Source organism: Paenibacillus sp. p3-SID867 (assembly GCF_025142895.1).
Classification (GTDB): domain Bacteria; phylum Bacillota; class Bacilli; order Paenibacillales; family Paenibacillaceae; genus Paenibacillus_AQ.
This window is the reverse complement of sequence record NZ_JAMBDM010000013.1, coordinates 115344-173014: the sequence shown is the minus strand read 5'-3', so window position 1 is coordinate 173014 and position 57671 is coordinate 115344. Positions and strand designations below refer to the sequence as shown.

The 57671-nt window shown below is 47.6% G+C and carries 60 protein-coding genes, 1 pseudogene and 1 riboswitch (2 of these 62 cut by a window edge); of the genes and pseudogenes, 7 read left to right on the top strand and 54 right to left on the bottom strand.

Annotation, left to right across the window (positions count from 1 at the left end; genetic code table 11):
* The 7 genes from M4D81_RS24665 to M4D81_RS24635 form a co-directional block, all read right to left on the bottom strand.
* Positions 1-1206, bottom strand: partial view of a right-handed parallel beta-helix repeat-containing protein gene (locus M4D81_RS24665; RefSeq protein WP_260068375.1) — the 5' portion only. The gene continues 339 nt to the left of window position 1, outside the view; the window shows 1206 of its 1545 coding nt (coding positions 1-1206); the start codon lies at positions 1204-1206; its stop codon lies off the left edge, out of view.
* A 175-nt stretch (positions 1207-1381) separates the two neighbouring features.
* Positions 1382-1696 carry a thioredoxin gene (trxA, locus tag M4D81_RS24660; protein WP_071220834.1) on the bottom strand — a complete coding sequence of 105 codons (315 nt, stop codon included), beginning with the start codon at positions 1694-1696 and terminating at the stop codon, positions 1382-1384.
* 13 nt (positions 1697-1709) lie between these two features.
* On the bottom strand, positions 1710-2600 hold the full coding sequence (locus tag M4D81_RS24655; protein WP_071220806.1) for a class I SAM-dependent methyltransferase: 891 nt from the start codon (positions 2598-2600) through the stop codon (positions 1710-1712).
* 436 nt (positions 2601-3036) lie between these two features.
* Complete coding sequence (locus M4D81_RS24650) at positions 3037-3762, bottom strand: hypothetical protein (protein ID WP_260068374.1); 726 nt, start codon at positions 3760-3762, stop codon at positions 3037-3039.
* Positions 3749-4471, bottom strand: coding sequence for a fluoroquinolone export ABC transporter permease subunit (locus M4D81_RS24645; protein ID WP_260068373.1), 723 nt, complete (start codon positions 4469-4471; stop codon positions 3749-3751). The genes M4D81_RS24650 and M4D81_RS24645 overlap by 14 nt, the downstream gene beginning before the upstream one ends.
* Positions 4468-5322: an ABC transporter ATP-binding protein gene (locus M4D81_RS24640; protein ID WP_260068372.1), complete on the bottom strand. Its 855-nt coding sequence runs from the start codon at positions 5320-5322 to the stop codon at positions 4468-4470. The genes M4D81_RS24645 and M4D81_RS24640 overlap by 4 nt, the downstream gene beginning before the upstream one ends.
* Positions 5319-5951 (bottom strand): TetR/AcrR family transcriptional regulator, encoded by a 633-nt coding sequence (locus M4D81_RS24635; protein ID WP_071220802.1) that lies wholly within the window; start codon positions 5949-5951, stop codon positions 5319-5321. Before M4D81_RS24635 ends, M4D81_RS24640 begins: the two co-directional genes overlap by 4 nt.
* Positions 5952-6129: 178 nt before the next feature.
* A riboswitch (cyclic di-AMP (ydaO/yuaA leader) is annotated at positions 6130-6278 on the top strand.
* Positions 6279-6387: 109 nt separating this feature from the next.
* Here M4D81_RS24635 and M4D81_RS24630 point away from each other — a divergent pair.
* Together M4D81_RS24630 and M4D81_RS24625 are read left to right on the top strand one after the other, a co-directional pair.
* The gene (locus tag M4D81_RS24630) at positions 6388-7053 is read left to right on the top strand and encodes a universal stress protein (protein WP_260068371.1); all 666 of its coding nucleotides are present in this window, start codon (positions 6388-6390) and stop codon (positions 7051-7053) included.
* Between the two features lie 51 nt (positions 7054-7104).
* Positions 7105-8499 (top strand): TrkH family potassium uptake protein, encoded by a 1395-nt coding sequence (locus M4D81_RS24625; RefSeq protein ID WP_311200701.1) that lies wholly within the window; start codon positions 7105-7107, stop codon positions 8497-8499.
* A gap of 81 nt (positions 8500-8580) precedes the next feature.
* Here M4D81_RS24625 and M4D81_RS24620 read toward each other — a convergent pair whose 3' ends face one another.
* The 7 genes from M4D81_RS24620 to M4D81_RS34870 form a co-directional block, all read right to left on the bottom strand.
* The gene (locus M4D81_RS24620; protein WP_260068370.1) at positions 8581-9840 is read right to left on the bottom strand and encodes a glycosyltransferase; all 1260 of its coding nucleotides are present in this window, start codon (positions 9838-9840) and stop codon (positions 8581-8583) included.
* On the bottom strand, positions 9837-10454 hold the full coding sequence (locus M4D81_RS24615; RefSeq protein ID WP_260068369.1) for a TetR/AcrR family transcriptional regulator: 618 nt from the start codon (positions 10452-10454) through the stop codon (positions 9837-9839). Before M4D81_RS24615 ends, M4D81_RS24620 begins: the two co-directional genes overlap by 4 nt.
* Before the next feature lie 206 nt (positions 10455-10660).
* The gene (locus tag M4D81_RS24610; RefSeq protein ID WP_260068368.1) at positions 10661-11503 is read right to left on the bottom strand and encodes a formylglycine-generating enzyme family protein; all 843 of its coding nucleotides are present in this window, start codon (positions 11501-11503) and stop codon (positions 10661-10663) included.
* Positions 11504-11730: 227 nt separating this feature from the next.
* Positions 11731-12372 (bottom strand): glycoside hydrolase family 11 protein, encoded by a 642-nt coding sequence (locus tag M4D81_RS24605; protein WP_260068367.1) that lies wholly within the window; start codon positions 12370-12372, stop codon positions 11731-11733.
* 309 nt (positions 12373-12681) lie between these two features.
* The gene (locus tag M4D81_RS24600; protein WP_260068366.1) at positions 12682-13119 is read right to left on the bottom strand and encodes a hypothetical protein; all 438 of its coding nucleotides are present in this window, start codon (positions 13117-13119) and stop codon (positions 12682-12684) included.
* Positions 13103-13576: a MerR family transcriptional regulator gene (locus tag M4D81_RS24595; protein WP_260068365.1), complete on the bottom strand. Its 474-nt coding sequence runs from the start codon at positions 13574-13576 to the stop codon at positions 13103-13105. The genes M4D81_RS24600 and M4D81_RS24595 overlap by 17 nt, the downstream gene beginning before the upstream one ends.
* Positions 13577-13763: 187 nt before the next feature.
* Entirely contained in the window at positions 13764-14063 is a 300-nt protein-coding gene (locus M4D81_RS34870; RefSeq protein ID WP_397376775.1) for a winged helix-turn-helix transcriptional regulator, read from the bottom strand.
* A gap of 175 nt (positions 14064-14238) precedes the next feature.
* Here M4D81_RS34870 and M4D81_RS24590 point away from each other — a divergent pair, with 175 nt between their 5' ends.
* A complete protein-coding gene (locus M4D81_RS24590) occupies positions 14239-14667 on the top strand; it encodes an NADPH-dependent F420 reductase (RefSeq protein ID WP_260068364.1) in 429 nt (142 codons plus the stop codon).
* 255 nt (positions 14668-14922) lie between these two features.
* On the opposite strand, the gene M4D81_RS24585 is transcribed toward M4D81_RS24590, so the two are convergent.
* Complete coding sequence (locus M4D81_RS24585) at positions 14923-15330, bottom strand: helix-turn-helix domain-containing protein (protein WP_260068363.1); 408 nt, start codon at positions 15328-15330, stop codon at positions 14923-14925.
* 152 nt (positions 15331-15482) lie between these two features.
* Positions 15483-15587, bottom strand: coding sequence for a DUF6254 family protein (locus M4D81_RS24580; RefSeq protein ID WP_015735743.1), 105 nt, complete (start codon positions 15585-15587; stop codon positions 15483-15485).
* 160 nt (positions 15588-15747) lie between these two features.
* On the opposite strand from M4D81_RS24580, the gene M4D81_RS24575 reads away from it, so the two are divergent.
* A complete protein-coding gene (locus M4D81_RS24575; protein ID WP_260068362.1) occupies positions 15748-15921 on the top strand; it encodes a hypothetical protein in 174 nt (57 codons plus the stop codon).
* Here the strand turns inward: M4D81_RS24575 and map are convergent.
* From map to M4D81_RS24540, 7 genes are all read right to left on the bottom strand, one after another.
* Positions 15907-16653: a type I methionyl aminopeptidase gene (gene map, locus M4D81_RS24570; protein ID WP_071220792.1), complete on the bottom strand. Its 747-nt coding sequence runs from the start codon at positions 16651-16653 to the stop codon at positions 15907-15909. The two genes, M4D81_RS24575 and map, sit on opposite strands and share 15 nt — an antisense overlap.
* A 26-nt stretch (positions 16654-16679) precedes the next feature.
* Entirely contained in the window at positions 16680-17450 is a 771-nt protein-coding gene (locus M4D81_RS24565) for a TetR/AcrR family transcriptional regulator (protein ID WP_260068361.1), read from the bottom strand.
* A gap of 305 nt (positions 17451-17755) precedes the next feature.
* Positions 17756-18316, bottom strand: a complete 561-nt coding sequence (locus M4D81_RS24560) for a hypothetical protein (protein WP_071220790.1) — start codon at positions 18314-18316, stop codon at positions 17756-17758.
* 26 nt (positions 18317-18342) lie between these two features.
* Positions 18343-18975, bottom strand: a complete 633-nt coding sequence (locus M4D81_RS24555; protein WP_260068360.1) for a hypothetical protein — start codon at positions 18973-18975, stop codon at positions 18343-18345.
* Between the two features lie 189 nt (positions 18976-19164).
* Positions 19165-19389: a helix-turn-helix domain-containing protein gene (locus tag M4D81_RS24550; protein ID WP_071220789.1), complete on the bottom strand. Its 225-nt coding sequence runs from the start codon at positions 19387-19389 to the stop codon at positions 19165-19167.
* Between the two features lie 10 nt (positions 19390-19399).
* Positions 19400-19882: a DUF2975 domain-containing protein gene (locus M4D81_RS24545; RefSeq protein WP_260068359.1), complete on the bottom strand. Its 483-nt coding sequence runs from the start codon at positions 19880-19882 to the stop codon at positions 19400-19402.
* A gap of 257 nt (positions 19883-20139) precedes the next feature.
* The gene (locus M4D81_RS24540; RefSeq protein ID WP_260068358.1) at positions 20140-21054 is read right to left on the bottom strand and encodes an arginase family protein; all 915 of its coding nucleotides are present in this window, start codon (positions 21052-21054) and stop codon (positions 20140-20142) included.
* A 106-nt stretch (positions 21055-21160) separates the two neighbouring features.
* On the opposite strand from M4D81_RS24540, the gene M4D81_RS24535 reads away from it, so the two are divergent.
* Entirely contained in the window at positions 21161-21502 is a 342-nt protein-coding gene (locus tag M4D81_RS24535; protein ID WP_071220787.1) for a winged helix-turn-helix transcriptional regulator, read from the top strand.
* Between the two features lie 71 nt (positions 21503-21573).
* On the opposite strand, the gene M4D81_RS24530 is transcribed toward M4D81_RS24535, so the two are convergent.
* From M4D81_RS24530 to M4D81_RS24505, 6 genes and pseudogenes are all read right to left on the bottom strand, one after another.
* Positions 21574-22050: a GNAT family N-acetyltransferase gene (locus M4D81_RS24530; RefSeq protein ID WP_071220786.1), complete on the bottom strand. Its 477-nt coding sequence runs from the start codon at positions 22048-22050 to the stop codon at positions 21574-21576.
* A 929-nt stretch (positions 22051-22979) separates the two neighbouring features.
* A complete protein-coding gene (locus M4D81_RS24525; protein WP_260068357.1) occupies positions 22980-24437 on the bottom strand; it encodes a S8 family serine peptidase in 1458 nt (485 codons plus the stop codon).
* Between the two features lie 387 nt (positions 24438-24824).
* Positions 24825-25301 carry a YqeG family HAD IIIA-type phosphatase gene (locus M4D81_RS24520; RefSeq protein WP_260068356.1) on the bottom strand — a complete coding sequence of 159 codons (477 nt, stop codon included), beginning with the start codon at positions 25299-25301 and terminating at the stop codon, positions 24825-24827.
* Between the two features lie 306 nt (positions 25302-25607).
* Positions 25608-25868: pseudogene (locus M4D81_RS24515) on the bottom strand (hypothetical protein); the annotation flags it as partial.
* Positions 25869-26213: 345 nt separating this feature from the next.
* Positions 26214-27575 carry a HAMP domain-containing sensor histidine kinase gene (locus M4D81_RS24510; protein ID WP_260068355.1) on the bottom strand — a complete coding sequence of 454 codons (1362 nt, stop codon included), beginning with the start codon at positions 27573-27575 and terminating at the stop codon, positions 26214-26216.
* Complete coding sequence (locus M4D81_RS24505; protein WP_216532379.1) at positions 27572-28249, bottom strand: response regulator transcription factor; 678 nt, start codon at positions 28247-28249, stop codon at positions 27572-27574. Before M4D81_RS24505 ends, M4D81_RS24510 begins: the two co-directional genes overlap by 4 nt.
* A 266-nt stretch (positions 28250-28515) precedes the next feature.
* On the opposite strand from M4D81_RS24505, the gene M4D81_RS24500 reads away from it, so the two are divergent.
* Complete coding sequence (locus M4D81_RS24500) at positions 28516-28908, top strand: hypothetical protein (RefSeq protein WP_260068354.1); 393 nt, start codon at positions 28516-28518, stop codon at positions 28906-28908.
* 166 nt (positions 28909-29074) lie between these two features.
* Here the strand turns inward: M4D81_RS24500 and ptsP are convergent, their stop codons facing one another.
* From ptsP to M4D81_RS24400, 20 genes are all read right to left on the bottom strand, one after another.
* Positions 29075-30838, bottom strand: coding sequence for a phosphoenolpyruvate--protein phosphotransferase (gene ptsP, locus M4D81_RS24495; RefSeq protein ID WP_260068353.1), 1764 nt, complete (start codon positions 30836-30838; stop codon positions 29075-29077).
* Positions 30838-31107 (bottom strand): HPr family phosphocarrier protein, encoded by a 270-nt coding sequence (locus tag M4D81_RS24490; RefSeq protein ID WP_260068352.1) that lies wholly within the window; start codon positions 31105-31107, stop codon positions 30838-30840. The genes ptsP and M4D81_RS24490 overlap by 1 nt, the downstream gene beginning before the upstream one ends.
* 262 nt (positions 31108-31369) lie before the next feature.
* On the bottom strand, positions 31370-32104 hold the full coding sequence (locus M4D81_RS24485; protein WP_071220777.1) for an SIS domain-containing protein: 735 nt from the start codon (positions 32102-32104) through the stop codon (positions 31370-31372).
* A 36-nt stretch (positions 32105-32140) separates the two neighbouring features.
* The gene (locus tag M4D81_RS24480; RefSeq protein ID WP_260068351.1) at positions 32141-32899 is read right to left on the bottom strand and encodes a creatininase family protein; all 759 of its coding nucleotides are present in this window, start codon (positions 32897-32899) and stop codon (positions 32141-32143) included.
* A gap of 14 nt (positions 32900-32913) precedes the next feature.
* Entirely contained in the window at positions 32914-33906 is a 993-nt protein-coding gene (locus M4D81_RS24475) for a phosphotriesterase family protein (protein WP_260068350.1), read from the bottom strand.
* Positions 33907-34003: 97 nt separating this feature from the next.
* Positions 34004-35299 carry a PTS ascorbate transporter subunit IIC gene (locus M4D81_RS24470; protein WP_071220774.1) on the bottom strand — a complete coding sequence of 432 codons (1296 nt, stop codon included), beginning with the start codon at positions 35297-35299 and terminating at the stop codon, positions 34004-34006.
* A 23-nt stretch (positions 35300-35322) separates the two neighbouring features.
* Complete coding sequence (locus M4D81_RS24465) at positions 35323-35586, bottom strand: PTS sugar transporter subunit IIB (RefSeq protein ID WP_260068349.1); 264 nt, start codon at positions 35584-35586, stop codon at positions 35323-35325.
* Positions 35583-36026 carry a PTS sugar transporter subunit IIA gene (locus M4D81_RS24460; protein WP_260068348.1) on the bottom strand — a complete coding sequence of 148 codons (444 nt, stop codon included), beginning with the start codon at positions 36024-36026 and terminating at the stop codon, positions 35583-35585. Before M4D81_RS24460 ends, M4D81_RS24465 begins: the two co-directional genes overlap by 4 nt.
* A 35-nt stretch (positions 36027-36061) precedes the next feature.
* The gene (locus M4D81_RS24455; protein WP_260068389.1) at positions 36062-38173 is read right to left on the bottom strand and encodes a BglG family transcription antiterminator; all 2112 of its coding nucleotides are present in this window, start codon (positions 38171-38173) and stop codon (positions 36062-36064) included.
* 253 nt (positions 38174-38426) lie between these two features.
* Positions 38427-42368 (bottom strand): polysaccharide lyase family 8 super-sandwich domain-containing protein, encoded by a 3942-nt coding sequence (locus M4D81_RS24450; protein ID WP_260068347.1) that lies wholly within the window; start codon positions 42366-42368, stop codon positions 38427-38429.
* 359 nt (positions 42369-42727) lie between these two features.
* Positions 42728-43690 carry a metallophosphoesterase family protein gene (locus M4D81_RS24445; protein WP_260068346.1) on the bottom strand — a complete coding sequence of 321 codons (963 nt, stop codon included), beginning with the start codon at positions 43688-43690 and terminating at the stop codon, positions 42728-42730.
* Positions 43665-44912, bottom strand: coding sequence for an MFS transporter (locus M4D81_RS24440; RefSeq protein WP_260068345.1), 1248 nt, complete (start codon positions 44910-44912; stop codon positions 43665-43667). Before M4D81_RS24440 ends, M4D81_RS24445 begins: the two co-directional genes overlap by 26 nt.
* Entirely contained in the window at positions 44909-45727 is an 819-nt protein-coding gene (locus M4D81_RS24435) for an MBL fold metallo-hydrolase (protein ID WP_260068344.1), read from the bottom strand. The genes M4D81_RS24440 and M4D81_RS24435 overlap by 4 nt, the downstream gene beginning before the upstream one ends.
* A gap of 319 nt (positions 45728-46046) precedes the next feature.
* Complete coding sequence (locus M4D81_RS24430; protein WP_311200699.1) at positions 46047-46823, bottom strand: DeoR/GlpR family DNA-binding transcription regulator; 777 nt, start codon at positions 46821-46823, stop codon at positions 46047-46049.
* Positions 46824-46925: 102 nt separating this feature from the next.
* Positions 46926-47786: an aldo/keto reductase gene (locus M4D81_RS24425; RefSeq protein ID WP_260068342.1), complete on the bottom strand. Its 861-nt coding sequence runs from the start codon at positions 47784-47786 to the stop codon at positions 46926-46928.
* 28 nt (positions 47787-47814) lie between these two features.
* Entirely contained in the window at positions 47815-48147 is a 333-nt protein-coding gene (locus M4D81_RS24420; RefSeq protein WP_260068341.1) for an ArsR/SmtB family transcription factor, read from the bottom strand.
* A gap of 228 nt (positions 48148-48375) precedes the next feature.
* Entirely contained in the window at positions 48376-49590 is a 1215-nt protein-coding gene (locus tag M4D81_RS24415) for an MFS transporter (protein WP_260068340.1), read from the bottom strand.
* A gap of 139 nt (positions 49591-49729) precedes the next feature.
* Complete coding sequence (locus M4D81_RS24410; RefSeq protein ID WP_260068339.1) at positions 49730-50314, bottom strand: TetR/AcrR family transcriptional regulator; 585 nt, start codon at positions 50312-50314, stop codon at positions 49730-49732.
* Between the two features lie 178 nt (positions 50315-50492).
* A complete protein-coding gene (locus M4D81_RS24405) occupies positions 50493-50828 on the bottom strand; it encodes a hypothetical protein (protein WP_260068338.1) in 336 nt (111 codons plus the stop codon).
* A gap of 250 nt (positions 50829-51078) precedes the next feature.
* Positions 51079-52077: a phosphotransferase enzyme family protein gene (locus M4D81_RS24400; RefSeq protein WP_260068337.1), complete on the bottom strand. Its 999-nt coding sequence runs from the start codon at positions 52075-52077 to the stop codon at positions 51079-51081.
* Between the two features lie 349 nt (positions 52078-52426).
* On the opposite strand from M4D81_RS24400, the gene M4D81_RS24395 reads away from it, so the two are divergent.
* Positions 52427-53041, top strand: a complete 615-nt coding sequence (locus M4D81_RS24395) for a TetR/AcrR family transcriptional regulator (protein WP_260068336.1) — start codon at positions 52427-52429, stop codon at positions 53039-53041.
* Between the two features lie 147 nt (positions 53042-53188).
* On the opposite strand, the gene M4D81_RS24390 is transcribed toward M4D81_RS24395, so the two are convergent.
* From M4D81_RS24390 to M4D81_RS24370, 5 genes are all read right to left on the bottom strand, one after another.
* Positions 53189-54232, bottom strand: coding sequence for a hypothetical protein (locus tag M4D81_RS24390; RefSeq protein ID WP_260068335.1), 1044 nt, complete (start codon positions 54230-54232; stop codon positions 53189-53191).
* A 135-nt stretch (positions 54233-54367) separates the two neighbouring features.
* Positions 54368-55147 carry an ABC transporter permease gene (locus M4D81_RS24385; protein WP_260068334.1) on the bottom strand — a complete coding sequence of 260 codons (780 nt, stop codon included), beginning with the start codon at positions 55145-55147 and terminating at the stop codon, positions 54368-54370.
* Positions 55148-55183: 36 nt separating this feature from the next.
* A complete protein-coding gene (locus M4D81_RS24380; protein WP_260068333.1) occupies positions 55184-55993 on the bottom strand; it encodes an ABC transporter permease in 810 nt (269 codons plus the stop codon).
* The gene (locus M4D81_RS24375) at positions 55990-56973 is read right to left on the bottom strand and encodes an ABC transporter ATP-binding protein (RefSeq protein WP_260068332.1); all 984 of its coding nucleotides are present in this window, start codon (positions 56971-56973) and stop codon (positions 55990-55992) included. Before M4D81_RS24375 ends, M4D81_RS24380 begins: the two co-directional genes overlap by 4 nt.
* A gap of 60 nt (positions 56974-57033) precedes the next feature.
* A protein-coding gene (locus M4D81_RS24370) for a radical SAM protein (protein ID WP_260068331.1) crosses the window boundary here: on the bottom strand, positions 57034-57671 show its 3' portion. Its footprint extends 538 nt past the window's final position; only the last 638 of its 1176 coding nucleotides appear in the window; its start codon lies beyond the right edge, outside the window — the gene reads right to left on this strand; the stop codon is at positions 57034-57036.

Sequence of the window (57671 nt, the reverse complement as noted above, 5' to 3'; positions counted from 1 at the left end):
TGAACTGGCCACAAAGATATTGTTCTTAATCACGTTATTTTTCGTATCATACTGCACATAGAGCTGACCGCTGCCCTCACCTAAAAGATCGTTATTGTATACAGTGTTGTTCACGATCTTGCAATTCACCGTTGACCCCCGTTCGTCGTCGTATCCACCCATGGCGATGCCCGTCAACCGGTTATTGTGCACCACGTTGCTTCGGATCGTAATATCACTGGTGGATTTGCCCGCATGCTCCGAGGCAATTTCAATGCCGATGTCATTGTTGTAGCTGTAGTTTTGCTCAATGATGCTGTCTTTACCGCCATCAACATAAATACCACCGGCTGCATTACTGTTATTCGGGAGTTTTTCCCCATAAGAAGGATTGTTGTTGGAGGAAATATTATATACCCGATTCCCTTTCACCAAACCATTTCGGGCCTGGTCGTATGCTTCTTCCGGCGCAGTTCCCTCGAAACCGATAATATCGATCCCGATGTTGTCGTTATCGTGAATGAGATTGTCCGTTACTTTAAACGTATCTACATTACCATTCAGCACCAGTGTTTCACTGGAACCCAAGATTAGATTGTACAGCTCATTCCCGTGAATCGTAATGTCATGAAGCGATTCCGGAGCTTTGGTGCCGTATACGGCGATACCATGAGCATCTCTGCCAAGCAAATCGCTGCCGGTAGGTGTAACTGTGCTCTTGATATCATGGATGTTGTTATTCGTCAGATTTATAAAGCCGCCAGAACCTTGAACATAAATTCCAACAGGAACCGCGTTTCTGGAAGTCGTTGTATAGTTGCGAATCTCCAAGCCTTGAATCGTAATGTAATTCACATTGGTTAGCTCGACAAGCCCTTCGATCCCGTTGACTGAAAGTCCAGTACCATCGATGATAGCTTTCTCTGATCCATAGTTCTTGAAAGTTATGGGACCCTGCGAGGCTGTACCGGAGCGTGTTATCTTGAGTTTTTGATTATATACGCCGCCCCGAACGTAAATCAAGCTGCCCGGATCAGCCTCCTCAGCCGCATGCTGCAGCGTCTTCCAAGGCGCACTCATCGTCCCTGGATTGGAGTCACTCCCGTCGGTAGCTACATAGTACTCAGTACCGGCTGCCGACGCGGGGGAAGATTGTACATTTCCAGAATCCAAACCAAATACAGTTATGCTCAATCCCGCCAGCAACGCCTTTACTAATTTCAACATCGTTCCTCATCTCCCATCTGTTCCTATTTATATTACATGGAGATCAATATTCGAGTCACTACGAATATGAAATAAGCCAAACAAGGCGTTTACAAAGCATGATTTTTTGGCATGCAAACTGAGATCCTTTTGAGATCTCCGTTCTATTCATTAAGACTTTCTTCATCTTGATTCTTTAATTGGAGGCAGTGCGTTGTTTCAAGACATGTTTCGGCAATATGCCTGCTTCTTTATATAGAAGCTTCCCATCTTTGAAAACAAGGGTGGTCGGTATGCTCATAATCTGAAATTGGGAAGACGTCGCCGGGTTTTCGTCTACATTTACTTTAACTACTTTAATGGAATCTTTTGCTTCCCTTTCAAATTCCTCAAGAACAGGTGCAAACATTCTGCACGGACCACACCAGGAAGCCCAAAAATTCACTACGGTTACTCCGTCGGTTTGGATCATCCCTTTAAAAGTAGAATCTGTTGCGTGTTGAATCGCCATCATCATCATCCCTTCAAATTTTTCTTGTGTACATGCTTAGATCCTGCATTCGAACCAGTACTTTGCCATAACGACCACTCTGTCGAATCGTTACTTTGCCGGACGGATACGCTTGCTCCAAATAGTCTGCAACCAATTTCCGATTCTGCTCATCTGTAGCCAGACCGTGACTGCGAAGCCAGTTCATCATTTCTTGTAACGCCGCTTCTCTTGTAACTTCCGTCGTTTTTGTTTCCCGTGTTATAAGAGACTCATAGGAATAGCCTTTGAGATACAGCAGATGAAGCAAATATCCGAACTCCAAGTGCTTCGATTGGAAGGGCTGACCGGTGATAAGCGGCCAGATTTCATTCACCAAACTGATTTCCATAGAGCCTGCCGGCATACTGATATAACAATAATCCCGGGCGCATTGTAGAATCTTTTCGACGCTATCCCAATCCAGAATGACCGGACACATCGAGACAAAAACCAGATCAAAGGCATTACTCCAGTCTCTGGCCAGCACGTCAATATCTTCAAAAGGTTCGGGCACAATCTTCACCTGGTCATCGGCGAATTTTGTGATATTTTCCTTCAGCAGTTCGATCAAGGGTAGAGAGGATTCGACGGCTGTTACACGGGCCCCCCGCTCTGCAAACGGCACCGAGAATACTCCCGAAGCGGCGCCGATGTCCAGCACAGACGCGTTGTTGAATTGAACTCCTTGTCCTTCAATCCAATTCATGATCCGTGTGGTCCGTTTTCTTCCCTCTTCATTAAACGATTGCTCATTGAAAGTCTTCGCCTTGTGATCAAAGGCACGGGTCGGGTCGGTTCCGGCCTTTTTCATCTTGTTCACAACACGTTCGCCATGTTCTTTCCAAGCCTTTTCCCAAATAGCCTCATTAAAAAAATCATTCATAACTTCCATCTCTCTTTCCGTTATAGTTTCTGGTTGCGGTTGTGAAACCCGTCGACGCCTCCAATGATCACCACATCGAAAGTTGGTTGATTCATTGGTTTTTGCATTAACGGATCTATATTATCCATAATTAAGATGCAAAACATGTATCCCTTCTTGTTTAGTATACGCTCACTTCCCGAATGTTCCTGAGCCTGCTGTACTTCTGGAGAACAGCATGTCCCCTCCCCTCTTCCTAGCTCTTCTTCTTAAGAATGCTATTATTATGGATGTATAATATCCATAATAAACGAGTTAACTTCAATATGCAATACCATTTTTAGCCGTAATTACTTCGGGGGCTGAATAGTATAACCGATTGTTAGCCAACAGCCGATCATTCAGATCGGCTGCTTTCTGCTCAGACGTCAAAAGAACCTATACTTTGACAGCCCCATTAAATTTGTCTGTTGTTGAACACAGATACCATGAAAAATAAGTAGGCGGCATGTAACAGCAATCCGACCGAAAAGAAAACGATTGCCAACATAGGTTCATTCTGCGTGATCAGATAGTGCACTTTTGCAGGCCAATACGTTGGGAGCCAAGCGCCTAACACCTGCCAAGCTCCTGGAACGAAGTTGGCCACCACAGGTCCGGCTATGAACAGCCCTCCTATTTTAGATAAGGCTAATCCTTCTACCTTGTTCGCTGAGAAAGCGGCAAGGAACAACGAGAATATTGGAGCTTCCGATGCCAGCAACAGCAAAACACCCAATTGAGCCCAGTGAATATCCGATAAAGTCGAAAAAGACAGATATAGAATGGATAATACGGTGCATAACAAAAAAGGAAGCGTCACTCTATATAGCAAATAACCTTTACGCATTAGTGGGGTAACCGCATAATATGCAATCACATTCTCGTCGCGTTCATCGAGAATAAGGAGACCGGTGAGCATTCCTGTCAGCATGGGAATCGTAACAATCAATAGCGATGCCGCAAAGCCGCGATACGCCTCCAAATGAAACGAATAGTTTATATCGAGCCAATTAACGGCAACCGGGAATCCAAACCTCGATAGAAACAGAAGTAGCAGCGGACCGAACATAGCTGCCATCAGAACGGGATCCTTCCACGCATGCCGTAGATCCATGATAACGAGGGCTCTATATCTCTCCATTAATGCCCCCTCCTTCACCTACGCGCATCAACACATGTCGGGTATAGGATCGCTGCGCCCAGATGTAAGCCGCAAAGTTCCAAATCAACAGAATACATATGGAATATAGAACGCTGCCAATGGATAAGCCGTCACTGGGAGACACAAGTAACCGGAGAGTTCCTTCGGTCGGAAGGACGAGAAACAGGTCTTCATGCCACAATTGAAGAAAACTAAACAATGGAAGGATGAATGGCAGCGCGTAGACCTGCACCATCAGAATAAAACCGTTAATCGTCCGTTGGCGTGCCGCCACACCAATCGACAGCAAGGTCATGAAGGTTGATGTTAAGACAATACCAGCAGAAAAAGCAAGCGGATATTCCGGGAGACTGCCGGTCGCCATATGAATCACCCATCCTGCCGCAAGGGATAACACTGACAGAGACGCAGCCTTCGCCAGCAAATATTCCCGAATGTGTACCGGCGCTACAAACAACGGATCGTGGACGCCCTGGTCCCTCTCCAACAGGACCATACCGCCTGCCATGATAAGCCCCAGGGCTGCGGGATCGCTGAATGTCAACACAGTCGCTGTTGTCTCCTGGTAGGCCTCGGGTACGAATCGGAGCAGTATCCAATAACAGGTACAGACAAACACATAAACCCAATAGAATCCGTGGCGCCACTGGAAACGCAGATCGAATACAAATAAGCTTAGGCCCTTCATACAAGCTGCCTCCCCGTTACCTCAATAAAAATTTGTTCGAGCGAGGCCTCTTGCGAATGAATGGTATCGAGGGGATAATCCTGTATCAGCTTAAGAAATTGGTTATTCTCACCGATGCCATCCAGAGAAAATACCGCCCCCTTTAATTCGCCATCCCTACTGTATTCGACTCGGACCTCCTTTCTTCCCTTACGAAGTTTCAACTCTCTGGGTGAATCGATTAATTTGATTTCACCGTCGACGATAAAGGCTACCCGATCGCAAAGTTCTTCTGCCGCTTGCATATTATGCGTTGTTAGTAGAACCGTCTTACCGGCAGCCTTTTTGGCAAGTATCAATTCTTTCATTCGGTGGGCATTGACCGGGTCTAATCCGGATGTAGGCTCATCCAGAAATAGGATTTCTGGATCATGCTGTAACGCCCGACAGAAATTCAACCTCATCTTCATGCCCTTGGATAGCATGGAAACCTTCATATTCGCGGCATCTGTTAGATCGACTTGTTCCAGCAGTTTCATGGGATCCTCCGTCTTCCCCTTGTAAAGGGAACGAAAGAGCTTTAAATTGTCGAGAACCGAAAATTTGCTGTAGAAGTTCGGGAATTCAAAAGCTACTCCGATTCGCTCATAATAATCGGGACCGGTATCCCTGATTTCATTGCCCATGACTTTTATACTTCCTTGATAACCTTTCAGGACACCGATCAGCAGTTTTTGCGTCGTACTTTTACCAGCGCCGGACGGGCCGAGAAAGCCAAAGATTTCGCCAGGCGGGATGACAAAATCAAGTCCATGCAGGGTCGGCTCTTTCCGATTCGGATACGTGTAATGAAGCCCTCTTACTTCGATCACAACGCTCCATCTCCCTTCGGCGTATTAGACACCGCAAGCATACCGGCAGATAATAACTCGACTAGCAATTCGATCGTAGATGTAAATTGCTCCTCTCCAATCTCTTTTTGGTGCAGCGTAAGCAGTGCCAAGGATCTGATCATGCCCACGATGGATTCGGGTGCCGTACCAGGTAAAATGCCAGCCTTCTGCCAAGCCGTAATCACAGGCAAGAGCGCGTCTTGATCCTCCGTAAAGTTACGCTCCAGCAAGTCTTTCGGCAATTTCCTGAACAACAGCTCCATCTCCCCGCGATCCATCATCTGCCGAAGCATCGGGCTCTCGTCCATCATCCTAAGTGAATATAAGAGAAACCGTTTAATGCTTTCCTTACTGCAGACCTCTTCAGGAGGGAATAAATCCAGAACGGCATTGCGAATTCGCTGCTCCTCCTCCAGAATCAGTTCATAATATAATTCCTCTTTCGATCCGAAAAACATGTAGAACGAGCCTTGGGCAATGCCGGCGGCCTTCGTCAGATCTTCAACACTCGTTTTGCGAAGGCCCGCCGTTTCGAAATGATGGCGTGCCTCCGTCAGCAGTTTTTGGCGTATCCATTCACGTTCTTCGTCCGAGAATTTTTTGGGCATGTTGCACTTCACATCCTTAATCAGGCCATTTGTGATTCTGTGAATAATTTTATTTTATATTCATAAAAGTACTCCCCAAAGTCCCGTTTGTCAATATATTTGATATGATGTTGTTTACTTATCGGTAACTGTTTACTTTCAGCATGTTTTAGCATAATATTTATTACGATAAATTTCATACGCATAAATGCTTAATCCTCTATGAGGAACGGGGGAACCAACAAAGCGACTAAGCTTTAGGGGTGAATTCTTTCTGGATAAGAAGGAACGGGAACTCTCAATCCCGAATCCGACAGCTAACCTCGTCAGCGTCTTGGGAGAGAACACTCTTACTACTTTGACTTGTCCATGATCCGTACAACCAAGGCCAGGAAGCAGAACTGTCTCTGCTTCCTGGCCTTTTTTGTTAACGCTGTAGTGCTTAGAAAAGAAAGGAATGATTATTCTGCTTAATAATGAAAAGATACTGGTATGCGTGTATTACGGTCCAAACGGAGAACGTCTCATCCGTCGAGGCGGCGAATTAGCCAGACTGCTTAAGTGCCCCCTGTTTGTGTTGAGCGTTATACCCTTGCGTGAAGGTGAGTTAGATCAGGCACAAGAAAGGTATATGGCTGAGTGGCAAGTGAAATGCAACGAGTATGGGGCAACCTTCATTGTCAAAACGAATGAAGATCGCAAGGCTTCAGAAATCATAGCGGAAACCGCCAAGAATCATCAAATTACCCAGCTAATCATCGGACAATCCGGTCAAACGCGATGGCAGGAAATTACGCGTGGTTCGTTTGTTAACGAACTCCTAAACCAGATAGGCGAAACGGATTTACACATTGTCGCGGTTCAAAGGATGGATGATCCAATAGCTGACACCCATGAACGGGGAATTCGAGTCACTGTTTACAGTGATGGTTCTCATTATCTGCTTGGCAGTAAGGAATCCGGGGGCGATCCAATAGCCGAAGGTCTATTTTTCAAAGAGTTAAATACCGATTTTGACACCGGCGTGCTGAAAATAAAAACAGACCACGACATCCACTACTTGAAAATAAGTCACGGGAAAGTGGTAGACTCGTCTTTTTTTACAAAACAGAGAAATGTATGAGAACGCAGCGATCAATAAAGAATGGGGGTGGAACTTGTGAAAAGAACATTTATGAATGCAAACAATCGAAATACACAACATTCCGCTCCTAACACAATGGAGTTGTTTATCAACAAGCTTAAAAAAAATATGAGTCCCCCTCAACTCATCATGCTTGTCTTTTTCACTTTAATAATAATCGGGACCACATTGCTCGTGCTTCCCTACTCTTCCTCCACCGGGAGGTCAATTGGTCTGCTGGATGCTTTATTTACAGCCACCTCAGCAATATGCGTAAACGGGCTCGTTGTCTTGGATACCGGTAGTGTTTTTTCGACTTTTGGACAAGTCATTATCATGATCTTGATTCAAATTGGCGGGCTCGGCTTTATGACCTTTGGCGTGATGGTTGCCATTGTTCTGGGGAAGAGAATTGGCTTGAAGCAACGAATGATTATTCAGCAAACCACGCATTCGACCTCGGCACAAGGTTTGGTTAAATTGTCCATGTATATGGTACTCATTGCATTCGCGTTTGAAGCCTTGGCTACGATTATCCTCACGCTCCGCTGGCAACAGGACGTCGGGTGGGGACAGGCAGCTTATTACGCCCTTTTCCATTCCGTTTCGGCATTCAACAATGCCGGATTCGCCCTGTGGTCTGACAGCCTTACCCCCTTTGTCGGCGATCCGATCGTCAATATTACGATTGTCTTGTTATTCATCATTGGAGGTCTCGGCTATATAGTCATTGTGGATGTATTCCAAAAACGTTCATGGAAGAAGCTTTCGCTTCACTCCAAGGTTGTCCTAGTCGGAACAGGAACGCTGTCCCTGCTCGGTTTTCTATTTATATACTTTTTGGAGAGCTGGAATCCGTCAACCTTTGGCCAATTGAGCGAAAGCGAACAAGTGCTGGCTGCTTTTTTCCAAGGCATAACGCCTCGAAGCTCGGGGTTTAACACGATAGATATCGGCAGCATGCTGGCGGCTTCTCAGTTTTTCATTATTATTCTGATGTTCATCGGTGCTGCCTCCGGAGGAACAGGGGGCGGTATTAAGATCAATACGCTTGTTGTACTCATCCTAGCTACGATCCAAACCTTTCGCGGGGGTGGTCAAATCCATGCCTTCAAGCGCAAAATAGCAGGAGAAACCGTTATGCGCGCCTTGGCCGTTGTCATGAGTTCTTTGGTGGTCGTGCTGGGCGTTTCCCTGTTGCTGACCATCTCTGAAGGAATGCTAGAAGAACATTTCTTGGAAGTGTTGTTTGAAGCGACCTCAGCATTTAGCACCACCGGTTTGTCGATGGGATTGACAAGTGAATTGTCCCCCGTGGGGAAAGTCATTGTAGCGATAACGATGTTTGCCGGCCGTCTGGGTCCCTTAACGCTCGCTTATGCATTGGCTCAAAAAAAACGCACCTCCAAAATTGGTTACGCGGAAGATCATATCTTGATTGGGTAACTCAGGGTTCCCAATCAAGAATTTTCTTGTCCATTAATACTTTAACTTTTGGTACACATATCCCTTGTTAAAGGAATTCTCTCAATAGTAATCATGCAACCGTCTCTCAATAAATTCTACAGTTCGATCAACACCTCTCTCCTCTAAAATTTGGTCTGATAGTGCCATTGCATTGGCTGACAATGTTGAATGACTGGTTAGCTCCGCTATTCGCTCAGCCAAACTGGCTACAGACATTGATTTTTCAGGAATCGGCTTGGTCGATACACCTAGCTCATTCATACGCTTGGCCCAGAAAGGCTGATCCGCATTGAACGGGGATATGGTCATCGGCTTCCCTGCTCTCAAAACGGCCGCTGTCGTCCCTGCTCCACCATGATGAATAACGCCTGCAGCTCGCGGAAACAGCCATGCATGCGGTGCTTCCTGTATACACAGGATGTTCTCGGCCCCATTCCCGGATACTTGCATTCCACTCCAGCCAACCAGAATGATGCCGCGTTGCCCCGTTTGTCGTAAAGCCTGCATAGTCATCTCGAGCACATGATCCGGATGCTTTAGAGGCATGCTGCTATAACTGATAACGATTGGCGGGGATCCTGACGCGATAAAAGACTCCAACTCCCTTGGTGGGTCCCAATCAGTATCTTCCAGAAACCAAAACCCCTCCATACAGACGCGATCCTTCCATTTCGGATCAAATGGCATAATCGAAGGACTGCAACCGTAAAGCACCGGAATATCGCGTCCGTTTACGTGCAGATCATCGGAGAATAGACTTCGTGGAGGTAAATGCAACGTATCTCTTCTCCATGTATTCATCAATTTTTTAAAGGATAACAGCATGAAACGGTTGAGATGATAGCTTTTTTCATTTAACCATCGATTCCTGATGGTGACAGGTAAAATGGGATTGGTGAAAGCGCCTGTCGGTGCAATGATCGGAATCGGATGAGCCGCGAATACGGGAATATTCAGCTTTTGGGCAATATCATATCCAGCGAATGCTTTGGGATGGTAGATAAGGCAGTCCGCATCTTGAGAAGCGGTCCACAGGTCATCGAGCATTTGCTGCATCATAGGATATATAAGCTTTTTCATCTGCTTCATAATCTCGAAGGGATTGCTGCCCAGCATGCGTTTCCCTTCCGCAGATTGCGCTAGTTTCATGATATTTGCCCGTATTGGTGCGAAACCGACACCATGCCCTCGAACGAAGCCTTCGAAATCCTGCGATGTGCATATAACCACGTCATGTCCGTTGTTCTGGAGACCTCGAGCAAGGGCAATGAACGGCTGTACATCTCCCCTTGTTCCGATGGTGAGCAACTTTATTTTCACTCTTTTCCCTCCTTACGATAAATGCCGTACCTTAATATGTCCAAATAGGGTTTTGTGTCTAAAGCCGCACTTGCCTCGAGTTCTCCTGTAGATTTCTCGTCGTACCGTTTGGTCATTTGCTTCGTAATTAGAGATTCAAGGGAAAGCAATACGAATTCGATAGCTTGCTTGGGATCGATTCCTTCCCTAAAACGGCTCTGATCGATCCTGCTTGCCAGGAGGTGTATGGAATCCTCGTTCATCTGTTGTTGTTTGAGCAGAAGATCCGCTTTCAGCTCTTCCGGCATAATCAGAAATGTTTTAGCCATAAATCCAAACCTGATGGGGTCACTTTTAAATACATCCATCTTTTTTTGAGATAATTGCTCTATCGCCTGAAACAGATCCTCGGAGAGATCCATAGGTGACGAAGTCAGTGAATGGTAGTAGTGCTTTAAGCATTCATCCACCACCGTTAAATACAACGTTCTTTTATCCGAAAAATAATGAAACAAAATCCCCTTGGATACGCCAGCTGCTTTGGTAATTTGATTGGTTGAAGCTCCTTCATAACCCTTGTGATAAAACTCTACTAAAGCTGCCTGCAAAATGGTTTGTTTTTTATCTGGCTCCATTGGTTTGTACGCCACCTCCACCGATTGACCACCTGGTCAATCTCATTTGACCAAATTGTATTACATATTGACCACCTGGTCAATAGTGTGGTGACTTGCTTGCATCAAGCCAGGAAATCAGCGGCCACCTTGCGGTAAGACTCACGGATAAACACCAACTTCACAAACTAAATCCGGAATAAAAAAAGAAACATGACAACAAAATGTCATATTTCTCCGCGAACGACACGAAAACCTTGATCGGGGCCAAAGCCATTGGGATCGAACTTCCCTCGGAAGGATATCTCGTTGTTGGTGACGTCGCCGATCCAACCGCCGCCTTTCACTATCCGGAAGGAACCGCTTGGACTACCCAATTCGCCATGCCAGTCCCAGCACCATTCCCTTACGTTTCCAGACATATCGTAGATTCCTAACTCGTTGGGTTTCCGGGTACCGATCGATTTTGTTTTATTCTGATTGCTCTCTATGATAGGCCAGTTCCAATCCCCAGATAGGTATTTGTCTCCGGCGTTCTTCCAATACCATGCGACCTCATCGGCATTATTGCTTCCGCTATAAATGTAACCCTTGCTATTCTGACCTCCGCCCGCAGCGTATTCCCATTCCGCTTCTGTAGGCAACCGGTAACCGTTAGCTCCCTCATTGATCGTGACGGTCCATTTGATATTATCGTTATCGTTCCTATTATTCGCATCCTTTTTCACCTTGTCTATGTTGTAATACGGATTCAAGCCCTCCTGTATACTTCTTTGATTGCAATACTCCACAACGTCATACCAGCTCACCATTTCAACTGGCAAAAGGTCGCCTTTGAATGCAGATGGATTACTGCCCATAACTTCCACCCACTCTTTTTGGGTGACCTCATATTTGCCGATGTAAAAGTTCGATAAGGCTTCTTTTTTATCAGCGTAGTTAGACTGGTTGTTCTTAAAGGTCCCGCCTTTCACCAATACAAAATCATCATTCTTGTCAGGCTGATCTTGCGAACAAGCGCCGATCACAGCCATTGCTGCTATTAAAAGGAACATTATTAGCTTTCTCATTGATAATATCTCCTTTAAGCTAATACAAAAAATGATAATCCGTTGTTGCCTGCCCGCAACTTGCCTCCCCGTTACGTCGAAGGCCGTTCATCTCCGCGAAAAACGGCCCGCAACGTATCCGGACTTAGGGCAAAACGAAGGGAATGGTCAATCGGATAGCCGAATTCCGCTTCCCTAAGAGATGCTCCCCTCCGTGTCCGTTAGTTGAGTTTACGGATGGCGATTGGCTACCATACCGTTACGTTAGAGCTTCCGCTGCTTTGATAACCCTCTGTTGCTAACACCTGATAAGACCAGCTGCTCCCCAGATTCATTCCTTTACTTGCCCATGCGTTCACATGGTTGCTGAAAGTGATGGCGGAGTTGACACCAGTCGCTCTTTTCGATTGTCGAACGCTCCAGTACTGGGCAAACGTTTGTGTTCCGTCAATGGAAGGTGCATTATATCGCATTGTCGTATAGATGTCGTATGTGCCTCCATCACTTGTCACTGTCCCTTTATATGTTCCGGTAGGTCGATAAGTACCCCAGCTATCTACGACGTAATACTCAATGAGTGCGTTTCTCGTCCATCCGTAGAGTGTCAAATACCCATTGCCGGACGGCGACCAGACGCCGGCATTGTAGTTAATCGTTCGGTTAGGCGATCCGGTATTCCAGCCTTTGCCGACGACGAAATTTCCGGTATTTTGCCATGTCACGCTGTAATTACCGCCGGAGCCGTTAACAGCATTCACCGTTCCGCCGCCATCGGTCCAATTTTGCCAATAGTCGGTCGCTGCGCTTGAGGTTGTTGCAAACATACCAAAACTCATGGTAGCTGCAAGAATAACCGTCATCATTTTCTTACCAAACTTAAACTTAAACATAATCTACCTCCTCATATTGTTGAATTGTGCCTTGCGTTGATTTTCTTGGCTGTGCTCAGCATGCGATTTTTCTTATCCTTTTTTCCTTTTACCTCCTTTCCAAGTAAATTATAGGATGATAACGTTTTCAAAACACTTAGCAAATTAAATATGATATCTAGATTTTTTTACAATTTTAGGGACTTGCGAGGGCGGATAGATCATAAAACAAAGACTGCCGGTAAATTACCGACAGTCCCTTCTACTTCACAAAAGTAATATACCCCTTATCCTTTTTCCCTTGTTCCACCCGATGAATGGATAGTCTTTTCATGAATTGTCGCTCGTCTGACCTCCAAACCCTCTCGGCTTCCTTCTTATACCCATTATGATGAAGATGACATAGATTACGATCGCAATGGAATCGATTAACGTATCCCTAAGCGCCGATATGTCTTGTAATGCCGTGATACCAAGAATGACCAGCAGCCGGACGAGCAGAAGCGATACGATGGTCCAGGCGGCGAAGTGGGTCTTTGATCGTTCACTTTGGAATGACATAAAAATGAAGATAAAGCCGAAAATCAGATTTTCCGCCGTGATGATGTGCCATACATACATGAATATTGTTTGGGTGTCCATCGCTATCGCACTCACATGGAGCACTGGCAGCACAGTGGATTGCCCGTTCCATGCGTGCGTGAAGGCAAACAGTATCGCCAGAAGGCCGGCCGTCAAAAAATAAAAATTCCTAACCTTGATGACCATGACATCCCTCCTCAGATATTTCCGGTTCCTTCTTGTGAATAGAGCGGTAAAGCTCGCGAACGATTTCTGCCAGCCGTTGGTCGCTTTCATGATTAAAGTCCCTTAGCGTTTCTGCTGCTACGTCGAGCAACTGACTGACCTTTTCCAGATGGGCCATTTTCTTGCGCGTTTCTGCATTCTTGGCATCGAGGAACAAAGCAACCTCACGGCAATAAGCAGGGTCTACATTCTCCTTCCTGTGGAATCCAAACGTTCCCTTGATCTCGTCAAGCGTGAAGTCCGCATACTGCATGATTTGGATATTCATCAAATCGATGAGGTCGTTCTTCGAATACCTGCGGTACCGATTGTCTTCACGGGACGGTGATACGATTCCTATCCGGTCGTAGTAGCGAAGCGTATCCTTTGGAATCCCAAGCAGCTGCGAAACTTCTTGTATAGAATAAAGTTTTTTCATGTATCCAAAATAACATTGGAGTAAGCTCCAATGTCAAGTCATAATGTAATTTTATTATCAGAGCAATCAAGCAATTGTTGGCATGAGGGCATATGATATCCAGTATGCTAGTCTCAATTGTTTCGCTCACCATTGCTGCCCTTTTCGCCCCCGCGTCAACGAGATCATCTGCCCTGTCCACGGCTAACTATTTAGGGGCTGATATCTCACATTCAGATAGGATGTGTTTCTTCCCCCACTCACTCATCGAATCCAGAAATTCAATCATGGTTCGTCCCTTAGGTGTCAGCGTATATTCTACTCTAGGCCGAGGCTCCGGATACGATGTTCTATCGATGATTCCATCTCTTTCGAGCTCACGAAGCTGCTCAGTTAATATTTTTTTCGAAATGGATGGTAAATGTCGCAGCAATTCGCTATACCGAGCGGGCATTATGTTTTTATACAAAAATCTATAGATTGGAATTTTCCATCTCCCGCTTAGCATGGAAAATACGACCTCAACGGGACATTCATTTCGTTGAACAGGCATTACTTCGCCCCCCCATTTTTATCCATAGTGTATCATCTTTCTTTAAGCAAAAGGTTGGTAACAAAAAAGTGCCTAATTGTTATCGCTATTTAATTGAGAATACAATCACACCTAGAAAGGAGATGCATCCATGCGCATTGGAATTCTCGGAGCGGGAAATGTAGGTCAGTCCTTAGGGAAAGGACTCGCGAAATCAGGTCATCAAATTCTCATCAGCAGCCGAACACCCCATAGCGGAAAATATGATCTTTGGAAACATGAGGTTGGCAATTCAGGAGACATTGCATCATTTGCCGAAGCAGCTCAGTTTGGTGAGGTTATTATTTCGGCTCTCCCTTGGGCCCATATGAAAGAAGTGATTGAAACCATCGAGCCTGTGTATCTAAAAAACAAAACGGTTATTGATGTAAGCAATGCCGTCCATTTTGACAATGGGCCGCGCTTGCTCCTTACGAATACTTCAGCAGGAGAGATCGTCCAGTCCATATTACCGGAGAGTCATGTGGTTAAGACACTTAATACAGTTAGCGATAAGATCATGGTAAATCCCCGATATTAAGAAGGTTCACCGATCATGTTCGTATCCGGCAACCATGCACCTTCCAAAGACCAGGTCAGGTTTCTTCTTAACGATCTCGGTTGGTCAATGGTCGTTGATTTAGGTGATATTCGGCAAAGCTTACTACAAGAATCAATCATGCTTGCATGTGTGATTAGTGAAATTCAACTGCAGTCGCCAGGGTCATCCTTTGCCCTTTTAAGACATTAAGTGTTAATACAGCTGGCTGGGGCTATGACCTTAACTTAGCAAGTACTAGTGATTCTCACTTTCCGCTTGTTTTTTGATTGAATCCACAGTGAGAGTGAAGGCTTCCGCTGCTTTATATCCATCTAATGCATTTTGAAGGCGTTTTACTTGCTGATTCATCTCGTTTCGATTGTCTTTGACCTTTATCATGGCACGCGCCACGTGTATTAGTTCTTCTTTTGCTGCGTTTATAGCACGATGATGAGCTTTTTCAATCATCTGTACGGCCATATGAGTGTAGATCGCTACAAACTCCTTATCATCAATCCGCTGCTCACGGGCAGCCAAATCGCTCTCGCTAATTACCCAATCTCCAGAGTCGTTTTTCGAAGCGGCTAAACGCCCATCATTTATCATGTTAAGAATCGTTTTGTAATGAACCCCAAGTAATAACGCTGCTTCTTTAGCATTCATTATAAACACCTTCCCTTATCTCTTGTTATCCATATATTAAGAGATAACTAGGGGAAAGTAAACCGGGATATCTAATGAATGATACAAAAAAGAAGACTGCCGGCATTATACGCCGACAGTCTTTCTCTCTTCCAAGCAGTATACTCTTCATCCTATTCGCTGGACAATTCCTTAAGCGATTTGATTTTACCATGGGGATGCTGTTCTTGCTTTCGCGACTTCCAGGCAGCTTCTTTCCTTCTCTTCTGGTGAGCCATAACAGATATCCTCCTTTGGAAACTGAATTGTATACCACTTACTTATATTGTCATTCCACAGCTCTGTTCATTCATGAATTTCATATAGAGTCAATTGTTTTAGTAACAGTTATGTACTCGATGGCTTCCCTATTATACAGGTCGTGCTCGGAGAAGGTGTGTGGCCAATAATTTCCTTAACAGCCCACTTACCTTCTCTAATCAGTTGGAGAAAGCGTCCGGCAGACCACCCGCAGTCACGCTTGAGGCGAGAGCTTGGGTGATCTCGCTTACCGGGTTGGCGACTTATTTCCGCACCACCGTCCGTTCGCCTCTATTCTTATTGGGCCGTTAAAATCAGCGGTCCGTCCGACGTGATTGCGATTGTATGCTCATATTGCGCCGACAGCTTGCCGTCAGCCGTTCTCGCCGTCCACTGATCGTCGTCGATCGTGATACGGAACGTACCTTCGTTGAGCATCGGTTCAATCGTAAACACCATGCCTTCCTTTAATCGAATGCCTTTGCCGGCTACGCCGATATGCTCGTAGTTCGGCTCCTCGTGCAGGCTCCGCCCGATCCCGTGCGCCAGCAGATCGCGTACGACGGAGTACCCGTTCGATTCCGCATGCTGTTGAATCGCCGACGTTATGTCGCCGAGCCGGCCTCCAGGGAGTGCCCGGGCGATCCCCAGATCCAAGCATTCCTTTGTCACTTTCATTAATTTTTGTGCTTCCGGCCGGATATTGCCCACCGCATAGCACCAGCATGAATCGCCGAACCAACCGCCGTATTCCACCACGATGTCGAGCTTCAGCAAATCGCCGTCCATAAGCGCCCGATTCGAAGGAATGCCGTGGGCCACCACATCGTTGACCGAAGTACAGGTTTCTGCGGGGAAACCGTTATACCCTTTCGTAAACTGCTTGCCGCCGAGTTTGGTGATGTGTCTGGCAACAAAGTCATTGATTTCGCGGGTGGTGATCCCAGGCTCGATCAGTTTGGCAACCTCACGGTAACAGTCCGCAACGATTTGGCCCGCCGGCTTCATCTCCTCGATTTCCCTAGGTGATTTTAAGATGATCATCTATGTTTATTCACTCCTTATTCATACTATAATTTTAAAAACATGACGATATCCCTGGCCTCTTCGTGCAGCTTACCGCGGCGAAGCGAAAGCGAGGCGCAGCCGACCAAGGCGGCCAGCAGCATTTCCGCGCGCTGCAGCCAATTCTGCTGCTCTGCCGCGTTTCCGCCGGAAGCCGCAGCCCCGTCCTCCGCGCGCCCGGTTTCTAGCAGCGCGGCAAGAGGCGTGAGCACCTCCCGGCGAAAGGCGGCCAGGAGCGGGGCTGAGCGCGCTTCAGGCAGCGAGGCAAAGCGCTCACCGGCCAGCTTATGCAGCAGGTACAGGGCATGGTCCTCCGCCCAAAGCTGCAGCAGCCGGACGCCGGCTACCGCGACGGGGCCGAGCTCTGCGGCAGCGGCCGTTTCGTGGCTTCTCATACGGGAATCCGCGGCAGCCGGCTTTCCGGTGTCCGGCGCAGCAGCCAAGCCGAAAAGCCCGCTCGCTGGCATCTCCCCCGTAGTCGATGCACCCGGGACCTCCGGCGGAAGCTTCATCATGGCTTCTAGCGGAGCATCTAGCGGGGCCTTCAGCCATCCACCGTCCCGCTCCAATGCATCCCATAGCAGATCGTGGAGTAAATCGCCTTTATTGCTGTAATAATGGTATACCGTGCCATAGCCGAGTCCCGCCTGCACGGCCACATCGCGGATTTCCAGTAAAGGACCTTTATCCAAAAACACATCAGCAGCGGCTTTCCGAATTTGCGCCAGACGTCGCAGCCGGATCTCTTCGTTTTGTTCCTTCGTGCGTGGAGTCATCTAGTCTAATCACCTCTTTTATTTTTGACCTACTCTTATGTCAATATAAAACATCAGCTTGCGAATAACAAGAGATTAGTGGAAGATATTCAGCCCAACCTAGAAATCGTTACTTGACCATCGGCTTAACCTCGAACGATCGATCCGGTTGGAACATTGCTACGCTAACAGTTGTCATAGCGTTTAATCGGCCCATAAACGATGCAAGCTTCAAAGCTTAAAAGGCAGCCGGTCATACTGGTCGGCTGCCTTCAACGCATTATTCACCTATCGTTCCAGCTCGCTTAGGATAGCTTAGCAACAGATTAGATTTGTTCCTTTTCCTTCATCCATTCTTTGTATTCCGGTAAAGTATATTCATCCGTTTTTACGACGGCCCAATGATTGTTCTTATGTTCTAAGAAGAGCTTAATTAAATGCTCTCCTCCAGACTCATCAAAATCATCTCTCATATAAACTATACTTGCATGAATGAGAACTTCCACTTCATGATCACTTATCGTTTTCACTTTCATTCGTTCATAACCTTCAACATTATAATTGGCATCCAACAAATGGAAATGTTGATTCAAGGATTCAACCTCATTTTCCTCTATATTTATGCCTAGTTTGAGGTCAACATTCTCTTTAAGATCCGGATAGCGGTCCCATAAAATATGTATATCCTTGTTAACCACGGCTTGCGTTCTATAATACATGTACTCTCTGACTGGCGTTATATATTTCACCCAATCCGATGGTTCTGGCTGTACAAAACCTGCTAGATCTGATTCAGCAGTGAGATTATCTGTTGAACTCGTATTTTGCTGACACCCGATTAAAGATACGAATAGTACAATCATTATAGTTCTTAATAGTAAAATCATGTTCTCCCCCTCATTACTTAATTACTTTAAGTTGCAACGTTGATTCCCATGAGAATCTGTTTTGCGTAAGAATTCCAGTCTGCTTCATCTGTGTTGATCTCTAGAGTGGGAATAAGCGATTGTTTCGCACACATGCGAAGTTGATTCTGGTCCTCTAAGAACTTCTGACAAGCCTCCCTAACTGTGGAGTGATTGTTCATCACATATGATTTCCAAGCGTCGCCACGACTTTCAATATACCTTGACTCCACTGCATCTTGAGACAATGTTAAAAGCACAGAATGAGGATTCAGTCTTAATAAGCGTTTTTCTAACTCCTCAATATCTGAAGAATTTGAAAATGCCGCTCGATGATTTAAATGGAATCTTTCCAAAAGATAGAATATTCCGTTTGATGGTTTCGTATGGCCTAGTGAATCAATCCAATTGTATTGTAGCTCAAGATAATCAACATGACGATTTAACAGCTGAATATGTTCATCCTTATCCATGGATCTCAGGACGCCTTGGTATGAATGCAAAACTTGCGAATAGTGTTCACTTATTGCAATTATCGATTTTCCAACATTATGCGCTTGACTATGTATTCCCCTGATTGCAGAAAACAATGATGTTTTTCCAGCAGTTGACAACCCTTCGATAATGACTCCCCGAATCAAGATTCCACCCCCTCTTCTATGGTTCTTGACAACCATTTTACCACATGATATGAGACGCAAGTCTAACCTGCTTCACATTAATATTGAAGGTCCGTTTATGATTCGATTCTGTTTCACTTCAGACAATCATCAAGATTGCTTATGAAACACAAAAAAATCGCCGAAATGGCGACTTTTTAGATCCCTGCTTTATGATTCTTGCGTGTTCTCGTCACTTTTGTATTCTAAAATATCTCCAGGCTGGCATTCCAGCGCTTTGCATATAGCTTCTAACGTTGAAAGCCTAATGGCTTTGGCCTTTCCGTTTTTCAATATAGACAGATTGGCCATGGTAATTCCAACCCTCTCCGAAAGCTCGGTTACGCTCATTTTTCGTTTAGCCAGCATCACATCAATATTGATAATAATCGCCATAGTTATCACCTCAGACCGTCAAATCATTCTCAGATTTTATATCAATTGCCTCTTTTAAAAGCTTTTGAAGAACAGCAGCAAATACGGCAATCACCATGGACGCAAAAATCAGGGCCATTCCGATGAGTATGATACCTGGGGCATCGTCTTTCTCCGCTATCAAATAGAAGAGCGGCATGCCTACCACAAACAAGCTGCTGATTATGGTTGCACAGTTTTTTATATTCTTTAGAACGCGTACGGATAATTCCGAAAAAGCTTTGTTCTTGTCAATATACCCTAGAAGCTTATACGCCTGATATAAAGCAAAGTAAAACGGTATCGCGGTTGCATACAAATCAATAAAAACAAGATATCTCAAATAAGCATGATCTGGATACAATTCTGCAATAAATTCCGCTATCTCTGGTACCACAAATATGCACAGAGCTAGAACTGGAATTCCAATAAGAATGACAGCAATCCTTAAAAATAATGTGGACCCTCGTTTCATAAAAAGCACCTCACTTCATGATTATGAATTTGATTTTAGCAATTTATTTATCGTTTTGCAATAAATAATTAACGTTTATGATTATATTTATATTGTTATGCTGATATCTCCAAGGAAATACTTTCATTGAAACGAAATCAATCTGAATCACTACACATGCTGCCAACCCTTATTACCACCTAAAAAATACACCCTAATGCGTGGGTGTATTTTTTAGGATTATGCAGTTCATTATTCTATAAAATTCATGGATGCCTTTAGTTATTTAAAATGGGTATTTCTCCAAGGAGTTTCTTCAGGTTGATGGAGTTCCACGGCAAATGCTCTGTTATACCTAACCCAACGACATCGGTTTCTTCTGATAGTTCTTTAATCAAACTCAGTAGTTGAGGCAATTGCATGGTTCCCTTAGGAGATAAATTAAAGGGTTCTTCCGGGTTGGCGAATAATACCGAACGAAAAGCCTTTGGATCAAGCACGTCTAAATCAAGATGAATAGCCAGGTGTTTAATGCCGCTTTCTTTGATCCATTCTTTTATAGATTCAGTGCTGCTCGCTAACTCCTTCGTTCCGGCCGTTCGAATACCAAGCCTTTGAATCATTTCCGTGTCCGGTTCTGTAGGTGCAACACCTAATCTTTGAAACGCTTCAGAAATTACAACAGCTTCTTCTTCTGTAGGAGCCGCTAATCCCGCAATAAAGACATTTTCAGGTTTTAGCGGGGTTTTCACATGTTTTGCGAACTCCTCATCTCCTTCTCCCAAAAGATTCCCGAGAGGTACTGCGTGCCCGTTATCATAGCCAACATAATTGACCAAATCAGAGTGAGCATCGATCCATACCAAACCTAATTCCCCACCGTACCGTTCGTTTAAATAGGCAAATGGAGCTTGTTCAACTAGGCAATCACCACCAAACATGATAACGCGATCCGGCTGATGAGCCTCAATAAGATGATGAGCAGCCTTTAGCTGTTCAAGAAGCTGTTGTCTTCCATTCATACCGTTCTCGTTTTCGAGCGGAGTTCCATCATAAGCTTGAACAGGTACATGGATAAGGGGCTGATCATTGTCCGGAGCTAGCCAAGCAAGCAGCTCGGCTCCAAAAGAGTAGTTCAGATTGTTTCCTCCTTGCCATTGTGGCATTAACAGGCGTATTGTTTTTTTAGTCATTTGTTTCTCTCCTTTACATCAAAGTAAGGTTAGTATAGACTGAGCACAAATATAAAAGTAGTACGCACATTTATGATAGGTACTACCCGAAAGGATAGTGTTCAGTATGAGTATGGAGGAATTTAAAGGTAAAGTTAAGAATGTCCAAGACACACCTTTTGGTTATACCATTTCGATTATTGGCGGCAAATGGAAAATGGTGATTATGTACCTCTTGGCTGAAAACCAAACCGTTCGCTTTAATGATCTGAAAAGACAAATAGGAGCAATCACTTACAAAACATTGAGCTCACAGCTCAAGGAACTGGAAGCGGACGGTCTGGTGACACGCAAAGAATATCCTCAAGTTCCGCCAAAAGTCGAGTACAGTCTTACAGATAAAGCGGAAACTCTATTACCCATTTTGGAACAGTTATGTGAGTGGGGAGTAAAGAACCAACACCATTGAGCCCTATTTTCTAATTGCAAAAAAGCCGCATAACATGCGGCTTTCAAAGGTTGATCCATTGAAGCAGTGAATTAGAGTCGTAAAACGGTTATTAGCTCGTCGTTTTCGATTTCGCCGTTGTCACGGAAGCCGTAGCTTTCATAAAGCTTTTTGGCGGCTGCGTTATCAGCCTTATAAGATATCCAGCAGTATTGTGCAGGCCCTGCCGGAAAGGTACGGACAAATTCCAAGATTTTTTTCATGGCTTCCCGACCGTAGCCTCTGTTCTGGTATTGCTTGTCAATCATCAGCCGCAGGATGCAATAGCTGTCGTCTGCGATTGTCGGAAGTTCGTATCCGGTGATTCTGTAAGTAATCATAACAAAACCAACCGGCTGCTCATCCGCGTAAATGGCAAATGGAAATGGCTGCCCCCCATTGGTTGCAAGGACATAACACGAAGCCACGCTCGACAAATTGGACGCTACGAAGCGCCGTTGATCTTCTGAGACCTCCAGATTAAATATGGCACGTCGGTTTTCTAACGTGATTTTCCTGAGTGTAATCATGCAAGGTTTCTCCCTTCATTATCTTGGGTTGATCGTTGCGCCGCGGTCGCTTATATAACATACAATTTATCCAAAAAAAGTAATAGACTTATATTGAAATTTTTTATAGACTATTATGTATCCATGCCTTTTTTAGGTGAGTATGAATTAACCGGCACATCATTGTGCCGGTTTTATTTTTTTTGCTCATATAAGCTGCGTTTAGCATTCCTGTTGATGGATCATCCAGATGAACGGTATCCCATTTTGATCGTTGTCGCTTATACATCTGTTACACCGATTTCTGCTGACTCATTGGTCAATACTTCCGCAAACCCTGTTGTTGGGGATTGGGGATGATAATGAGCTGGAGGGTTCTTCGAAAGGTAAAGGGCAAGGGATTCGCGGCGAAGACGATTCTACTGACGGGGGTCATATAGAAACAGAGGCTTAAGATACATTTAATTAATTGAACGCCCTTAAAGTAGACATTGTTGGAAACCCATAAGGGAAACCAATCATCTTTTTTTTGGGGGGGTATGAGGAAGAAGCTATTAAACCAACTCCGTATGGACCGTGGTTCCGCTATTTGTAAGAAAAGGCGCTAAACATAAGGTTAGGCGGACACAGGTTCCGCTATTGCCTGAAAATCACAGCAAAAAATAAGAAAAATCCGAGAATAACGGATTCTGTGTCCACGAATCAGTGATTTTGGTACAGTTGTTGGGAAATAGCGGATCTCCTGTCCGCATATAGCTGTGCAGAACCGACACATCAGATGCACTCCGCATTCAGCTGAACACCGACACATCAGGCCCACTCTGCACACAGCTGCGCACACCGACACATCCTTGCACACTGTCCATCAATTGTCCGACGCGTTCACATTAATGAATCGGATTCCAGCACTTTCGGGAAAATGGGGCTCCGCGCTTATCCATTCTGTCCTCTTATCCATTCTGTCCGCGTAGCCATTGTATTAGCGGAGAGGCTTTTGAAATTATAGAATCTGGATCATGCGTCGGTTCAAATTGCGGAAAGAAGTCAGGAAACATGGCAAGGTATTCCCTTACACACCATCGAACCGTCCAATTGATATCCGTTGACAATGGAATCCACTTGGAACCTTCATTTTTCCTTGCGTCTTGCAATAATGCATAGGCATACCAACCACGGACGCCGCTTTCGGATTCCTGAGCTAATCGCTCCCAGAAAACCTTTCGCTCATATTCGTTTATGGGCTTTTCCAAAGCACAAACAGCGATTTTTCTTACGATGGGCGAGCGATCGAATGAATATTGCCATAAAAGGTTCCGTGAGTAAAGCTGCCTTTCCACGAGAGTGGATAGGGATATCGCCCTTTTGATATCATCTTGGGAATGTAGTGCGATATGTGTGTCCCTGATCCGCAGGGACCGTAAAGCTCCTTGGGGTTGATTCGTTATCTGACCCAATTCAATTGCGGTTTTTGTTTTGGCGACGTTAACCCTGGGGGCTAGATTATCGTAGCCATGTATACGATCACCGTATGTAGTCAATGCAGTGCGTAAAGTTGCTGCATCTAAACCTTGGAATGTAGACATTAGGTATGCTGCGACTCCGGATACGAGTGTTGCTGCGCCTGATGTTCCCTCATAATAGGAAACGACATCTGCTTTTTTATTGGATTCACAAAAAGGAACGGTCAAGTATACTCGTGGTGCTAGAACGTCAGGCCTGAAGTGCCCCTCGGCATTTCGTCCATACGGTTCATCGGGAAATGGTACATGGGAGTGGCGCTCTGCGCGGCCTCGGTCATTGTATCCCCCCACGGCTAGATATTCGCGAGGCGGCAACATATTCGCTGTTCTCGTATTCCCATTTGCACAGACCACGAGAACCCCACTCCTTACGGCTAAAGCTAGTGCCTGAACCGTGCTGTTTTTGCTTGTGCTTTTTAGATATACCTGATGATCTAGTGCATGCCATCCCGTACTTAATATGATTTGAATATTCCATTCTTTCTGCTTATTCAATATCCACTCGATCCCGGCTTGTAATCGTTCTCCTTCCCCAGTCTTGAACGCCCCGTGGTTAAGCACGATATAATGAGCCGCCGGTGCAATGCCTATATGCGTTTTTCCTTGGAAAACAAAAGGTTTATGAGATAGTGCCAGTAGTGTCATTAACCCATGCTCACCACTAGCGTCATCATGTTCAACGGGCTCTTCTAAAGCAATATTTCGGCATGTAATGGAGAAGTCGTCATGAACGGTGACGTATTGTAATCGATCGCCTAAATGCTGAATTGCAGGATGAGGGGTAATTGTATCAATGATGACGATACCAATGTTTTTCCCGGATTCCGTATAATCCGGGGCTTCTGAAAAGCCTAGTCGTGCCCACGTAGGTTCAGGTAATTTTCTCATGGATTCATGCTCCTTCTAAGCAATATACATCTTTAGCTTATTGCTTGATCCTTCATTTGGCTAGTTGAATGAAGTAACAAAAAACAACCCCGAACCTAATATATCTTCGGGGTTGCAGTCTATAATACCATGGTTGTATGTCGCTGATACGATTAAGCGCTATCTATTCTTTTAGCCTGATCCTCTTCATAAGTAAATGGATAACTTTTACTTCCTAGCAGCTCTACGTAATTCGAAACCCACAAAATGGCCGTCTACCGTTTAGGAATATACCTTAAGAAAAAAGAGGAGAAATATTAAAATATCTTAAATAGTGAACACGGCCAAAAAATCCAATCCGTTCACCCGCAAATCACATCAATTATGTTCCAACTGTAGCACGCATGTTTATACTCGGAGCACTTTTACGAACAGTCGTTTGACTACACCTAAAATCCGAGGTTTCGCCCATGATGAAGATATGAAAATCGTGTACATCCCCAGACGGTTTCCACCCCATAAATCGGTGATGATGCCGTTTCCGATAACGGCTGTCTCGTTACTGCGCGTTCCGAGTAGATTCAATGCGGCTAAGAACGCTTTTTTCTTCGGTTTACCGGCTTCGAACAATGCTGGAATCTCATGGATCTGTCCGTGACCATGCATCGGTGGTTTGCTGTTAGAGACGATGATCACCTTAATTCCGTATCGGGACTGCATGTTATTCAGCCAATCTTTCATCAAATCGGTTATGGTTTCAGCATTTTTCGTCGTTATGGTATTGGTCCAGTCAAGGATGATCCCTTTAATACCTGCCTGCTGGAGTGTTTCTCCGTCAATCTCATAAATCGAGCGCGCAATTTTCGATGGTTTAAAAATAGACATACATATCCTCCACTACTTTGATAAGTGAGCCAATCGTGTATAGATTGCCTTCATTCTGTTAAAATCATACTTTTGAACAATCATTTCTCTTGGATGGTCTGTATGTTTAGTTTCGCCTAAACAAAAAAGCCGCGATTTCAGCGACTTCATAAGCATGTTTGTTTTTTCCTTCCGACAGGTAAAGATGCCCGCAGCCTGAACGACGTAATGTTCCGAATCGATATTACAATAAACATGGACATGTTCCAACGGATCGTCCGGTCCAGAAAATGTTAAGGTTCGAGCTATATGTCTGGGTGCATAAACCTACAAGACCCGACGACGTTCATGCAGAACGAACAGAATGATCATAATCATCATTACACCTAAGATGACACCGGCCTCTGTGGTCAGCATCCGCAGCAGCGGGTACTCTGGCGAGAACTGCGAATCGGTACGAATAGCGGAAAAGAGATTATAAGAGAACAGCATGCCCGACGAAATCCAAGCCAATGCCATCGGGTACAGAAAACGCTGCGGCCCACGCCGGGAAGTTAGCACCAGCAATCCCCACGCCCCCGCGATCGCGCTGCCTGGAGCTCTGCTGAAACTTTTTTATGCTCAATCTTCATGTTGGAAAACTTACCTCCTTAATAACTCTGCCTTCGCTTTACACCCCATTCTACCTCCCTTATCGAAAGGCAAAGTGACCTCAAGTTTAAGTTTGGGTTAATTTCATTTACGTGAAGCTGTAAACTCTCTATCCTGGATAGGTAAGTCAACGCTCAAAAAGGAAGCTGCGTATAAGTCACTCTGAGCGACTTGAACGCAGCTTCTTCCCTTGTCTTCAAAAGAAAATGATACATATATTCCAATAACAAACATAAGATAACGAACTCACATTCATTTTAGATACTGTTACCTTCTCATAGCTTAATCTGTCTCGGGAGTTATAACACTGCAACTGCTATCAATCCAGATATAAAACGAACTTCCGTTTGCGTCGGATTTCATTTCCCATTGCATCCCCATCTCCTTGGCCATCATCGATACAATGGACAAACCGATCCCTGCGCCTTTTTCAGGGGACTCGTAGCAGACGCCAGGACCCTTGTCGTTGATGACCAGCATCCATTGATTTTCACGATCAATCATGTGTATGCCGATGTACCGACCTGCTCCCGCATGGCGTACCACGTTCTGAAACACATTGTCCAGAATGCGGTTAAACCACAATGGATCCACATCCCAAAATACCGTCTCATCAGGAAGCTCGACAAAGACATCGAATTCCTTAGCCTCGAATACTGGATACCACTGAGCCACTCGATTCCGGACTTCTTCTACGATATCAATCGGCTGCTTGTGCAGCGGATACTTCCCCGCCGATAACAGCGTGTATGACAGAAGATTATCCATCAGATTACTGATGTCGTCCAGCTTATGCTCGATGACAGAAAGTGAAACCTGTCCCTGGGGAGAAGCAGGGTTATTGCGAACGGTATGGACATGTTGCCGGATGACAGTCAACGGGGTTCGAAGATCGTGGGAAATCGTTGAAATGAATTGCTTGCGCAGTTCCTCCTCCTCCCGCTCCCGTTGTTGACTTTCTTTGAGCTCCTTCACCATCCGATTAAACGAGCCTTCGAGTTCTCCGATCTCGTCGTTCTTCATAATCGTGACTTCGTTCGGAATTTCTTTCAATCCATTTACGGTCATCGCGGATTGGAGCCTGATCAGTCTTTTGCGAAGCTTAATGAAGAACAGCCATGACAGCATAAAGAAGCATACACAGATCATTAGAAACAGAAAGATGAGCGGCAGGTTTCCCGATAGCGACATCTCTGCATCAAGGATATGGGAATCCGGGAGCCGCATCACCATAAAGCCTTGCTTCGGATCGTTTCCGATGAGGGAGGTTAAGACCAGCTTTTCTTGATAACGGTCTTGCGCTCGAATCGAGAGAAGATCCACATAAGTCCATTGCTCAGGTATATCTTCCGAGAGGTCTCTGACTGCATTCGTCCTCCCTGACGGGTCCACCCAAAATATCTCAGCATCCGGATAGTCCTCGTTCAACTCTCCCAGTCTAGAAATAATCCTATCCCTTCCTGCACCGTCCAGGTTGTCTGCCTCCTGCTGCCACAGGCGGGTTATCTCTTCCGGACGATATACTGGATGATCGCTAAACATATAACCAGGTAAATAAAATAAGGCTGGAATGATCGGCCATAGCAGTAAGGCGGTCAAAATAAGGATCAGGTATTTGCTCATTAACGAGCCGCGGATCCTCATGATCGCACCCGGTATCCTACGCCGCGGATGGTCTCGATAATTTGGGGGGAGCCGGAATCCAGCTCGATCTTCTCTCGCAGATGCCGGATATGCACATTCAACGTCTTGTCTCCGTTCAGATGCGGCTCGCCCCAAACGGCTTCATAAATCTGCTTCTGGGTCAATATGTGATTCAGATGGTCCAGGAAATACATGAATATATGAAACTGCTTACCTGTAAGGACAATCTCTTCCCCGGTTTCGGAATTCCATATACGGCTTCCTGTTCGGTCGATGATTAAATGCCGGATCAGAAGCTGCTCCGGTTCCGCAGTGACGGAGCGCCTGAGCAGGACTTGAATCCGGGCGGCCAACTCATCCGGATGAAACGGCTTTGTCATATAATCATCGGCAAAAGACAAGCCGGTAAGCTTATCTTCGATTGCGGTTCTGGCCGTAAGCATCAGGATGGGTACAGCGGGATTGATTCGTTTTAGCCGCTGACCGACCGTGAATCCGTCCAGACCCGGAAGCATAATGTCCAAAATGACTAGATCGCAATGTTCCATTGCTGCTTCCACATCATAGCCTGAACTCTTCCATATCACCTCATAGCCCTGACTGATTAAAAACTCCTTGGACCAGGAACCGATTTCCTGATCGTCTTCAATGTACAAAATAGTAAATGTCTTCATCGTATGATGGACTCCTAAAAGTAATATATAGGTAGTCTAGCATATTATGGCTGTCAGGAGATCGGGAAATCCATCGGAAAAATTCACGTAAATCACCAAGCATCGTCATAAGTTCACAACATGGATTTGTTAATGTTATCAACAGCCGGGAAAATCAATGCAGGCACTGGCAATATTCATACAAGTTGGAGGATGAATCGGACGGGGTCTTATCGACTTCATCAGGCGACAGATTAACACATACATGGGAAAGGAACGGATTGGATATGAAAACAATCGATATCGTAAAAGAAAACCTGCTTTTCATTCTCGGTCTGGGCGCTTTAGCGCTTGTCAGACCCATCATGAAGATGACCGGGATCATGGACCTGATCGGCCAAGCATTCGGCAGCATTCTGATGACGGTTCTCATCTCTTTGGCCTGGCTCATGCTCGTTCTATTCAAAAGAACGGCTTATCCCATTGTCATTCTTGTTTTTGCGGGTTTGAGTTATGCCTTATTTGCTATCATTATCAGCGGGATTGCCTCTCCCCTTATCGATGGAACATTGCAAGGTCCATTAACGAATCCGCTGGCAATGGTAAGTATCTTTGCGGTAAATGCGGTTTGGGGCTTAATCGTTGGCGTAATTGCCAATGTACTGCGTCGTAAAGGGTAGATTGTCGATAACAAAGAAATGGCGGCATGGGGGAACCCCCTGCACCGCCATTTCTTTATATGCAGCAGCTATTTGACCCCAACTAGGGATCACTCATACGGGTACCACTTCTGAGAACCCCCAACTCCTCACCTGCTATGTTGGCCAAGTCTTGTGAATACGTAATCTATACCACTGCTTGTTTCACGTGATGAAATTCCTCCAGCGCTTGACGTACGGCTTGAGGCGTATCGAGACGAAGTATGCGCTTCGCCAGCTCACGGCATTCCTGACGATCCAGGATAGCGAGCCTTTCCTTCATCCGGCTGAGACCGCCAGCCTCCATGCTCCATTCGTCGAGCCCGAGTCCGAGTAAGAGCGGTGCCGAGAGCGGATCACCCGCCATACTGCCGCACATGCCGGTCCATTTACCGGCCGTGTGGGATGCCTCAATGACCGTGCGGATTAAATGAAGCACGGCTGGATGATAATAATCGTACAGGTGCGCGACATGTTCATTCATGCGGTCCGCCGCGACCGTGTACTGCACAAGGTCGTTCGTACCAATGCTGAAGAAATCGACTTCGCTCGCGAAGCGTTCCGCCAACACGGCCGTTGAGGGAATCTCAACCATGATGCCAACTTCCATCTTCTCGTCGAACCGGATGCCGTCCTGCCTCAATTCCGCCTGCACTTCCGTCAGGATGGCTCTTGCCTGCCTCCATTCCTGCAGGCCGGAGATCATCGGGAACATCACCTTTACCGTACCGAAGGCGCTGGCCCGCAGCACCGCCCTCAGCTGCGTGCGAAGCAGCTCCTGGCGGACAAGCCCTACCCGTATTGCACGGTAGCCCAGGAACGGGTTCGCTTCCTTGGGCAGCTGCAGATACGGAAGCTCCTTATCTCCGCCGATGTCCATCGTGCGGATGATCACGGGGCGGCCCTCCATCATCCGGGCCGCTTCCTGATACGCACGGAACTGCTCCTCCTCGCCCGGCATGGCCTGGGCGTTCATGAACAGGAACTCCGTGCGGAACAGCCCTACGCCGTCCGCGCCCTGCAGGACGGCGGTCTCGGCTTCCGCGGCGCTGCCGATGTTCGCCGCGAGCTCCACACGCGCGCCGTCGGCGGTCACTGCCGGGCGCGCCGCGTACGCCTCGAGCGACTGCCTGCGCTCGAGGTGCTGCAGCATGCGGAGCCGATACTGCTCCGCTTCTGCCTCGTCCGGCCGGGCAACGCACAGCCCGGCGGATCCGTCGAGGACGAGCGTGTCGCCGTCCTCAATGCCCTCGACGCCGTCCCCAGCGCCGACAATAGCCGCAATCCCGAGCGACCGTGCGAGAATAGCAGTATGTGAGGTCGCTCCTCCAGTGCGAGTAATAAAACCGATCACCAAATCAGGGTCCAGCTGCACCGTATCCGATGGCGCCAAATCGTCGGCAACCAGGATAACCTGTTCGGTGATACCCGTAAAGCCGCGCGAATGCCCTGGCGACAGACAAGCGAGAAGACGATTGCCAATATCACGTATGTCTGCGGTGCGTTCCTTCATATAATCATTGTTCATGCTTTCCAACATGGAAGCGACCTGACTCACAATTTCGGCAACGGCCTTTGGCGCTGGCTCCAGCTTCTCCCGAACCCGACTCTCCATCTTCGGATAGAAGGCAGGATCCTCCAGAAGCTTCCGCTGCCCCGCAAGAATACCGGCTTGCTCTTCGCCCACGGCTTCCTTCGCTTTTTCCGTCAGCGCATCCAACTGCTCCGCACAGCTGGCTTTGGCATCACGGAGCTTGATAAGCTCGGCATCGATAGCGGCCGGTGTATCGGGAATATCCTTCTCATCGGGGCTGCTGTCGCTGCTTGCCCCCTGCGAAGGCTTGTAGATGTATGACTTTGCGATCCGGATTCCCTCCGATACGCCGATTCCTTGAATTTGCAGCTTCTTCATCAGGCTTCACCAAACTTGCTTTCGACTAGCTGAACCAGAGCTTCGACTACCTCTTGTTCTCCATCTCCATTAGCTTCGATGGTCACGACAGCCCCTTGCTCAATGCCGAGCGTCATCAGCTCCAGCATGCTTTTGCAATCCGCGGAGCGTCCTTCGCTAGTTCTCAGATGAACCTCTCCTCCAAACTGTCCTGCTTTTTCCGAGAAAAGCTGAGCCGGACGGACATGAAAGCCCTGCTCATTCTGTATGGTTACGGTTTGTGTGAACATGTCTTTCCTCCTCATCCTGTAACGGCCTGCCGAGACAATTTTCTTGCAGAAATCGCAGTTACGGCTTCACTCTTCCGTATCCCTGACGTTCGCGTGCTTGATCTTTGCCAGGCGGCCTGCTTTATTTATTGTTCAAGATCCTGCTCATGGGCAATTCGTATATATGCTAATAATGACTGCTTCCCGTTTAGTTAGGATGATTTTCGTTTTCGGACTTACGTTCATTTCGGAAGCTAAGCTATCCTCGCTAAGCTCATTCTTATCATGCCAGTAAAGCGATCCGTCCTTTATAAGCCTCAACCAGCGCTCTGTTGTGTTCATCGGAACCATCGATATTTCCGCTTAGAAATACAGGGGGGGTGAAGCCTTTTTCAATCATAATCTCAATAGATTCGGCGAACAGGGAGTTCAAAATGAGGGCCCCGATCACCGTTGAGCTCGGCGTAAAGGGTACCTGGAGGCCCGGATGGCTCAATACGGCATCGCCCTTGACCGAGAAATTGTCGATCACCAGATCAACAGCATCCGCCAGATGCTTGCCGCTGCTGTGTCGGGAGGGCATGCTTTTGGAATATTCCAGAGAGGTAATGCCTACAGTAAAGGCCCCCTTCTCCTTCGCCATCAAAGCGACATCTACAGGAACGGGATTTCGCCCCGAAGTGGACAATACGAATACAATCTCGCCTTCGCGAATATCCTGCTTCTCCATAAACTCAACCGCAAGGTCGTTTTGTCTTTCCAGCTCGGACGACCGGACCGCGCCTTCATGAAGCATCAGCTTCTCAACCAGAATCGGACGAATCGGTACAAGTCCGCCTGCTCGGTAAAAGACTTCTTCGGTCAATATATGTGAATGTCCGCAGCCGAACAAGTGAATAATCCCGCCCTGCTGAATACAGGTCGCTACCTTCTCGGCCGCTTCACGGATCGGCTTGGCCTGCTCGGTTCGAACTTTGTTCAACAACCCGCCAATCACATCAAAATAGGTGTTCATCATCGTCTCTCTCACCTCATTGTTCCTGTATTTACAATGCTATCTGTTCTCTTCCGGTTGATCATCGGTTGACAAAGCACTTTTAGCCCGGAGAACCATCCCGGCCATCACTTCCAAGCTGCGCTCGATGATTTTCTCCCCCTTCTCCCTCGTTGCCAGCGTTGCATCCCCAAGCACGGCAGTGGAAGTCATTTCCTCCCACGGCGTTGGCGTGCAATCCGCTTCGATCGGGATCTGCGGGGCACCATCGATCGCCTTGCTCATGTCCACATATTCGCCCGCGAGATAGAGCATATAGGATGTCTCGATTTCATCGGCATGCATATAGCTCGCGTGCGCAGCCGAAGCTTCTCGCACCAAAGCCGTTACTTTCTTCGTGCCAGGGTAAAAGAAGTAGAACACCTTCAGTTCGGGAACCCGTTCGTATAACACTCTCGCAGCTTCCTTCAGCGCAACCGCATTGCCGAGATGGCCGTTGACCATGACGAAAATGCGGAATCCCTGCTGGTATAAGCTTTCGCCGATATCTGCTAACAGCCGGATAAGCGCTTCGTTTGAGACATTGATGCTCCCCGGGAAATTGCGCAAGCTCCACACCTGGCCATAAGGGAGGGTCGGCAGAACGAAGCTTTCCGTCCGCTCGGCTAATCTGTCCGCGAGTCTGGTCGCGAGCAGGTTATCCGTGCCCAGCGGCAGATGGGGACCATGCGCTTCAACGGCACCAATAGGAAGGATGGCAGCACGGAATTGGCGTATTTTATCCTTCACCTCAATCGAATTTTCGAGTTCGAATTTCATAGTGGCACCCCCCCTTACTTTTTAAATGAAAAGCAGTTGGCCGGGTTGCTTACGAAAAATTTCTTCACCAGCTTTGGTCCGTCAAAGCCGTTTCGGTTCGCCTCGTCCACAAAACGCGGTACCCATTTGGAAATAATGAACTCCAGACCGAGACCCTGATCGTAATGCTTGTAGTAGGTTTTCCGGGCGGTATCTCCGCTGATGAGGATTTGATCTTCGAAGCCTTTGCGGACAAGCTCCAGAATAAGCGAGATTCGGGTGCTCTCCGGTGCATACTTGATTTTGCCGATACCGTCAAAGCTCATGAAAGCCCCCGTTGCGGCGATCTGCTCGTGATAGTACGGGTCGGGATTGCGGTCCATATGCCCCAGGCTCAAAAAAGACAGCTCCACACCTTCGCTCTTCAGGAGCTCGATTTGCTCCAGCGCCATGGTGCCAACCTCGGTATGGGAATGAATGGGCGCCTTTGTCTCATGATGAGCGCGCGCTACAGCACGCAGCGTCTTTTCCTCCAGAGGCGTAATGCGGTTATAGCCTGTCCCGAATTTAACCTGGCCTGCTTTGAAAGACGTTCCCTCCAGCCCTTCTTCCACCTCCCGGATGACGAAATCCGCCAGCTCGTTGATGCTTTTTGCTTCAATCCACTGGGCGTAGGTTTCATAGTGGCCGATCAGCGGTTTAAGCTCCTCTTTGATTTTGGCGTCCCACAGAAAGCTTTTGTTGAAGCCCGCCGTTCCTACAATATGAATGCCGGTTTCAACTGCGATTTCCTGTACCGCCTGAACATCCCGTCCATAATCGATGGCTGTAGCGTCCACGATGGAGCGTCCACCGTGTTGTTTGAAGTCAAGAACGTCGAGCTTGGACTTCTCTTTATCATCCAGGAGCAAATCGTCCTCGCCCCGTTCCTGCCAGTAGGCCGGACGGCATACGATATGTTCGTGGGAATACGTAAAGCCCAGCTCCTCCTTGCTGATATCTCCATGTAAAGTACGAATAAAGCCCATATCGTTTCTCCTCCACTCTCTATAAAATTAGAACCTGACCGGATCTCTAAAAGTGCGTGTTCAAAATTCAAAAAGTCAGCTGCTTTTTGACTAACCTCTAAAAGAACAGCTTCGCCAGGAAGTGCAGAATCGGCCCAATGATGAACATATCGGAATCAGCTGCCCACATGGCCGTATCCGGCACCGTCGAGGCGATGAAGAAGCGAACCATCAGAAACTGTCCCCAAGCAACCACGGTTGAAGTGATAAAGCCGCCGATAACGGCCCCGCGGACACCGCCTGTCGAATTCCCGAACACCCCTGCCGTAGCACCGTGAAAGAATAAGACGATCATCGTTGGCACGAAAATGTATGATACGGTGTTGCCAAGTACAAGCAGCCAGATAATCGCTCCTGCGAAAGCTCCCAGGAAGCCAAGAACCACCGCATTCGGCGCGTAAGGGTATACAACTGGCGCATCCAGTGCCGGTTTGGCTCCTGGTACCAGTTTAGTAGCGATCCCGTTGAAGGCCGGAACCAGCTCGCCGACAAACATCCGGACTCCCATCAGAACGATGGCGATTCCGCCTGCGAATGTGAACGATTGGATAATGGAGTAGATAATAAAGTTCTGGTCACCTGATTGTTTCATCAGCTCCGCAGCCGCCGGCGTGCCCTTCGTCGATAGAATAATGGCCCCGATCAGGAACAAAACTCCCATGCTGAGCGCAGTGATGACGTTGGAATCACGAAGAAACTCGAAACCTTTGGGTACTTTGATTTTCTCGGAATCGTTGTTTTTGTTGCCGAACAATTTACCGAACAAGGCAGCTAGCAAGGCAACCGAGGCCGAGGTGTGACCAAGCGCAATGTTATCGTTGCCCGTAATTTTACGAAGGAACGGCTGAACCAGCGCCGGCTGGAATGTCCAATACACACCAAGGACGACAGCGACCATCAGTACCAGCTTCCAGATCGAGATGCCGCTGGCCGCATGAACGATCACGCCCGCAAAAACGGTCGACGTCCAGAACATCATGTGCCCGGTCAGGTAAATAAATTTAAACCGGGTGAAGCGTGCCAGCAGAACGTTGATTAAAAAGCCGATGAGCATGGCGAGCGTAACGGCGCTGCCGAATTTGGAATTGAATGCCTCCTGCCCCATGAAGGTACCGAGGGTTCCGCTCTCCAATCCGAAGACTTCCTTCCACATCGGCTCAAATACATTCAAGGCTTTCACGATGACATCAGAGCCTGCACCGATGATGAGGAAGCCGATAATCGCTTTAAAGGTGCCGCTTACAAGCTGGCTCGTTGATTTCTTCTGAAGCAGAAGGCCGACCAGAACGATGAATCCGAGCAGAATGGCGGGCGTTCCAAAAATGTTGGTGGCAATCCAAAAAAGTACGTCCATATGCCCTCTTCCTTTCTAATGGTTTACAGCACTTCTTCCAGCTTCTGTTTGATTTCGTTATTGTCGAAATAGTTGTTGACGATCACAATTTGGGCCGCATGCCCTTGAAGGCTTTGGGCCAGCTCGTTGCTTGTAATGATATAGTCGGCTGCAGTTCCGGATGCCGTTGATACGTCCGTGTGCTCCACGTCGGCACTTACTCCCATACCGCTCAGGACGTTCTCCACATTCATTCTTAGAATCAAACTCGTTCCTTGTCCAAGACCGCATACGCATAAAATTTTCATTGTTCGTTCCCCCTAATAAGTTGTTGGATTGTCTCAACATCCGTTGCATGCATGAATTGTTCAATACTGCCCGGGCTGCTCAGCAAGGTGGTCAGCTTGCGCAGCATGGCGATATGCTCCGAACTTGAGGAGCCGCCAAGCGCAAATACAAGCTGTACCGGGTCGTTGGCGGCATGGCCGAATACGACCGGTTTCTTCAATTTAATCAGCGAGACGGACGCTTCCTTCACCCCATCCTCCGCACGGGCATGCGGAAGTGCGATATGGGGTGCAAGAACAAAGTACGGACCTCTTTCACGATAAGATTTCACCATGGCGTCGGCATAACGTTCTTCCGCCGCACCCGCTTTCGCCAGCAGTTCTCCCGCTAAGCGGATCGCTTCTTCGGCCGTCTCGGCCACAACATCCAAGGCTATTAGCGACGGTTCCAAAAATTTCATTCTCATCCCTCCCAAATCCGGTATTCTAATCGATGCTAAAGACCGGTGTGTAATTGCTGCAGTATCTCTTCTTTCGTCTTGGCCTCTTTCAGACGGATCAGGCTCTCCTTCTCTCTGAGCAGGATGGTCAGCTCCGACAGCGCTTTGAGGTGGGATTCGCCGTCAATCGCCGCCAGTACCAGAATGATCTGAACTTGATGCCTTGCTTCTTCTGAGAAGGCGACAGGTTCCTCCAGCCGCAGCAGACTGATGCCCAGCCGCCGGACACCATCCTGCGGCTTGCCATGCGCAATCGCGATACCCGGAGCAACGACGATATAAGGGCCGAGCGCCTCCACTTTGGAGATCATCGCATCGATATAGGCTTCATCGATGCGTCCATCCTTCAGCAGGGGCTCGGAGGCATCGCGTATGGCGCTCCGCCAGTCGGCTGCTTTTCTTTTCATTTGGATCATCTGTCCGGTGAGCAGATCCGATAGAGATGGCTTGCGTGCTTCACTCAGCCATGTTTTCCCAACGGACAAGTAATGGTTCAGCTCCTCCGTAAGACCTGCTTCATCCCTAACCGCGGCGTATTTATGGACGATGTCCAGCAGCGCTTGAACCGAGTACGCCGGGGTCTTAGAATTACGGCCGGCAACCATGTTGACCTGGTTCAGCAGGTGCTCCTTATCCTTATCGCTGAGAATCGGATTCACTATGAGAACGGGCACTTTGCTATCCGGCAATGGGACCGTTGAGAAAATAAAATCAACATGGTCTTCATCAAAGGACTCGTAATTCCGCAGCGAGAGTACCGCCGTAATATCCACTGCCGAGAAAAGGTTCTCCAGCTGCGATTTCAGCATTCGCGAAGCGGAAATACCGTTGACGCAGACGATGGCTGCCTGTCGCCGTACGGCCGGCTTCGTGTTCTCTCTGCGCAGCCAGCCGCCGAAATGCATCGCGAGATATCCGATTTCGTTGTCGTCAAGTTGACGTCCAACCAGTTGTTCGAACGGAGCCGCGGATCGGCGGGTCAGCTCGAATACTTCCCTGTACTTAGATAGGATATTTTCGAGCAGCGGATTTTCAAGACCGAGTCCGTATACGATCCGATAATAAGCCGGCTTCAAATGAACAAGCAGATTCTCTTCCATCGTTTTTCTGTTCGGCAGGAAGACGCAGGCGTAACGCTGAAAATCATCCGTCATCTGTCTGGTCACTTGCCGAAGCTGCTTAAGCACCTCTTCGGATCCGGTCATCTGTTCCATCCGGTTAACCCTGGCTCCCAGTAAATGCATCGTAAAGTAGCAAATCTCTTCGTCCGGGATGGAGACGCCAAACATTTTGCCAAGACCTTCGGCAAGCCCTGCGGCAACTTCGTACTCTGGTTTCCTCCGCAGCACGTTTCGTTCATCTTCATCTATCGAGATAAACTGTCCGGTCTGAATCCGCCTTACATACAACAGGAACCGTGCCGTCAAATGAAATAACATCTCATCCGTCAAATCTACGCCCAGCGTTATTTCGCTATCCGAAATCAGGCGATACACCCGCTTCAGGTGACCTGACTTCATAGGGGGAAATAGGACTTGGGCGAGATCCGGACTTTCCGATTCCGGATTCCGGTTAAATATCTGTTCCCAGCCGGCATGACCGAAAATCTGTCCGAAGTATTGGCTTAGGGCCTTCCGCTTGTCACGTTCCTCCCCATGTACGCCATAGCCCCGCTTGCGGTCGTAGGTTACTTTAAGTTTCGAGATCTTCATGTCCGACCGAACCATATTCAAATCCTTGAGTACGGTCCCTCGGCTAACCTGCAAAAGGTCCGTAAAATGATGAACAAAGAGCGGAGCCTCCGCCGATAACAGATAAAGCGACATCCAGGGCATTCTTTCCCGTGGGGACAAATAATACTGCTGTGTTTGAGGCTTCCCGGTCGACTGCGGAAGACCGGACCGGCTTTCATCCGGCAAATAATAGCCGACTGTCCTGACGTATTTGACCGGCGGAAGATGAACCGCTTTCAAGTAGTCGTTTATTTTTTCCATATCATAATAAACGGTTCGTCTGGAGATACCGACCTTCTGCATCAGTTCTTCCAGCGACACATAATCGGCTGCTTCATGAAGCAGCGTCAAAATCCGGGTACTTCTTTCGTCCAGGATACGGCATCAACTCCTTTGCCGTTTAGTGTGGTACCTTTTGCAATTCGATTATACCCACAGGCAATTCATGAAAGACAGTTCAATTCATGGAGACCCTTTTGTGCAAAAATGAACTCAAGTGTTTAAAGTTAAGTAGACCGTCAAAATACATTTCATTAAATAACTCCGCGAACTTTTCAATTATATGCACAAAAAAAAGCACAGGCGAAAAGGGCCCATGCAAGATTTTGTTTGCTTCCCGATTGCTATGTTAAATCAATGCCTCTGCATTCTGAAGTAAGTAACGTGCAGCATCGCTATGGACATGTTTGCCGCTCTGTGCTTGAATTTCGTGAATAAAACTGTTCAGTTCACCCTGGTCGAGCTTTTGTCTCAAGCTGTTCGCGATGCCGTTGTTGTCAATCCAGCCGTCCTTCTCAAACCTTGCGACCAGCGCTTTGAGCGAGTCGGTAGTCGCCGTCGTTTGGAAATCCACACTGCCTCTCCCCATATTTCCTGCTGAATCGTAAACTGTAAGTTCTAATGAATGACTGCCCACTGGCAATGTAAACAGTGGAATCGTTGCGCCTTGTTCCAGAGGCCGACCATCAAGCAACAAAGTTGTCTTCTTAGAATCGACGCCGGACAAATCATCGCTTATATCAAATTGCGGCAATAAGTCCTGATCAATACCGTAGCTTTCTGCTGCCGGATCGCCAAACGTAATAAGAGGGGCCTCTGTATCCAGATTAAATTCAATCATCTTCGCGGGCTCTACGTTACCCGCATCATCCTTTGATCGATAGCTTATTGTATATTTGTCGTCTTCACTGAATGTAACAGGTCCAGTGTACGGCTGCCATGAGCTTCCACCGTCTAAGCTGTATACCGATTCGGTTACTTTCGATAATGAATCCTCCGCGGCCAACGATAGCGTTACAGGCTGGACATACCAACCGTTATCGCCGTCCGGCTTCTCCGGGGATAATGTCGCGATCGTGTTTGGCGGAGCCGTATCCTGCGGCTCGAACAGAAGCACGGGCCGGTAAGCTGTATTCGTATGCTCCTTAGAGCCGTAAATCACCCAGCCGGTCGAGCCATAGTTGGTCGTCTGAGCGAGCTGAACGGCGATTGTACGATCACCAGCCATGGCCGCATTCACTTGTGCCGTTACATCCAAGGTTGCCGGCGTCCCGGCTGCCGGGACCGTCCAGCTTCCGATTAGGCTGCCGGCGGCAGGCTTGTTGTTCCATGTCATGCTGTTTTCGGTCCATGCATGATTGCTAACTTCAAAAGCGACGCCTTTCGTGTTTGCGAGTCCGGCACTTGTCGGAACCAGGCGGATTTGCGCGCTTTTGACTTGATCCGGCAGATGAGTTAAATCAAATTTCAAATAGGAGTACCGGTGATAACCTGCGTTGGGATCGTTTTTGATAACCAATTGATCGGAAGATCCGAAGTTCGTGTTTGCATAAGACCCGCTGCGCACGTAGACATCGTCGGAAGGCAAGATTGCGTATCCAAGCGTTACGAATAATTCATTGGATGCGGCGCTTTCGTTACCGGCGCCATTAAGGGCTTTTATCGTAAAATAATACGTTGCCCCATCGGCTAGCCCTGTGACGGTATACTGGTTATTTCCGCTGACTGCGGAGATATCCACAGTATTCGTATAGTTGCCGGGCGCTGTCCCGTAATAAATTCGGTATCCTGTTGCTCCTGCGCTTGCGGACCACTTCAGCGCAGCGGAACCAGGTCCTGGCAAGACTTCGATCAATTGTGGCGCCACTGGCGGCGTCGTTGACCCTGTGCTCAGCTTAGCCAGGAACGTTTTCCCGATCGCTCCCGCCGTATTGACTTCCAATACCGTCGTCGGTGCAAACTGCTTCACTGTAACCCCCGGGTCGAGCAGCAACGCGCCGGTTGTCGCACGGTGAATTTCGACTTCAATGGTCCCTCCGTTTGCTTGCGTCGGATCTGAAATCCCGATTTGCAGCTCATCTTCGCTCTCAACGATGGTGACGGAAGATTTCTTATTGCTAGTTAAGTAATCAACTCCGTTCACTTGAACGGTTTCAACCGCATCCTTCCAAAAGTTGGCGCCGACCGCCATTGGATCGTTGGTATCCATAACCGCCTGTACGTTTCCCGTGTTTTCCAAAACCGTAAAGCCCGGGTTCGCCGCATAACCGGCCGCCTCAATCGTTGTCGCACCCGGATAAACGGCATAGGCATAGGAAGCTTGCATCGGATCGATACCGTGATTCAGCGCAAGGCTGACGTATTGCGCGGATAGAAGCTTATCGCTTCCATCGGTGTTGATATCCTTCCAGGAGCCGGATCTCGTTTCTCGAAGACCTTGGACCGTCGCCCCTCCAGGGAAAACGTACGCGATATCCGCTCCGGGTATGCTTCCAGACAGATGCGCCCACTGTACGCCTGTCATCGCCTCCGTCCACCCCGTCTCCACAGGCTTGACCGTTCCATCAACCGTCAACGTATTCGAACCGTTCTCATTCAGCTTGCGATTTTCAACGATCGTCTCTACTGATCGACCTCCGGTGCTCGAAATGTCGGATCCGAGCGCTATATATTTGTCGCCGAATAGAAACCATGACTTTTTGCCGGATAACGGAGTACCCGTGTTTTTCGACATCGAAAATTGCATGCCGACCGTACCGTAAGGGCCATCAATCGATGATCCGCCTACCCAATTCGATGTATTGAATTTGAAGCTGAACGAGCCCACGCTCCCCGTAGAGCCGTCCGTAGTCGTTCCCGGTAATCTCACCGGATCGATCGTTGGCCAATAGGCCCCCGAAAACTGCGTCTGGTCCTCATTGTACAAGTAGGCGGCGCCTGCGCCTTGCCACCATGGCTTGGTATTTTCGCCGTTGCCGTATTCAAAAGCCGAAATCCGCGTCGAGAACATACCAAGCGCCAGGCCGAAATCTGGCCTTAAGTGTACGGCGCGATCCATCCCTGCGAATACATGGGTATCGATCATATCGCCTGCGGGTTCAACGGATGGATCGCCAAGCAGTGCTTTGATTTTGCCGATGCTGAAAATGGACAGCCCCTCCGTATAACTCGGGAACGTTGTATCCGACATCATTTGGCCTTTGGCAATTTGGCGAACCGTTGCGGCATCCCGAGCGTTCAGGCCGTCGGCCAGCATGACGAGTGAAGCCAGGATTTTCCGTCCCGCCTGGTGATCCTGTGAACTTTCGCGCGATATCGCACGCCCTCGCACCGTATCCATCATGGCGCCTTTATACAGAAAAGGGCGGTATGCCTCCGTTACCCAACGAATGATATTCGCGATATTCGGGTCCGTCACATCCCAACTTGAACCGCCTAGAAGATACAGCAGCTTCGCCATATCTTCGAGCAGAACGGCACCGTAGCTTCCTGTATACGCGACATAGTCATGCTGGATAAACGAACCGTCCTCGTAAAAGCCGTCCCTGCTCTGTACATACAACAACACCTGGCTGATCGCGTCACGGCCTTGCGCAATCTTGGCATCCGATTTATTCAGCACGCCGCGCAAAGAGACGATTAACGCTTTATCAAGCCGATTCGCACCGGTCTCCCGGAGTGAAGGAGAATTTGTGCGATAGGTTGGATCCGGAACGAATTTGTCCAAAGCCTTCGTGTAGTTTGCTTTTTGCGCTGCAGACATTTGATCATAAATCAAGACCATCGCATCCGTCAGATTCATCGGCACGCCGATTTCCCAATCCCACCAATTTCCTGTCTCGCTCTTCGTTTCGTTATATTTGTTCGCATACATCCAGTCCAGGCCATTTAGGATGTCTGCAGCCAGCTGCTCATCCCCTTTGAGGGAAGACCCCGTTGTGGAATAGGCCAGTGCCATTTCCTTCAGCCTTACATAGTTGGATGAAATCGTGCTGGAGACACTCCAATTCGCCAGATCGCTCCACAGATAAGTTCGTCCGGCGTTTGTGTTCATCGCTGACCAGTGCTTGTTCGCGTTGGTTTCGATTTGGCTGATTTTCGCTGCAATTTCCGGGTCCGACGTATCGATTGCCGTCCCCCCGGTCAAATATACATGCCACCTCCCCCTCAGCAAATCGAACTCGTCTGCAGCGGTTGATGCTTGAACCGGTCCGGTAAACAACAAAATGGGATACAGCATGAAACTGGTGAGAAGAGAAACCACAATGCATTTCCGCCAACGTACATTCATCACAATACCACCTTCCGTCATTCAAATTAGACTGCCAATGGTTAGCACCAGCATCCTTTTGTATGAATTCCGTCTGTTTCATCACCTCCCTCACGGCTTTTACACCATCTGAATGCCCCACTTCAGTCTTTAATAACAACGACAATCCCTGTTTTGTTAAAAAAATCATCTCGCAAAATACGAGATCGAGAAAAAGCCACATTCAAATCCCCAGGTTGCATGGTGCATCACAACAACATTCTCAAAGAACGAGGTAGATTGAATATGGCTCAGTTTGAACGGAAGAAGATTCGCAGCTATTCAGAACTCTTTAGGAATTCTATTTTCAGTTGAAGAGAAATTGCGTGGGATAGGGCAACTTACAGAGCATCCGGCTCATGCAGCGGCATTTCCGCGACAAGCCCGTCGCTTTGGCGGATCCATGTCTCAAACTGTCGCTCATCCACTCTTAATCGAATGACTCTTGCGCCCGTCGGAAATTTGTCTTTGCGCACACCGTCTACATAACTAACGTAACGAGTAGACCTCCCATAACAAAGTCGAATGCCATGCAGTGTCCCGCAGTAATCATTCGAGTGATCATGTCCGACGAACGTGCCCATAACATCGCCCATTTCCACCATGGCGGCGAACAAGCCGGAGTTCAGTTCAGGCGAGCTGATCCATTCGCTGCAGTGGCCCTCGCACACCTTCGTCTTCCACACCTCTTTGTATTCCGGGAGCGGAATATGGAAAAAAGCCAGTGCAGGCAAAGGCTCTCCACCATTTCGCTCGGCTAATTGCCGAGATTCAGATGCATACCATTCGATTTGATCACGGCGTATCCAATCGTATCCGCCCACCGCATCCATCGGTGAGTAATCACCGCTGTCGAGGAAGAACAACGAAGCTGCCGGCCTTCCCTTGGAATCGTCAACCGTCAGCACATAATTTCCGGCTCCGCTTACGTCCGGTGGTTCCGGTTTGGCTGCGCAATATTCATGCAGGAGCTGCTCCTCATGCATCCTTATACGCGGTACGCTCCCTTCCGAGTCATGATTGCCAAACACAGCTGCCCATGCTACGCGGTTTTCCTCAGCGACAGCGACCGCGCTGCGGAACGATTGCAGCGGATCTTTGCTTCTAGCGCTTGCCGTCAAGTCGCCTGCAAACACAACAAGATCCGGCTGCTCAATCGCAATGACTCTCTCCATCGTCGCCTTCGTCATCGAGTCGAGAAGCGGCGTCTCCGGATCAAGGTCCTCAGCGTCAATAAACTCTACATCAGAAAACTGTACAATGACAAACGTTCCATCCTCACGAAACTTCAGCTTTTTCTCCAAGATATACCCGCCCCTTTGTCACATATTCCTTCCAATACCATAACCCGATCAAAACGAATACAGCAGCGCACGCCAAATACATCGATGTCACGCCATACTGCGAGCCGACCACCCAATAAATTAACGTCGGGCCGATCGCCGCCCCTAAATCGGTAGATACGGAATAAGCAGTCATGACTGTAATAACGGAAGTGCTCTTCGCAGCGTCAGAAGCCATGGCGTCCATAATGGTGCCAAGCGCAGTGCTTGTGATCATGACAAAAATAACGATAACAATCCATATACCGAGCGGCAGCTGCCACGGAAGTAACGCATAACCCGCTGCCGCACCCGCAAGCGAGATCATAAATAAAGGCAGCCTTCCTCTCGGTCCATCCGTACGCTGTCCGAACCATCGGGCCAAGAACGGCTCCCAAGCACAGCGAAGCGCTGTCAATACGCCGCCTAACACCGTGCTGCCGATGATCAGACCGAACCACGGGATTCCCTTTGGATAACTCGTATCAATGAGATACGTAAGCGTCGCGCCGAACACGGCGTGCAGCAAGGATATAATTAATCCGCTTATCACGATTTTCTTTACCTGCAGCGACCATACCGTTTTTGTCTTACCTGGAGGTAATTCCAGTTGATGTGTGCCGGATGCTTTCCCCGGACTTATGGATGCCGCGATCAACGGAAGTCCGACCAATGCCATCAAACCAAAGATGATCGAGACGGACTGCAGTCCGAACATGGGTACGAGAAACCCTCCGAACAGCACGCCAACCAGGCTGCCCAGGCGCCACAATCCGTTATACGTTCCCATAAATCGCCCTCGATTGGTATCGTCGGAGTATCGAATGACGGTCAAATATCCGCCCATTCGCATCAAGGACCATGCAATTCCCCACACCGCCCGCAAAGCTATCCAAAGCACGAACCCTTTGAAGACGCCGTATCCTACTGTGGTAAGCGCCGCTAACAAAACAGAGATGAACAGACCGGTTCGAAGCGACATGCGATGATACAGCCAGCCAATGACAGGATTAAGGGGCAGCCTTACTAGTCGGTTTACGGACAACAGCACGCCTACCTGCCAAAGGGCGTCCAGTCCCGCTTCCTTCCAATACACGGGGAGGACAATGTACAGCATCGAGTCGCCGAAGAGGGTTAGCGCCGTTACGATACCGACAATCCTAATCTGGCGCTGTTCTATTGCGTTGTTGCTGTCACTTGTCATAGATCGACGATCAGGCCATCGTAAGCCACCTTAATGCCCGCGGGCTCGAAAGCCCGTTCAAAATCATCATGCAGAAAATCGGAATTGTGTGTAAAATGAGTCACGTATATAAGACCCTCACGCCCAAGCGTACCTTCTTCCCGCCATACTCGCTGAACCTCCAGCACACTCTCAATCCCCATATGGTTTGGATTTCGCTTATTGTTCGTATAGCTATGCGTGCAATCAAGGATCGCCATATCGATCCTTTTGCCTTGAAGCCATTCCCAAGTATCGTCATGCAGCCATCCGGTGTCATTGCCGTAAAATAGCGTTTTGCCCCCTTTTTCTATGTAAAACAGCAAACAAGTTTCCATGGGGTCATGATTCGCAAGCAAAGGGGTGACTCGTGTATCGCCCAATGAAATCGTCTCGAACGGGCGCAATAAATGGAACGCAAACCTGCCTCCTGCGTCCGGACCCAGTGCAGTAACGGTCTGGCTAATGGCAACATCGTTGCCATAGATTTGTAAGGGATGATCGATACCGTGCGCAAATCCTTCAATTCGGTTGTACAGATCCGATGGCTGAAAATGGTCGTAATGCGTATGCGTAAACAACAGGTGCTCAACCGCACCCAAGTCGATCCGATCACGGAGTGCCTGCATATGGGAATCTGCAGAATAATCAACCTTGATCAAATTGTCGATCAAAATAGAGCTTCTTGTTCGAATATTTTTTCCTCCAAGCGACCTCGCCTTGCTGCAGGCATCGCAGCGGCAGAACGGGTTTGGAAATCCTTCGGCTGCGGCTGTACCTAGAAAATGAATCTTCACTGGTTTCTCCTCCTTTTGAAAAGCAATGGTTCATTTCTCGATTCCTTGATTTGATACAAATAATACCACATATACACAATCAATCACATACATTATTTAATTAGGTGCAACTCTTTTTCTGCCGGAATCTGTTGAGTATAAATACTCTAGTTAATCGATAAACTGCCTGGTCGGAAGGACAGTTGAACTGTGTGAGCCATGTCGGAATATTTGAAACATACAAACACACACAAATACAACCCCATAACAAGCACCTTCCAAATAAATAAAAAAAGATTCCTGGTTCGTGGAAACCAAGAATCGTTCATACGGATTTTTATTATTTGTATACGATTTCGATGCCGTTCTTGCGAAATTGTTCAACGATATCCCGGTTGATTTTGGAATCCGTCACAAACCGTTCGACTTCCGCTGTCCCGCATACTTTGATAAATGAATTTTGTCCGAACTTGCTGCTGTCTGCAAGGGCGATGCAGCGCTTCGCGTTCGCGAGCATTATTTTTTTCACTTGAATTTCGCCGACTCCGTAATCTGTAATCCCTGCTTCCAACGTAACCCCGCTCATACTCATAAAGAACAGATCCGCATGGAAGCGTGATGAAAACTCTTCCGCCAAATCTCCGATGATGCTTTGCTCTTCATGACGAATAACGCCCCCGGTCATAATCACCGTATATCCTGGCATCGAAACGAGTTCGTTGACGATCGGAAGCGAGTTCGTAATCACGGTTAATCGATCGAACTTGGCTTTCAGCGCCTTCGCAATCTGGGTGTTTGTCGTACTGGGATCGAGCGCGATGGACATCCCCTCGGTCACATAACGTACCGCGATTTGAGAAAGCTCCGCCTTCTCTTCCATATATATCGATTCGCGGATCGGCAGCGGGATTTCACGGCTATAGTCGGGCTCCTTCAGAATCGCCCCGCCGTGCACCCGCCGCAGATAGCCTTCGCTTTCCAAATATTCCAGGTCACGTCTGATCGTCTCGAACGAAACCCCGAAATGCTCCATGAGCTCCGACGCTCGGATCGATTTGTCCTGATTCAGTTTCTGAATAATGATTTGATGCCGCTGCTCAGCAAACAACTGCTCCACTCCTTACTTGCCTAAACTTCTTAATTAGAAGTTTACCATAAAAAGCATGTAATCCTCCTGTTCAACTGAATTGTGCTATTTCGTTTAAGATCCAGCCCTCACTTATTTTACAAATAGCTTCATCAACTGTATGTAAATCGGATTTATCATGTAGCCAGTCGGGTTAACGGAATATCTGTTACCCGTGTCTAGCTGCCGGATTCGGTCCATTTCTTCCTCGCTTAGGTCAAAATCGAAAATTTCGCTGTTTTCCTTTATCCTTTGCAAATTTGACGATTTGGGGATGATAATAATTCCACGGTTTATATGCCAGCGTAATATGACTTGTGCAACTGACTTTTGATGATTACGGGCAATCTCAACGAGAACCGGATGCTCCAGCAAGGCCTTGTTTCCTTGTCCCAGTGGTCCCCATGCTTCATGCAGTATCCGATCACGAACCATATAATCATGCAAATCGTGTTGTTGAAACTCTGGGTGCGTTTCGATCTGATTGATCATCGGTGATATCCGAGATTGCTTTTTGAGATGCTCCAAATGCTCGATTTCGAAATTTGCTACGCCGATGACTTTAATTCTCCCTTCCATGTACAAATCCTCCATCGCCGCCCATGCCGTCTCATAATGAGGGCCAGCAAAATGAATCAAATACATATCGAGATACGTAACATTCAGTTTCCGACAGGTCTGCTCAAACGCCTTCTTCGTTGCGTGATATCCAAGATCGGTTGTCCATACCTTGGAAGTAATGAACAACTCTTCTCGTGGAAGACCGCTTTTTTGCAATTCTCGTCCCAACGCTTCTTCATTGCCGTATATTTTCGCTGTATCAAAATGACGATATCCCGATTGAATTGCCGCTGCGATGGTTTTTTCAAAGACCGCTCCCTTCTCGATTTTATATACGCCAAAACCAAGCTGAGGAATTTGAACACCGTTTGCTGCCTCGACGGTTCGATACATCTGTGACCGCTCCTTCTGTTCTTACGATTTATTCACATTGCAGCAACGCTCTTTCGATTACATGAATTAGATTTTTCAAAGACAGAAGCTTGCTTTTCGAATCCAGTCTATAGTAATTGATGGTCCCTTCTTTACGAACACTTACAATCTGAGCATCTTTTAAAATCTTCAAATGATGAGAAACGGCTGGACGAGATAGATGAGTATTCAACCTGATCTCTCCCACTCGCATTCCGGGATTTTGCGATCCCTCTATCAAAGTTTTAAGAATGGCTTGTCTTGTTTCATCACCGATGGCGATCAGAACCTTTTGGTTGTTTTTGAACTCCTTAGCGATATCAGCTGCGATTTCCTGATTCACCTAATCCCCCCGTTTGTTTGACCGTTTAGTCTTATTGACCAACCTAGAATAACACACTGGAAGATTCGAAATGCTATCGGTAAAGCAAATGGAGATCCATATTTTCCCTTATTGATTTAGCCGCGAATTTACGCGGCTATGTCAAACATAAACACCGATATATTCACACGTTCTCAACTAGAGCCAATTGAAAATCAATGTCGCATTCCTTAAAGAATCAACATTTGTTCAACTTAGATCGCCGTGCGCCCCTCTTTTTTCCGTGAAAAAGTACAGCAATGCAACTATCGGAAAAAGAACGCCAACCCACATTGCCGCTTTCCAGCCGCCCATGGCGTACGCCCAACCCCCGGCAGCGGAGCCAATGGCTCCACCCGCAAAAAAGATCGCCATATACATGCCGTTCAGCCGACTGCGCACCTCAGCTCCCAAAGCGAAAATCGCTCGCTGTCCCAACACCAAATTGGCGGACACACCCATGTCGAGCAGAATAGCAGCAATTACGAGGATAGCAATAGAAAATATAGAACCTCCAGGAAACATAATCGGCAAAAGTCCCGATAGAATCACCAGCGCGATGGACAATCCCGTTGCCGAACGTATCAGGCCTTTATCTGCAAAGCGGCCAGCAATAGGAGCAGCCGCCGCACCAGAAACCCCTGCCAAAGCGAAAAGTGCTACACCGGTTGAAGAAAAATGAAACACCGGACTCGTTAAAACGAGCGGAACCGTTGTCCAGAACAGACTAAACATGCCGAACAAAAACGCGTGATACAGTGCGCGGCGCCGCAGAATCGGCGTTGTCTTGAGCAGATGCAGCATGGATGAGATGATAACCGGATATTTGTCCTTCGTTTGCGGCTGCCTTGCCGGAAGGACTTTTGCCAATACAAGAGCCAGTACCAAGAGCATAGCGGAGGAAATCATAAAGATGGCATGCCAGCCGAAATATGTATCCACCATACTCGAAACCGGACGGGCCAGCATAATACCCAATAACAGACCGCTCATTACGTTGCCTACATTACGTCCACGCGTCTCCTCAGGGGAAAGATGCGCCGCGTATGGAACTAGGATCTGGGCCGCAACGGCCCCGACACCTATAAACAAGGATGCGGCAAGAAACAGAGCCGCACTTCGGGCTTCAGCGGCGATGATCAAAACAATAGACGTCAGAATCAGCAGCGTAACCACCAGTTTGCGGTTTTCAAGCAAATCCCCCAAAGGGACGATAAATAATAAGCCGATTCCGTAGCCGATTTGGGTCAGCGTGACGATCAACCCTGCAGATTCCGAAGATAACCCTATGGCCGAGCTGATCGATTCAATTAAAGGTTGTGTATAATAAAGATTTGCAGCGATCAACCCACAGGCAACAGCAAGAATCATGGTGATCCATGTGGAAACAGATTTCTCCACTCTTTCCTTTACGTTTTCAGACATTGATAAACACTCCTTTTTTTAATTATTCGATTATAGGAACGATCGTTCCAGAATAGAGACAACTCCCCCCTCCTATGCTCATAAGCAAGGGGAAATCTTTTCAGGAATGATCATTCCTGTTTCCTGAAAAAAAATAGGTTTACAGCATCTCGAAGACCGCGTTCATCATACCGTGGACTTTATTAATATCGCTTTGGATTCTGGCCATTACGTTAATGCTATGGTTGAGATTCAGCAGCAGGTACGATAACATTTTAATATCTTTCTCCGGGGCTATTTCTCCCGTTTCTTGCCCTTTCTTTAACGTCTCATAAAATAGCTGCTCCAATTCCGTAAAGCTTTGGAGAATCGTATTCTGCAAGGGTTCATCCACCGTACCCAAACCAACGGAAGCATTCGTAATCAGACATCCATTGGGGAAAGCTTCCCCGTGCGTGGCAAAAGCGTTCATGATATGCAGGTCGAAATACTGGCGGATCCCCTCGATCGCAGAAGTTGCATGTATCATCTGATCGCGTTTTTTTTGCGACATTTTTTTATAATATTGGATGGCCTCGTAATACAGCGTCTGTTTATCCTGAAACGTTTCGTACATACTGGATCTGCTCAACTCCATGGATTCCAATAAATCCGGTATGCTTGCAGCTTCATATCCTTTTTCCCAAAAAACGATCATGGCTTTGCGCAGTACTTGCTCCCGGTCAAATTCCTTGGTCCGTCCCATCGATACCTCCTCCTTTTCTACATGAGTATATACCAATCGGAACGAACATTCCAGTATTTATTTCAAACAGTAGAGGATGTTCAAAATGATACGGACTGAGATGATCTTCAAAAGGCCCTGGGTTTCCACAATGAAAAAGAGAAAAGTCATCATCCCCATGACCTTTCCCCTCATTCGTTTATTTGAATAGATCTTCGATGGCTCCACGATCGAAGCCGTTTACAATTTTATATTCCTTGCCATACCTTTTGTGATTGCTCGAACCGTTATGGATTCGCACGTGGTCAGGGCTAAAGAAGAATACAGAGAAGGTCGGGCCATTTCGGCCCTGAAACCATACTTCATATTCTTCGCTACCGTAATCCACTCTGCTGGTTTTACGCAGTTTGACCTCGGAAAAGCTGTTCATAATCCGCTCAATCTCCGAAGGATCTGTAATTTGTATCTCTTGTTCGTTCGGACGGAACCGATTTTTCCTGACGCTCATATGGCTGATGGTCTTAGGCTCAATCAACTGATCGAGCACCATCTCCTTAAACGATGTTCTGTTTTGTGACGCCGAATATATCGTTGCGCTGATTAGAATCAGGACACAAATTGCCAGAAAGATATACCATGTACGCTTGTTCAGCCGCCATCTCCTCCCTCGTCTCGAAATAAAGCCTCTACTTTGATTATAACATCAATGAAATCCCAGAATTATCTAATATAAAAACCATATATATCCAGCATATAACCATGCTTGTTCCATCCTATCCTCCCATTTAGGATGACTGGAAATCGTCGATTAACGAAACCCCCTGTATTATCCGCATCCTGCTATCCCTTAAAAAGTCGCGAGTCCAATCGTCTGGTTGACTTAAATCCCAGCTTCGGTGCATGCCGACGACTACGATAATTTCACGCAGCCTCAGGAAAAGCCCCAACTGATCCTTCCAGCCCTCAGGCATTTGACGGCCATCCTCTGTATAGCCTCGCTCAAAATGTTTCATGAAAAGCTCGTACTGCGCCTTTCGCTCAACTTTAGAATCTTCCCCAAATACATACAGCAAGTAATATAGCTGGATCGCAATGTCTTCGACATACCAACTATACTGACATTCGTCGAAGTCGAAAAGCGTTATTCCCCCTGATTCATCAACCATAAAATTTCCTACATTGATATCTCCGTGTATCAAACCGAAATGATCAGTAGTAACACGGAGACTGGACAAATGTCTCTTAAGATCATCAAGCGCAAGAAGAATGGGTAGGTACTCTTCCGGTATATATTTATGAGCCTGTAAGAGGTATTCATTGTTTTCCCAAGTGTGCCTTTTTACCTTTTGGTTGTAACGCTTCGACAGTTCATGGAGACGGCCAGTCACGCGTCCACATTGTTCGTAAAGTAAGGGATTGCCTAGGCATTCCGGGTATCCGATTTTACGACCAGGCGCATATCTGAAAGAGGTCACGTAGAAATCAATATGAGTTCCTCGGATTCGTTCGAAGTCGTTTCCATTCATCGAAGATATGGAATCTGATACTGCCAGACCATTCTCTGATAGATAACGAATCCATTCTATTTCAGCTGCAAGTTCTTCTCCTGTTCGATGAGTGCTCGCTGTGAAACGGAGGATATATTTCATATCATTGCGATCGTAGGAGTATATAAAGTTTTGAAATCCTCCAAGGAAGGTCAGCTCCTTGGAGCTGACTCCGAACCGCGCTGCACCTTCAATGGCATGTTCGTCCAAGAACATTAATTTTATGTTTTGGTCCATACGCCCTCCTGTCATGTGAATCCATATTCTTATGATCATAATAACATCATATATAAATTTGGCTATCCAATTCGGTATGGCTTGCTGGGAAAGCCATGTTTCTTCGAACTCCACGCAATAGCCAACAGACTAAGAAGTACAAGCAGTCGCAGGTGTCGATCTATCAACAGACCCACAATCCAAATCGAGATAAGTGCGAATGCTCCAAATACAAGCAGGACCAGATCAACACGCCCAGCCAGTCTATTTATTTATGGATCGATCATTCCATATATTAGATTCAACTCTTCTCTCTTGTCAAGGACTTCTGGATCGATTAGTATAGAATTAATAAAGGAGGGGCATTTATATGGCACGAACGGGACGTCCACGCGCTTTTAACCGTGACGAGGCAGTTGCTGCCGCCATGCTTCTGTTCTGGGAACACGGCTACGAATCCACTTCGCTAGCTCAGTTGCGTGCTGCAATGGGCGATATTTCTGCAGCGAGTTTCTATGCCGCTTTCGAATCAAAAGAATCCCTGTTCCGAGAAGTGATGGATCAATATATCTCCACTTATGGACAAGTCTCTGAAAGTTTCAGGGATACAAACCTGACATCAAAAGCGGCCATCGAACAAGGACTGCGACGATCGGCTAAAATGCAAACCGAAAGTTCCCACCCTCTCGGCTGTCTGTTGGTGTTGTCCGCCGTGAACTGTTCACCCGAGCAACAACATATCCGAGAGATGCTTGCCAAGGAACGGGCAAGGGTTCACGGTTGGCTAACAGAGTGTATCGAGCGAGCCGCAGCCAATGGAGAGTTGCCGGCATCAACGGATATTCCCATGCTGGTAACCTTATTTGAAACATTTCTGCAAGGAATATCAACGCAAGCCCGGGACGGTATTTCATACGAAGCAATGGATGCTGCCATCACTCAACTGATGAGCGTATGGGATGCCTTATCGACGCAGTCAGGCTAACGAGAACATCATTTAACCATTAATGAACAACAAAACCTGCTAGCCATAGCTAGCAGGTTTTGTTCTAACCATGCTTCATCTGTTGCTGAAAACCCGGTCTTTTCAGTAAGCATCGCATCCGGGACGCGGATTCTCACCCGTATTTTTTCAGCCATCAAGCAGTGTAATCAGTTTTTGCAGGAGAGCAGGCTCTTCGCTTTGGAATTCATCGAACCGAAGCCTCAGCCGATCAAACATTTCGTGGTCTTCGCGAAGTTCATGACGAATGTACTGATCTCTCAGCTTCATCGCCCTTTTGGTGATATCCTTGTAGCCAGCCACCAGCTCTTCGTCATACGGGATGATCCCCTCGTCCACCAAGTATCCGATCCGCTCGCTCATCATTTTTTTATGCTCCCAGAGCACATGAAGGTGTCTTACATCGTTACGGTCACCGAGCCGGGAATCGTTGCCCTCTGCGGCATCATAGTACAGCCGCAAATAGTCGTATACCTTGATTCCGAATGCTTCTTCGTTGTCCGAATTGTAATTGATCCGGTTGAGACGGGTCTCTCCATTTAGATAATCGCGAAGTTGGTCAATCGCGGCCGTTTTATCAAAAGGATATGGAGAATGCGGCTCGTATTTATAAAAGTAAGTATGATGATCGGCCGTGAGCTTCTCCTTTAGAAGATGCCTCATGGACTGAACGGCGTCCTGAAACTCCCGGAACGGGATCTGCAAATTGCGGTATACTCCCGTACGGTCGAACATCGACGCATTGAAGACCCTTTCGTCCCAATCGTAACCATATAGAAAAAGATGATGCGGGAACGGCTCTCTCTGATAGGTGGCCGCAGGCGATAACCTGGATTCATCCAAAAACACAACGCAATAATAGCCGTTTTGGATCTGATCCGCGAAAAATTTCGGCCAAACGTCCAATGCCAAACTCTCCAGAATCGTATAATTGACCGAGCAGGTGAGAAGAAACGGGTTGTTGAAATTCAGTTCGTTGGGCTTGCCCCGAAAAAAATCAAAATAGTACTGCCTGCCGTCCTCCAGAAAGTTTTTTTTGCAGAACAGCTGGATAAAATTGCTGTAAAACCAAGGCTTTGTTTCTTCATGGATGCTGGTGATGGAAAGTGTGTAGGCCCACCGCAAAAATCCTTTAAGCGGCGGATTCACCACCGGTAGCTGAAACGCGTTCATCTGATTCCCCCCTTTCTAACAAGTGATCCGGAATCGTCGTGATAGCAGTCTTCCGACGATTTAACCCGACACATCTACTTCCTTCTCTGATGCGGGATGCAAGCTCAGCTTTTTTCGCCCCACCAAACTGCCCGCTTAACTGCTCGCGCTGCTGTAACCTTTCACGGCTTGTTTCCAGAGCAGCCGTACAGCTGCAAAGAGCAGAAGCGAAGCGGCCAGTGCCAAGCCCGCATGGAGCCAGTTAATCTGCCCAAGCAGAAACATCGGTCCGAAATTGGTAATAAGGAATAGAGGAATAACAAAAGTCCCGATCCGCCGGACCCAGGCCGGGTATATAGCCATAGGGAAATTGTTGGCGTCCCAAACGGAATGCGCGATCTCCGACACAGAGCCCGTCTGGACGAACCAGAATGAAAGCAGCGCCGGGATAATCATCAGGCAGTAAGTGATGACAACGGAGACGAGCAGCAGCAGGGCAAAACCCGCGAGTTGCAGGAACGTCAGCGGAATATCCATCGCATGCCAGCCGATGCCGATCATGACGAACCCAACCAGAATATCCGGGATCGGCAGCGCCAAATCGACGTAACGCAAGGAAGCCATGAACTGAAGGGATACCGGCTTCGTCAGCATCAAATCAAGCGAACCGTCTTTAACATATTCCGGAATTTTCATGAAATTTGTAAAAAACAGGCCGACATAAATTCCGGTCACCACCGTGTGCATGCCTATAAATAGAAGCAGCCCCTCGGGCGGTATGCCATCAACATGAAGATCGGTGCGGAACACGACCAGCACATATAGCAGCTTGGCAAGCAGGTAGACGGATTCGACCAGCAGGCTCATCATAAAATTGCCCCGAAACTCCATTTGGGCGATGAGACAATTTTTGATGAATAAACCGTACAAACGCATGTATTTCCTCGTGATTTTAAACATATGCAGCGTCCGCTACCCCCCTGCTGCCGAATATTTCTTCATGGAAATGCGCCACGTCAGACGGGATAACCAGAAGAACAGCAGAATCCACCCACACTGGATGAGCAGCCCTTGGTACATAGCCGCCGCTTCCGCTTTGCCGCTGAGGATATTGACCGGAAAATAAATCGTATATGGGAATGGCGTGTACTGAAGCGCCTTCACAACCGACTCCCCGAAAATCTCGAGCGGAAACATGCCTCCGCTCAAAATATTGACGAGCAGACTTGTAATGACAAAAAAATAAGAGATCTCATGCAGATAAAAAGCACTCGCGCAGATGCAGTAAGCGATCAGAAAATTGAGCAAAAGCGCCCCCGACAGCGTAACCGCGAACAAGATCAGGCGTATGGCCTGAAGCTCCAGCACGCCACCTGCAGATGCGAACCCAATAATTCCGACGAGCAGCAAAGCCGTAATCCCGTAGTAGATCGCCTTCTGACCGAAAAAAGACACCAGCCGATATCCGAAATAGCTGACCGGTTTGATCAAATACTTGTTAAGACCGCCGTTTTTGATATCGTCGGCAATCTGGTGTTCGAACTGAGTCGCAATCAGCTTGGACACCAATCCCGCCAAGATCGTATACAAAATAATTTGACCGTACGAATACGAGAACAGCGCAGCCTGACCGGAATGCCGGTACACCGCCGTCCAGATGAAATACTGGACAAGAATCGGAAACGCGGCCCCCACTAGACCAAGAAAAAAATGAAAACGGTATTCCATCGAATGCTGGACGCCCATTGAAAACACAGCCTTATACAATTTGCGTCTGTTCATCCGACGGATTCCTTGCGGTAGAGCATCGATATGCTCTCCTCGATCGCCACGTCCTCGATCGTCCAGTCAACGATCGGAAAGGAATCGAGCACGGCACGCGACACTTCCTTCAACCTGTACTTTGGCAGCTCCAAAACAGCGTTGTAGTCGTCTGCGCTGACGATTTTCCCGAATTTGGCCAACCGGTGCTCGGCAACGGGTTCGGAGAACTGCAACCTAATAATTTTCTGCTCGTCAAAAAGATCGTTGATTTTGTGAAGATCACCGTCATACAGAATACTGCCTTCATTAATAATGATCGTCCGCTTGCACAGGTCCTCCACATCCTTCATGTAGTGGCTCGTCAGCAGGATCGACGCACCGAACTGTTCATTGTAGTATTTCAGAAACTCCCTGACCTTCTTCTGCGAAGGGAAATCGAGGCCGATCGTCGGCTCATCAAGATAAAGCAGCTTAGGCTGATGGATCAGTGCGGCGATGAGCTCCATTTTCATCCGCTCCCCCAGGGACAGCCGGCGCACCTGCACATCCAGAAGGTCCTGCACATCGAGCATTTCCGATAGCTCGGCAAGACTCCGACGGTAGAGATCATCGTCCACGTCATAAATACATTTGTTCAAATAAATCGACTCGCTGGCGGGAAGGTCCCACCAAAGCTGGTTTTTCTGGCCCATCACAATGGAGAACAGCCGCTTGAACTCGTTCTTTCGCTCCCACGGCACATAGCCGAGTACATCGGCCTCGCCACTCGTGGGATATAGAATGCCCGATAACATTTTGAGCGTTGTGGTCTTGCCCGCCCCATTGGGCCCGAGAAATCCGACACACTCGCCGGGACCGATATCGAAGGAAACGGATTTAACCGCTTCCTTCACCAGTGACTTGCGGGCAAACAAATTTTTTAATGAATGTTTGAGCCCGGCTTGTTTCCGGTAATACACAAACGATTTGTGCAGCTCCCGCACACGGATAAAATCCATCTCCGCTCCTCCCAAACGTTTGCCTGATTTGCCTGATTGAACGGCATAAAGTTTAAACGCTTAAACTCCATTGTTATAAAGCAGTACGCATTTTGAGCAAATCGGCATCAGACCGCATGCCAGAACCTCACGCTGTTTCCGAAGATCTTCGCCATGGAAAATATCCGCCACGCTATCTTCATACAGATTGCCGACACTGAATTCCGGGAAAAACTTGCACGGATTCACTTTGCCGTCCGGCATTACGTCCATCCGGTTCGAGATCGAGAAGCACTTCGTCCGGTTCATGGCAGGCTTCTCGCTTCCCCGGATAAACCCTTCCACCTCTTCAGGCTCCAGTGCCGGTTGATAGCGTATCCGTACATTCCATACACGCGAATTGACACGTTTCAGCTCTTCAATCAGCGTGTCGAAATGGTCCGGCGAGATGTGGAACGTGAAGGAGTGCCAGCTGTTCTTATGGTCGTCCGCGAAGCGGGAGGCAAGGTGCGGGAAATGAGCATCGAAGTAGGCGTCCATTTTCTCCGCCGTCCCGGAAGGGATGTACCAAGGGAAGCAGAAATATACCGAATCTACGCCCATCTCTTCGAAGAATTCCATAAAGCTGTATAGCTGGCCGACCATCTGGTCATTTACCGTCAGAGCTACGGACACTTTGCCTTTGTACAGTCCCTGCTTTTGCAAATCCAGAAGCAGCT

What these genes read in the sequence shown, in the direction of transcription:
- M4D81_RS24530 (WP_071220786.1), bottom strand. Translation starts at nt 22,050, where the DNA reads ATGATTACACTCAGGAAAATCACGTTAGAAAACCGACGTGCCATATTT.
- M4D81_RS34870 (WP_397376775.1), bottom strand. Translation starts at nt 14,063, where the DNA reads ATGCTAAGCGGGAGATGGAAAATTCCAATCTATAGATTTTTGTATAAA.
- M4D81_RS24630 (WP_260068371.1), top strand. Translation starts at nt 6,388, where the DNA reads ATGATTATTCTGCTTAATAATGAAAAGATACTGGTATGCGTGTATTAC.
- M4D81_RS24450 (WP_260068347.1), bottom strand. Translation starts at nt 42,368, where the DNA reads ATGAATGTACGTTGGCGGAAATGCATTGTGGTTTCTCTTCTCACCAGT.
- M4D81_RS24480 (WP_260068351.1), bottom strand. Translation starts at nt 32,899, where the DNA reads ATGAAATTCGAACTCGAAAATTCGATTGAGGTGAAGGATAAAATACGC.
- M4D81_RS24395 (WP_260068336.1), top strand. Translation starts at nt 52,427, where the DNA reads ATGGCACGAACGGGACGTCCACGCGCTTTTAACCGTGACGAGGCAGTT.
- M4D81_RS24525 (WP_260068357.1), bottom strand. Translation starts at nt 24,437, where the DNA reads ATGAGAAAATTACCTGAACCTACGTGGGCACGACTAGGCTTTTCAGAA.
- M4D81_RS24475 (WP_260068350.1), bottom strand. Translation starts at nt 33,906, where the DNA reads ATGGGCTTTATTCGTACTTTACATGGAGATATCAGCAAGGAGGAGCTG.
- M4D81_RS24520 (WP_260068356.1), bottom strand. Translation starts at nt 25,301, where the DNA reads ATGTCTATTTTTAAACCATCGAAAATTGCGCGCTCGATTTATGAGATT.
- M4D81_RS24650 (WP_260068374.1), bottom strand. Translation starts at nt 3,762, where the DNA reads ATGGAGAGATATAGAGCCCTCGTTATCATGGATCTACGGCATGCGTGG.
- M4D81_RS24610 (WP_260068368.1), bottom strand. Translation starts at nt 11,503, where the DNA reads ATGAGAAAGCTAATAATGTTCCTTTTAATAGCAGCAATGGCTGTGATC.
- M4D81_RS24400 (WP_260068337.1), bottom strand. Translation starts at nt 52,077, where the DNA reads ATGGACCAAAACATAAAATTAATGTTCTTGGACGAACATGCCATTGAA.
- M4D81_RS24490 (WP_260068352.1), bottom strand. Translation starts at nt 31,107, where the DNA reads ATGTTCACACAAACCGTAACCATACAGAATGAGCAGGGCTTTCATGTC.
- M4D81_RS24535 (WP_071220787.1), top strand. Translation starts at nt 21,161, where the DNA reads ATGAGTATGGAGGAATTTAAAGGTAAAGTTAAGAATGTCCAAGACACA.
- M4D81_RS24590 (WP_260068364.1), top strand. Translation starts at nt 14,239, where the DNA reads ATGCGCATTGGAATTCTCGGAGCGGGAAATGTAGGTCAGTCCTTAGGG.
- M4D81_RS24470 (WP_071220774.1), bottom strand. Translation starts at nt 35,299, where the DNA reads ATGGACGTACTTTTTTGGATTGCCACCAACATTTTTGGAACGCCCGCC.
- M4D81_RS24390 (WP_260068335.1), bottom strand. Translation starts at nt 54,232, where the DNA reads ATGAACGCGTTTCAGCTACCGGTGGTGAATCCGCCGCTTAAAGGATTT.
- M4D81_RS24585 (WP_260068363.1), bottom strand. Translation starts at nt 15,330, where the DNA reads ATGAATGCTAAAGAAGCAGCGTTATTACTTGGGGTTCATTACAAAACG.
- M4D81_RS24380 (WP_260068333.1), bottom strand. Translation starts at nt 55,993, where the DNA reads ATGAACAGACGCAAATTGTATAAGGCTGTGTTTTCAATGGGCGTCCAG.
- M4D81_RS24415 (WP_260068340.1), bottom strand. Translation starts at nt 49,590, where the DNA reads ATGTCTGAAAACGTAAAGGAAAGAGTGGAGAAATCTGTTTCCACATGG.
- M4D81_RS24605 (WP_260068367.1), bottom strand. Translation starts at nt 12,372, where the DNA reads ATGTTTAAGTTTAAGTTTGGTAAGAAAATGATGACGGTTATTCTTGCA.
- trxA (WP_071220834.1), bottom strand. Translation starts at nt 1,696, where the DNA reads ATGGCGATTCAACACGCAACAGATTCTACTTTTAAAGGGATGATCCAA.
- M4D81_RS24615 (WP_260068369.1), bottom strand. Translation starts at nt 10,454, where the DNA reads ATGGAGCCAGATAAAAAACAAACCATTTTGCAGGCAGCTTTAGTAGAG.
- M4D81_RS24580 (WP_015735743.1), bottom strand. Translation starts at nt 15,587, where the DNA reads ATGGCTCACCAGAAGAGAAGGAAAGAAGCTGCCTGGAAGTCGCGAAAG.
- M4D81_RS24625 (WP_311200701.1), top strand. Translation starts at nt 7,105, where the DNA reads ATGAATGCAAACAATCGAAATACACAACATTCCGCTCCTAACACAATG.
- M4D81_RS24375 (WP_260068332.1), bottom strand. Translation starts at nt 56,973, where the DNA reads ATGGATTTTATCCGTGTGCGGGAGCTGCACAAATCGTTTGTGTATTAC.
- M4D81_RS24440 (WP_260068345.1), bottom strand. Translation starts at nt 44,912, where the DNA reads ATGACAAGTGACAGCAACAACGCAATAGAACAGCGCCAGATTAGGATT.
- M4D81_RS24410 (WP_260068339.1), bottom strand. Translation starts at nt 50,314, where the DNA reads ATGGGACGGACCAAGGAATTTGACCGGGAGCAAGTACTGCGCAAAGCC.
- M4D81_RS24595 (WP_260068365.1), bottom strand. Translation starts at nt 13,576, where the DNA reads ATGAAAAAACTTTATTCTATACAAGAAGTTTCGCAGCTGCTTGGGATT.
- M4D81_RS24510 (WP_260068355.1), bottom strand. Translation starts at nt 27,575, where the DNA reads ATGAGGATCCGCGGCTCGTTAATGAGCAAATACCTGATCCTTATTTTG.
- M4D81_RS24500 (WP_260068354.1), top strand. Translation starts at nt 28,516, where the DNA reads ATGAAAACAATCGATATCGTAAAAGAAAACCTGCTTTTCATTCTCGGT.
- M4D81_RS24550 (WP_071220789.1), bottom strand. Translation starts at nt 19,389, where the DNA reads ATGGCGATTATTATCAATATTGATGTGATGCTGGCTAAACGAAAAATG.
- M4D81_RS24545 (WP_260068359.1), bottom strand. Translation starts at nt 19,882, where the DNA reads ATGAAACGAGGGTCCACATTATTTTTAAGGATTGCTGTCATTCTTATT.
- M4D81_RS24460 (WP_260068348.1), bottom strand. Translation starts at nt 36,026, where the DNA reads ATGAAATTTTTGGAACCGTCGCTAATAGCCTTGGATGTTGTGGCCGAG.
- M4D81_RS24465 (WP_260068349.1), bottom strand. Translation starts at nt 35,586, where the DNA reads ATGAAAATTTTATGCGTATGCGGTCTTGGACAAGGAACGAGTTTGATT.
- M4D81_RS24425 (WP_260068342.1), bottom strand. Translation starts at nt 47,786, where the DNA reads ATGTATCGAACCGTCGAGGCAGCAAACGGTGTTCAAATTCCTCAGCTT.
- M4D81_RS24635 (WP_071220802.1), bottom strand. Translation starts at nt 5,951, where the DNA reads ATGCCCAAAAAATTCTCGGACGAAGAACGTGAATGGATACGCCAAAAA.
- M4D81_RS24505 (WP_216532379.1), bottom strand. Translation starts at nt 28,249, where the DNA reads ATGAAGACATTTACTATTTTGTACATTGAAGACGATCAGGAAATCGGT.
- M4D81_RS24385 (WP_260068334.1), bottom strand. Translation starts at nt 55,147, where the DNA reads ATGCGTTTGTACGGTTTATTCATCAAAAATTGTCTCATCGCCCAAATG.
- M4D81_RS24560 (WP_071220790.1), bottom strand. Translation starts at nt 18,316, where the DNA reads ATGATTTTACTATTAAGAACTATAATGATTGTACTATTCGTATCTTTA.
- M4D81_RS24540 (WP_260068358.1), bottom strand. Translation starts at nt 21,054, where the DNA reads ATGACTAAAAAAACAATACGCCTGTTAATGCCACAATGGCAAGGAGGA.
- M4D81_RS24655 (WP_071220806.1), bottom strand. Translation starts at nt 2,600, where the DNA reads ATGAATGATTTTTTTAATGAGGCTATTTGGGAAAAGGCTTGGAAAGAA.
- M4D81_RS24645 (WP_260068373.1), bottom strand. Translation starts at nt 4,471, where the DNA reads ATGAAGGGCCTAAGCTTATTTGTATTCGATCTGCGTTTCCAGTGGCGC.
- map (WP_071220792.1), bottom strand. Translation starts at nt 16,653, where the DNA reads ATGATCATCTTAAAATCACCTAGGGAAATCGAGGAGATGAAGCCGGCG.
- M4D81_RS24600 (WP_260068366.1), bottom strand. Translation starts at nt 13,119, where the DNA reads ATGGTCATCAAGGTTAGGAATTTTTATTTTTTGACGGCCGGCCTTCTG.
- M4D81_RS24565 (WP_260068361.1), bottom strand. Translation starts at nt 17,450, where the DNA reads ATGACTCCACGCACGAAGGAACAAAACGAAGAGATCCGGCTGCGACGT.
- ptsP (WP_260068353.1), bottom strand. Translation starts at nt 30,838, where the DNA reads ATGAAGAAGCTGCAAATTCAAGGAATCGGCGTATCGGAGGGAATCCGG.
- M4D81_RS24485 (WP_071220777.1), bottom strand. Translation starts at nt 32,104, where the DNA reads ATGATGAACACCTATTTTGATGTGATTGGCGGGTTGTTGAACAAAGTT.